This is a genomic window from Limnohabitans sp. (genome assembly GCF_046052765.1).
In the GTDB taxonomy this organism is placed as follows: domain Bacteria; phylum Pseudomonadota; class Gammaproteobacteria; order Burkholderiales; family Burkholderiaceae_C; genus Limnohabitans.
This window is the reverse complement of sequence record NZ_JAVLFQ010000016.1, coordinates 1-53,480: the sequence shown is the minus strand read 5'-3', so window position 1 is coordinate 53,480 and position 53,480 is coordinate 1. Positions and strand designations below refer to the sequence as shown.

Below are 53,480 nucleotides of genomic sequence, written 5' to 3'. Positions count from 1 at the left end.
TACACGAACAAGCAACATCAGCTTGGCACTTCGCGGCGCGTGTTGCCTGCCGGTGCCTTCCAACGGTATCCCTCAACTCCGGCGCCAACAGCGGGTCTACACCTTGAGCGGTAGACTTGAGTTTCCACTAGGAGATCACTATGGCTAACTTCATTGAAGAACTCAGCTCACAAGCTCGAAAACTGCCTGCGGCAGACAGGGTTCGATTGGCCGAGGAACTTCTTGCGTCGGTGCACGAACCAGACGAAGAAATCGAGGCGGCTTGGGAGGAGGAGATTCGAATTCGAATCGCCGATATCGACGCTGGTACGGCCAAGCTCATTCCCGCTGAAGAAGTATTTGCACAAGTTCGACGTCTGCTGAATTGATGCGTGTCCGATTTCACGAGGCCGCATTGGCCGAGTTAGCCTTGGTGCCCGTCATCTTCACGTTAGCCCCCAGAAATCCGACCCTCAATGCGTCAAGCGCTAAACTCATTTACTTGGAGGTGCTTATGGACTCTGCAATTGTCACGCGAGACCCTGAAATCATGAGTGGGGCCCTGTGCTTCGCGGGCACCCGCGTCCCCGTGAAGAACTTGTTCGACTATTTGGAAGGCTCCTCCTCGCTAGAGGAATTCCTTGAGGACTTTCCCGCTGTGTCCCGCGAGCGTGCTGTCGCTTTACTAGAGGCTGCGCATAAGAGCTTGGCTGCAGATGCGTCTGCTGCTTGACGAGTGCGTGCCCGCACGCTTGCAGAAGGCACTTCCATCGCACCAGGTATCCACGGTTACGCAGGAAGGCTGGTCCGGCGTCAAGAATGGGAAGCTGTTGGCGCTCGCAGCCGCAAGATTTGATGCCTTCATAACAGTCGACAAGAATCTCCCGTATCAGCAGAACACATCAACTCTGCCACTTTCGGTCTTCGTGCTGGACGCGCTATCAAATGAGCTGCCATACTTGCTGCCTCTTGTTCCGGAACTTGAGGCTGCTTTGTCGAGACACAAGCAAGGCAGCTATGTGTTGCTGCGCACTGAAGCCTAACCCCTCGCTCATGCGGATTCCAAAAGTAGTCGCCCTTGTCGCCACCGACGCCCCAAAGCGCATCAAGCCTTCCAATTACCCGCAGCCTTTCGCCTACCAAATGGATGGTCGCGAGAAGCGCCCGCTGGGTGACCTTTTCGGGCTGACCAACTTCGGCGTCAACCTGACCCAGCTTGCACCTGGCGCAGTCTCATCTCTGCGCCATGCCCACACCACACAAGACGAATTTGTGTACGTTCTGCAAGGTCACCCGAGCTTGCACACCGATGAGGGCCGCACCCGCTTGTCGCCCGGCATGTGTGCGGGCTTTTAGGCGGTCACGGGCAATGGACACCGGCTGGTCAACGAAACATCAGAAACCGTTGTCTACCTGGAGGTGGGGGACCGAAGCCCTGGGGATGAAGGGATTTACCCCGATGACGACCTCAAAGCCGTGTTGCTGGATGGCCAATGGACTATTCAGCACAAGGACGGGACGCCGTACTGAATTTGAAGAACTCCTCTTCAATGCCCATGTCAACGCAGCTGCTTGCTGCTAGGCACGCGCCGCGTTATCATTGTCGCCCGTGCCTATCCGAAACTTCAAATGCAAAGATACCCAAGCCCTCTTTGAGGGTAAGCGCGTGAAGCCCTGGGTGAACATCGAACGACCCGCCTTGCGCAAACTCGCCCAACTGGACTGGTCGGCAGTTCTTGACGATCTGAAGGTGCCGCCCGGCAATGCGCTTGAGGCGCTGAAAGATGACCGGAAAGGGCAGCACATCATTCGCATCAATCAGCAGTGGCGCGTTTGTTTTGTTTGGACCCGTGAACGGGCTACTGAAGTAGAGATCGTCGACTATCACTAAGGGAAACGCCATGCGTACCGTTCAACCTGTCTCCCCCGGCGAGATGCTGGAAGAAGAATTCCTCAAGCCTCTGGGCCTGACGAAGTACCGCCTCGCCAAGGACATCGGCGTACCTGCACAGAGGATTGGTGAGATCGTGGCTGGCAGGCGCTCTGTCACGGCTGACACCGATCTTCGGCTTTGCCGCTACTTCGGCCTGAGCGATGGTTGGTGGTTACGCGGGCAGGCTGCTTACGACACCGCTATTGCCAAGGAAGTCCTGCAAAAGGAGTTGGCTTCTATACAAAGGTGCTCGCTTTTGGCCGCGTAGATGAACCCCTAACACCGACAAAGGCGCAGTCGCCAGCATTCGCAAATGGCTGGACCAACACGGAGTACAACCATGAAAACCATGACAGTTGACGGCTTTCACGCCAAGATCGAATACGACGAAGAGCTTGACCTGTTGCGCGGGGAAATTCTCGGTTTCAACGGTGGCGCAGATTTCGATGGAAAGAATCCCAAGGAGTTACGTGCAGAGTTCAAAAAATCTTTGCAAGTTTTCCTAGATGTGTGCAAAGAAAAAGGCATCGATCCCAAAAGAAATTTCTCGGGCAAATTCAACCTGCGCATTTCACCAGAGCTGCATGAGCAGCTGGCATTGGCGGCTCAAGCGGAAGGTAAAAGCATCAACATGGTGGCGCAAGAAGCTTTGCTATTGCGCGTCGCGTCTTGATTTCGGATCAAAGAGGCTTGTAGTTTGTTAGCGTTTTTGCTAACATTTGTAAATGTCATACAAAGTCGAATACTTCCATCCGAAGATTCTTGCCGAGATTGAGGCGTGGCCGGTGGATGTGTTGGCTGACTATGCCCGCCTTGTTGAATTGCTGATTGATTACGGACCGAGTTTGCGACTGCCTCACTCGCGTGCGTTTGGCGAGGGTTTGTTTGAACTGCGACCACGTGGAAAATCAAATATCGGACGGGCTTTTTACTGTTTTCTGGTTGGTCGTCGAGTTGTCGTGGCTCATGCCTTTGTCAAAAAGACACAACAAACCCCAGACAAAGAATTAAAGCTTGCTCGCAAACGCATAAAGGAAATTGACCATGGCTGAACTCAAACACAAGCCTGTCCCTCATGATCACGCCACTTTTTTGGCGCGCGCACGAACAAAAAAAGGTTTTTCGCAAGCTTACGACGCGCTTGCACCCGAGTACGAAGTCACCGCGCAGTTGTTAAAAGCGCGCACCCGGGCAGGACTGACGCAGGACGCGGTTGCGCAGTTGATGGGTACGACCAAGAGCGCAGTGTCCCGGTTGGAGGGCTCCGGCAAGCACGCCCCCTCAATCGCTACCTTGCGCAAATACGCACTCGCTGTAGGTTGCGATTTGCAACTAAGGCTCGTTCCGCAAAAGTAAAGAGTTTCTTAAAGCCCCAATAATCAAAGTAGGCAGGCGTCACCGCTTGTATAGCTTCCGAGCTTGCACCTTCTAAAAACAAACCTTGCAATTGCTGTCTCGTTTGGTCCTTGCGGATCAACACATGAAAATACTCACTGCTGGTGTTGAAGCCGCGCTGGCTGACTCAATCGTGGCAATAAAAGCCATTCGATCCGCTTTTGTCTGACTACTTATCCTCAACAAGCGCTGCCCTTAACATCTCCACCTATGAATTGGCTTGATCACATCAAATGGGACGCGCAAGGTCTGGTGCCCGTCATCGCGCAAGAACAGGGCAGCAAAGACGTGCTGATGTTCGCTTGGATGAACCGTGAGGCGCTACAACTCACCGCCGAGCAGGGCCGAGCTGTCTATTTCAGCCGCTCGCGCAACAAACTCTGGTTCAAGGGCGAAGAATCAGGCCATGTGCAACTGGTGCACGACATCCGCCTCGACTGCGACAATGATGTGGTGCTGCTCAGCGTGACACAAACTGGCCACGACCCAGGCATCGCTTGCCACACTGGCCGCCACAGTTGCTTTTACCAGTGCTGGCAGACCGGCCCAGACGGCGGTCAATGGCTGAGTACCGAGCCTGTGTTGCAAGACCCCGCCCTCATTTACAAGAAAACACCATGAACACCATTGACAGTCTGATGCGCCTGGCCGCCGTGATCGAGAGCCGCAAACCGGCTAACGGCGGCAACCCAGATTCCAGCTACGTGGCACGCCTGCTGCACAAAGGGCCAGACGCGTTTTTAAAGAAAATCGGCGAAGAAGCCACCGAAACCGTGATGGCCGCCAAAGACTTGAGCCACGGCAGTGATCCGCAACATTTGGTCAATGAAATGGCCGATTTATGGTTTCACTGTATGGTGGCGCTGGCGCATTACGGCCTCAGCCCGGCTGATGTGATCAACGAATTGTCGCGCCGCGAGGGCTTGAGTGGCTTGGAAGAAAAAGCTTTGCGCAAAGCCTTGCAGCGCGAATCAGGAGAAGATTGAATGAGTGAAACGCAAGACCCGAACTGCATTTTTTGCAAAATCATTCAGGGCAAGATTCCTTCGCGCAAGGTCTATGAAGACGACGATATCTTCGCTTTTCACGACATCAACCCGTGGGCACCGGTACATTTTCTGGTCATCCCTAAACTGCATATCCCTTCGATGGCGCAGGTTACCGAGGCGCACGCAGCCTTGCTTGGACGCTTGCTGATCAAGGTGCCGCAACTCGCATTGCAAGAGGGCGTCAACCCGTATCCCGAGGGCGGTTTCCGTCTGCTGACCAACACCGGCGCCGAAGGCGGACAAGAGGTTCATCACCTGCATTGGCATGTCATGGGCGGTCCTCGCCCATGGTTGCGCGGCTAAGACTAGAATTCTTTCAGTTCATTGAGGAGCATCCCATGGGGTCATTTTCTGTTTGGCATTGGTTAATTGTTTTATTGATAGTGGTTTTGGTGTTCGGCACCAAGAAGTTGAAAAATTTGGGCGGCGACCTCGGCGGCGCTGTCAAAGGCTTCAAAGACGGTATGAAGGATGGCGCTGCCACGCCTACTGAAGAAAAACCTGCCGCTGCTGCGCAGCAAGTCGCCGGCACTGCGCCAGCGCACTCGGCTGACAAGGCACCCATTGATGTTGAAGCTAAAAACAAGTCTTGATACATGTTTGATTTAGATGTCTCCAAACTGGCGGTGATCGGCGCAGTCGCGCTGGTCGTCATCGGGCCGGAGAAAATGCCGCGCGTGGCCCGCACTGTGGGCACTTTGCTCGGCAAGGCGCAGCGTTACATCTCAGACGTGAAAGCCGAGGTCAACCGTTCCATGGACATGGAAGACCTGAAAAAAATGAAGGAAACCATGGATTCAGCCATGACTGATGTGCAGTCAAGTGTGCTCAACGCCACCACGCAGTTGAACCAAGGCATTGAAAACCTGGGTAATGAGGCCAGCGGAAACAACGACTACACGCTTTCATGGACCCCGCCGCAACCTGAATACAAACACCCTGGCAAGAACTGGCGCCTCAAGCGCTCTGCCATGCCGCAGTGGTACAAGGCTCGCCAGGGAGTCAGAACCAAGGCCTTATCCGGCGCAGCGCGTGTGGCCCGCTTCCGGCCTGTCGGTTCGAACAGAGTTTGATGCCGAATGTCTGATACAGGTTCCCAAGATAAAGACCCACTTGCAGGCACTGAACAACCTTTTGTTCAACACCTCAAGGAATTGCGCGACCGTTTGGTCAAGTCGGTCATTGCTATCGCGGTGATGTGCGCCATCCTCAGCGTTTTTCCAGGCCCTGCTCAACTGTATGACTTGCTGGCAGCACCGTTGGTGGCGCAATTGCCCCAAGGTGCTACCTTGATTGCTACGTCTGTCATTTCGCCATTTCTGGTGCCGCTCAAAATCATGCTGATGGCAGGTTTTTTATTGGCTTTACCCGTGGTGCTTTACCAGGCGTGGGCTTTTGTCGCGCCAGGTTTGTATGCCCACGAAAAACGCTTGGTGTTGCCCTTGGTCATGTCCAGCACCATTTTGTTTTTTATCGGCGTGGCCTTTTGTTATTTCTTTGTGTTTGGGCAGGTGTTCAAATTCATACAAAGTTTTGCGCCCAAGAGCATCACCGCTGCCCCTGATATTGAAGCCTATTTGAGTTTTGTCATGACCATGTTCATCGCCTTTGGCTTGGCTTTTGAGGTGCCGATTGTGGTGATTGTGTTGGCGAGAATGGGTTTTGTCAGCATTGAAAAACTCAAAGCGTTCCGCTCTTATTTCATTGTGCTGGCCTTCATCATCGCCGCCATTGTGACGCCGCCGGATGTAGTCTCTCAATTGGCTTTGGCTATACCGATGGTTATTCTTTATGAAATCGGTATTTGGGCGGCGCAAATTTTCCTCAAACACACCCAAGCGCCGGAAGACTCAGACGCTGGCGCAAACAACTGACCATGCGCCGACTGTGGCTTTTGTTTGCGCAAACTGTCACCATTTTGGTGGCGATTTGGTTTGTGTTGATCACGCTCAAACCTGAATGGTTGCAACACCCCTCCTTGTGGGATGCGCAAGTCCAAGTCTTGCAAGCACCCGTGTCTGCATCAGGCAGCAGTGCCGGGAGTTTGAGTGGAGCCGCCAAAAAAGCTTCGCCGTCTGTGGTCAGTATCAATACGTCCTCGCACAAGCAAACCCTGCCAGATCACGCCAAAGATCCTTGGTTTCGCTATTTTTTCGGTGAACAGGATGAAGCCTCACCGAGTGCAGGTCTGGGAAGCGGGGTGATTGTCAGCGCCGACGGCTATATTCTGACCAACAACCACGTGGTCGAGGCCGCAGATGAAATCACCGTCATATTGAACGACGGCAGGCGCACACAGGCCAAACTGGTGGGCACCGATCCGGACACCGATTTAGCGGTATTGAAAATCAAGTTGGATAAATTGCCTGTCATGGTGTTGAGTAATTCAGATCAATTGCAAGTCGGTGACATTGTGCTGGCCATTGGCAACCCATTCGGTGTTGGACAGACCGTGACCAGTGGCATTGTGTCTGCGCTGGGACGAAATCAACTCGGTATCAATACCTTTGAAAACTTCATTCAAACCGATGCCGCGATCAACCCGGGTAATTCCGGCGGCGCACTGGTGGATGTGCAGGGCAATTTGTTGGGAATCAACACGGCCATTTATTCACGTTCCGGCGGCAGCATGGGCATAGGTTTTGCCATACCAGTCAACACTGCGCGTCAAGTGTTGGAAGGCATTGTCAAACAAGGCCAAGTGGTGCGAGGCTGGATAGGTGTAGAGCCCACTGAAATCACACCTGATCTGGTCAAAACATTCAATGTGCAAAAAAGCAGTGGTGTGATCATCACTGGCGTGTTGCAAACTGGACCTGCATTCAAGGCCGGGGTTCGACCGGGAGACGTGTTGCTCAGTGTGCAAGGTGAACCAGTGCGTAACGTGGCTGAATTGCTTTCCCGTGTCTCCGCCCTCAAACCTGGCCAACCTGCACGCATGAAAGTGTTACGCCAAAGCGATGAAATCGAATTGACCGTGACGCCTGCGCAACGGCCTAAGGCTAAAACTGTGCCCCGCTGACATGGCGCAACGACATCAACTTCTTGGTTTGTGCAACGAGTTGCTGCAACCGCAATTGTTCAAAGACTACTGTCCCAACGGGTTGCAGGTAGAGGGCCGTACCGAGGTTAAAAAAATCGTCTCGGGGGTGACGGCCAGCTTGGCCTTCATCCAAGCCGCCCTTGATGATGGCGCTGACACTCTGCTGGTTCACCACGGCCTGTTTTGGCGCGGCCACGATGGCAGCGTCACCGGTTGGCTCAAGCAACGACTGGCATTGCTGCTGGCGCATGACATCAATTTGCTGGCCTATCACTTGCCCTTGGACGCCCATGAGACCTGGGGTAACAATGCGCAACTAGGGATGCACATGGGTTGGCAACCGGAGGGTCGATTTGGCGACCAGCGCATTGGTTGGCTGGGCACGCCTACGAACGGTTTGACAGACCCACTGCGACTTAAAAATGATTTGGAAGTCAAACTTGGCAGGGCAGTGGTTGCAGTGGTTCCCGATCCATCGCATCCCATCAAACGCATCGCCTGGTGCACTGGCGGCGCTCAATCTTGGTTCGAAGATGCCATCGCTGTCGGCGTAGATGCATTCGTTACCGGTGAAATTTCAGAGCCTCAGGCGCATTTAGCGAATGAAACCGGAGTCGCTTTTTTTGCCTGTGGGCATCACGCCACCGAGCGCTACGGCGCGCCCGCACTGGCGCAATATGTCGCTGCAGAATTGGGCGTGGCGCACCGCTTTATAGATATCAACAATCCTGCATAGCTCAGACAAATCCATGGCCGCGCGAGACGACTCATTGCCGATTGCACTGACCATGGGTGACCCGGCCGGTATAGGGCCAGAAATCATTTGGAAAGCTTTCGCCAGCCACAGCCAACAGATGAAGGCTTGTTGCGTGATCGGCAACTTGACGCAGATGCGCCGACAACTTGACATACTCGCTCCACAACTGCCACAGGGAATAGCTTGCTCAGAGGTTTTTCATGTCAGCGATGCGCTCAAATTGCCGCCTGGACAACTCGCTGTGATGAATGTGTCACCAGATGCTGAGGTAGAAATGGGGTTGGTCAGTGCCGCCGCTGGACGCATGGCGGCCGATGCAGTCACTTGGGCGGCGATGGCGGCGCTGCGTGGTGAAGTCCGCGCGGTGGTGACTGCCCCATTGAATAAAAAAGCGCTCTCTTTAGCGGGTGTGGACTATCCCGGACATACCGAAATGCTGCAAGCATTGGCTGCCCAACACCTGGGTATTCCTGTGGATGAACTGCCTGTGCGAATGATGCTCAGCAGTCCCACTCTGCGGGTGGTATTGGTCAGCATCCATGTCTCACTGCGTCAAGCCATTGAAGCGGTAACGACAGCCAATGTGCTGCAGACCTTGCAAATCACTCACCGCAGCTGGCCAACCATGTTTGGACGTTCACCGCGTATTTGGGTGGCAGGCTTGAACCCGCATGCAGGTGAACAAGGACTGTTCGGAGCGGAAGAGATCAGCGACATCGCACCCGCGATAGACAAGGCTCGCGCACAAGGAATTGATGTCCAAGGCCCGTTTCCCCCGGACACAGTTTTCATGCAAGCGCATCTGACCACAGGACCTTCAGCGCCAGATGTTGTGCTGGCCATGTACCACGACCAAGGGCTGATTCCGGTGAAGTATTCGGGCTTGGAGTTGGGGGTCAACCAAACGCTGGGCTTGCCGTTCATTCGCACCAGTCCAGACCATGGAACCGCATTTGATATTGCCGGCAAAGGGCAGGCTGATCCGTCCAGCCTGCTTGCAGCCTTGACAGCTGCCAACTTCAAAACACCCAATCACTGAGTACCTTAGAAGTATATTTCTATGCTTTCTCACTTTGCCTTGTAAAACCCTTTGAAATACGACCTCTGGTTTTTACCTAAACCGCTCGGTTAGAATTGAGGGTTTTCGATATTCGCAATGGAACTTAGAGGCCTTTCATGAGTGAAACCACTGTAGACACCGGTAAGCGCACCTGGCTGATCGCCTCAGGTTGCGCCGGAGCAGTTGGGGGAGCGGCAGTCGCTATCCCTTTTGTCAGCACTTTCAGCCCCTCCGAGCGTGCCAAAGCCGCCGGTGCCGCGGTGGAGGTTGATATCTCAGCTATCAAACCAGGAGAAAAACTCACCGTCGAGTGGCGTGGCAAACCGGTGTGGATCATCCGCCGCACGCCCGAGCAATTGGAAGCCTTGAAAAAGGTCGAAGCCCAATTGGCCGACCCTGAATCGAAACGTAAACCAGATGAACTCACGCCAACATACGCGCGCAACCAAGCCCGTTCCATCAAACCTGAGTTTTTTGTCGGCGTTGGTATTTGTTCACATCTAGGCTGCTCTCCCAGCGATAAATTCCAAATGGGACCGCAAGCTTCATTACCGGACGACTGGCAGGGCGGTTTTCTTTGCCCCTGTCATGGTTCCACATTCGATATGGCAGGTCGCGTGTTTAAAAACAAACCTGCTCCAGACAATCTCGAAGTTCCTCCCCACATGTATCTATCAGACAGTCGTTTGGTAATTGGCGAAGACAAAAAGGCTTAAAGGCAACCACCATGGCTGAATTCAAAGAGATTTCCCCTAACGCTCCTCTGGCGGAGCAAGCACTCAATTGGGTTGACAACCGCTTTCCGTTGTCCAAGATGTACAGAGAGCATTTGAGCGAGTACTACGCGCCGAAAAATTTCAACTTCTTGTACTTTTTTGGCGTGTTGTCCTTGCTGGTATTGGTGATTCAAATCGTCACAGGTATATTTTTGGTCATGCACTACAAACCAGACGCAGCCATGGCTTTTGCGTCTGTTGAATACATCATGCGTGACGTTCCTTGGGGCTGGTTGATACGCTATATGCACTCCACTGGCGCATCGGCATTTTTTATCGTGGTCTACATGCACATGTTCCGCGGCCTCATTTACGGTTCATACCGCAAACCGCGCGAACTGGTGTGGCTGTTCGGTTGCGCCATTTTTCTGGCTTTGATGGGTGAAGCTTTCATGGGCTATTTGCTGCCTTGGGGCCAGATGTCTTATTGGGGCGCACAAGTGATCGTGAATTTGTTCTCAGCCATTCCTTTCATCGGACCTGATTTGGCTTTGCTGATACGCGGTGACTATGTGGTCGGAGACGCTACGCTCAACCGCTTCTTCAGCTTCCATGTGATCGCTGTTCCCTTGGTGTTGTTGGGCTTGGTGGTCGCACACATCATCGCTTTGCACGAAGTCGGTTCTAACAACCCTGACGGTATTGAAATCAAAGCCACCAAAGATGCCAGCGGCAAGCCTTTGGACGGCATTCCTTTTCACCCTTATTACACCGTGCACGACATCATGGGCGTGATGGGCTTTTTGCTGGTTTTTTCAGCCATCATCTTTTTTGCCCCTGAGTTTGGCGGTTACTTCTTGGAATACAACAACTTTATTCCTGCTGACCCGTTAAAAACACCGTTGCACATCGCACCCGTTTGGTATTTCACGCCTTACTACTCCATGCTGCGTGCCATCACCAGCGAAATGATGTATGCGCTCATCGTCTGTGTGATTGCTGCTGCTTACCTCGGTGCCACGCGCGCCGCCATCAGCAACACACTCAAGTCGGTGATCATTGGAGGTGCTGTGGTGTTGGTTGGCGCCATGTTTGCTATTGACGCCAAATTCTGGGGCGTGGTGGTCATGGGTGGCGCTGTCGTCATTTTGTTCTTCTTGCCATGGCTGGACAATTGCGCGGTCAAATCCATCCGTTTCCGTCCAGATTGGCACAAATACCTTTACGTTGTGTTTGTGATTGACTTCTTTATCTTGGGCTACCTGGGTATGCAACCGCCGTCTGCCATTGGTGAACGTGTTTCTCAGGTGGGCTCACTGTTTTACTTTGGCTTCTTTCTGCTGATGCCTTGGTGGAGCCGACTAGGTGAGACCAGGCCAGTACCGGCTCGCGTCAACTTTGTCGCACACTGAAACAGCACGGAGCACACCATCATGAAAAAATTCATTCTCAGCGTGTTGGTCAGCTTGGCTGTCAGCTTGCCTGCTTTTGCAAATACCGACACCATTGCCTGGGACAAAGCACCCAACAAACTCAATGATTTGGGTTCTCTGCAACATGGCGCCAAATTATTTGTTAACTATTGCTTGAATTGCCATGCGGCTGCGTACATGCGCTTTAACCGCTTGACCGACATTGGCTTGACCGAGCAGCAAATCAAAGACAACCTGTTGTTCACGACCGATAAGGTAGGCGAGACCATGAAAATCGCCATGGACCCCAAACAAGGCAAAGACTGGTTTGGCGGCAATCCACCCGATTTGACTGTGATCGCTCGTTCAAGGTCGGGTCATGGTGGCACCGGCGCAGATTACTTGTATACCTATTTGCGCAGCTATTACAGAGATCCTGCCAAGGCCACAGGATGGAATAACTTGGCATATCCGAATGTAGGCATGCCCCATGTGTTGTGGGAACTGCAAGGCGAGCGTCAACCGGTATACGACACCATAGAGTCTCATGGCCACGAAACCCATGTTTTCACAGGCTGGAAACAGGTCACGCCCGGCAAGATGAGCCCGACAGAGTACGATGAGGCTGTCGGTGACTTGGTCAACTACATGCAATGGATGTCTGAACCCGCTCAAAGCACCCGCGTGAAAATCGGGGTCTGGGTCATGATTTTTCTGTTGATTTTCATGTTCATTGCCTGGCGATTGAATGCTGCGTTCTGGAAAGATATTCGCTAAAACGAATCAACTTCAACCCGCTTTGGCGGGTTCTTACAATGGGTCTACTTAGGCCTGTTAAACCTTTTATATTTCAGGAGCCACGCTCATGATGGTCTTGTACTCTGGGACAGTTTGTCCTTTTTCCCACCGTTGCCGGTTTGTATTGTTTGAAAAAGGCATGGATTTTGAAATCCGTGATGTAGATCTCTACAACAAGCCTGAAGACATCAACGTGATGAATCCCTATGGGCAGGTACCCATCTTGGTTGAGCGAGACCTCATTTTGTATGAATCCAACATCATTAATGAATACATCGATGAGCGTTTTCCGCACCCCCAGCTGATGCCCGGCGACCCAGTGGACCGTGCCAGAGTGCGTTTGTTTTTGCTGAACTTTGAAAAAGAGTTGTTCACGCATGTCACTTTGCTGGAGTCTCGTGTCCAGAAAAGCAATGAAAAAGTGCTGGAGAAAGCGCGTTCACATATCCGTGATCGCTTGACACAACTCGCGCCCGTATTTCTGAAAAATAAATTCATGTTGGGAGACAATTTCTCTATGCTGGATGTGGCTATCGCTCCCTTGTTGTGGCGCTTGGATCACTATGGCATTGAGTTGTCTAAGAACGCTGCTCCGTTACTGAAATATGCCGAGCGTATTTTCTCCAGACCGGCCTACATCGAGGCGCTGACGCCATCTGAAAAGGTGATGCGTAAATAAATCGCATGATCAATATTTCTCAGTCAACCTCTACCCGACCTTATTTGGTCCGGGCACTGCATCAATGGTGTACTGATAACGGCTACACCCCCTATGTTGCTGTGACGGTGGATCAAACGGTTCAGGTGCCGCGTGATTACGTGAATAACGGCGAGATTGTTCTGAATGTGAGTTTTGATGCCACCAGTGGGTTGGAGTTAAGCAACGAATTCATAGAATTCAAAGCCCGGTTTGGCGGCGTGGCCAGAGAAATTGTCGTGCCAATGGACAGGGTGCTTGCCATTTATGCGCGTGAAAATGGCCAGGGAATGGCGTTTCCTGCGCCTTCTGCCTCTGACATTGACCATGCAAAACAAACGGCGCAGTCAGATGAATCCCCGACTCCCCCGTCCCCTGCGTCGACCCGTCCTCAACTGAAACGGATTAAATAATCTGTTGGCCGGTTTTTACGCCCTTGGCCTTGGGTAGAATATAGATATTGCCGATTTAGCTCAGTTGGTAGAGCAACCGCCTTGTAAGCGGTAGGTCATCAGTTCGAATCCGATAATCGGCACCAATTAAAAAGCCAGCACCTTCTAAAGAGGTCTGGCTTTTTTCACTCCACGCCGAACTGATGGGGGTGCTTGCCTGTGAAACTCGCATAAAAAAGTTTGATCTTTTTCATGTCGGCTTCAATATCGCCGGTCAATACAAAGGCGGGACCCAAGCCCAGGCGTTTATTGCCAAAATCCAAATACCCTGGAATCACTGGAACTTCTGCGCCTAGCGCCACATAATAAAAACCGGTTTTCCAATAGTTCACTTTGCTACGCGTGCCTTCGGGCGGTATGACAATGTGCAAATCCGTTGGCGAATGGCGAAGCAGTGAGATGCAGTTTTCAACCGTGTGATTTGAGCTTTCCCTGTTCACAGAAATACCGCCCAGCCAACGCATGAGCGGGCCGAATGGAAATCTGAACAATTGGTGCTTGCCCATCCAATGGATATGCATCTTCAGTGCAAAAGCAGCCAGCAAGGTAAAAGGAAAATCCCAATTGCTGGTATGCGGCGCGGCAATCACCACACTTTGGCGTACATCAGCAGGCATGCTTCCGTGCAATGTCCAGCCCAATCGATGCAATAACCACGATGAAAAATGCTCAAGTGCAGACGCCACAATGGGCGTAGTGAAAATAGTACGACGCATACAAAACCTGTTTTATTTATGTCACAAAGATAACACCGGATTGTGGCGTCTACGACAACACAAAAAATCAGCGTGACATCACTTTGATACGTATGCGTTGAACGTTATGCCCCTTGCTGCGTAAATGCGCGCAAAGCGAAGGCAACAATTGGCGCAGCTTGGCTGCTGCCGCATTGTGCGCGACCAACAAACACCAGCAATCTTCATCTATGGGTCCGGCCTTGATGTGCAGTGATAAGCCAGCAGGCAAAACCGTTTCAATCGTATGCAAGTAAAGCGAGGACTTTTGTTGCAAAGCCAGCATCCCGGACAGCGTGTCAGACTGTGCAATGGCATCCATCACACCATTACGTTGGGGCAGGGTTGGGGGAGGACGGCTCATACCGAATTATGGACTCACACACAGGTAAAATGGCTGACTTCTACAAAGGAACCTGCGTCCATAGCTCACCATCCGGTCAGGCGTGGACAAATAGCTTGTATGGCCTTCAATCCACTGACCTATATTTTTGGCAGCCGCAATGACCGGTTGCTCAAGACTTACCGTAAAACCTTAGAGCGCATCAACGCCTTAGAAATTCCGTTGGAATCATTGAGCGATGAAGCTTTAAAAGCCAAAACCACTGAACTCAAACAACGCCATAAGCAAGGCGAAAGCCTGGACAATTTATTGCCAGAAGCTTTTGCTGTCGTGCGTGAAGGTTCTAAACGCGTGATGAAGATGCGTCACTTCGATGTGCAGATGCTCGGCGGCATTGCTTTGCATCAAGGGAAAATTGCCGAAATGAGAACCGGTGAAGGTAAGACGCTGACGGCAACCTTGGCAGTCTACCTCAATGCCTTGAGTGGACGCGGCGTACATGTTGTGACCGTCAATGACTATTTGGCAAACCGTGATGCGCAATGGATGGGACGTCTTTATAACTTTCTGGGTTTATCGGTGGGTGTCAATCTCGCGCAACTGACCAGAGAGGAAAAGCAAAATGCTTACCTCAGTGACATCACATACGGCACCAATAACGAGTACGGCTTTGATTACCTGCGCGACAACATGGTGTATGAATTTGCCGATAGAGTGCAACGAAAACTCAATTACGCCATTGTTGACGAGGTTGACTCTATTTTGATTGACGAGGCGCGCACGCCATTGATCATCAGTGGCCAAGCCGAAGACCATACGCAAACCTACTTGGCCATGAACAAAGTCGTTCCCCATCTGACCCGCCAGGAAGGCGAGTTGGATTTGCGAACAGGTGAAGGTGTCATCACCCCGGGCGACTTCACGCTTGACGAAAAATCTCACCAGGTGTACCTGACAGAACTCGGTCACGAGAAGGCGGAAAAAATTCTCTCGGACATGGGGTTATTGCCTGCTGGTGCGTCTTTGTATGACCCGATGCACATCGGTTTGGTTCACCATTTGTATGCGGCATTGCGTGCTCAGCACCTTTATCACTTAGACCAGCATTACGTGAATCAGGGTGGCGAAATCATCATTGTCGATGAGTTCACTGGTCGCTTAATGTCAGGTCGTCGTTGGAGCGATGGATTGCATCAAGCGGTTGAGGCCAAGGAAGGCGTCGCCATCCAGGCTGAAAACCAGACCATGGCGTCCATCACTTTCCAAAACTATTTTCGCTTGTATGAAAAACTCAGTGGTATGACCGGTACTGCGGATACCGAGGCCTATGAGTTTCAGGAAATCTACGGCTTGGAAACTGTCATCATTCCACCGAACAAACAAAGCAGTCGTGAAGATCAATTAGATCGCGTCTATAAAACCACCGAGGAAAAATACAAAGCGGCGATTGACGATATCAAAGAATGTCATGGTCGAGGCCAACCAGTGCTGGTGGGCACCACGTCCATCGAATTATCAGAATTGCTCTCTGGCATGCTCGACGCTGCCGGGTTAAAGCATCAAGTACTCAACGCCAAACAACACGCTAGCGAAGCCGATATCGTGGCGCAGGCAGGCGCTCCCAAATCCATCACCATTGCTACCAACATGGCCGGGCGCGGAACCGATATTGTGTTGGGCGGCAATGTGGAAAAAGCCATCGATAAATTAATGGCAGAAGACCAATTAAGTGAAAGCGACAAAACTGTCCAAGCGCAGCAGTTGCGGCAAGCTTGGCTTAAAGACCATGAATTCGTCAAGTCGGTCGGCGGCTTGCGCATCATCGCGACCGAACGTCACGAATCAAGACGCATCGACAACCAATTGCGCGGTCGCTCAGGCCGTCAGGGCGACCCTGGCTCTTCACGCTTTTACCTCAGCCTTGACGACTCGTTGATGCGTATTTTTGCTGGCGAGCGCGTCAAAGCCATCATGGACAGGCTGAAGATGCCAGAAGGTGAGGCTATTGAGGCTGGCATGGTCACGCGCAGCATTGAAAGCGCACAGCGCAAAGTAGAAGCCCGTAACTTTGATATCCGCAAGCAATTGTTGGAATATGACGATGTTTCCAACGACCAGCGCAAAGTGATTTACCAGCAACGCAATGACATTTTGGATGCCAGCAACCTGACCGCACAAATTGCCAGTTTGCGCGAAGGTTGCTTTGATGATTTGGTGCGCCAGTTTGTACCTGTTGAGTCGGTGGAAGAACAATGGGACATAGCTGGGTTACAACATGTGTTGCGCAATGACTGGCATATTGAATTACCGTTAATGCAACACATTGAAAACGCGCAGGCCATCACTGACGAGGATATTTTGCACATGGTCGTGCAAGCCGCGCATGAAGCATTCCATAGCAAAATCAACTTGGTAGGGGTAGAGCAATTCACACCGTTCATGCGTGCTGTGCTGCTGCAAAATATCGATAGCCATTGGCGCGAGCATTTGTCTTCGTTGGATTATTTGCGCCAAGGTATCCATTTGCGTGGCTATGCGCAAAAACAGCCCAAGCAAGAATACAAGCGCGAAGCCTTTGAGCTGTTCGGTCAGTTGTTGGACATGGTGAAAAATGAAGTCACCCGTATTCTGATGACTGTGCAAATTGAAACGGCCAGCCAGGTCGAGGACGCAGCGCAGGCCATAGAACAACGTGCGGACGCCGTGACCAATCTCACATATTCAGCGCCGGATGAAACGGGTCAGCCTCAGTTATTTGGCGTGACTGCTTCGGCGGATGCTGCTTCTGAACAAGTTGCCGTGGTCGGGCGCAATGAGCCATGTCCTTGCGGCAGCGGTAAAAAATACAAGCAATGCCACGGTAAATTGGTCTGACGCATGGCTGTCAATCTACATATATCTCTACCCGAAGAATTACACGCGGTCACCGGCGTAGAAATTGGCATCACTGAGGCAGGCGTGCGCAAAGCCAACCGCAAAGATCTGACCGTCATCACTTTAGAGGCGGGTACATCGGTCGGTGCAGTGTTCACCCAAAACCGCTTTTGTGCCGCTCCAGTGCAATTGTGCAAACAGCATCTTGCAACGGGTACTGGCATACGTGCATTGGTGATCAACACAGGCGTGGCGAATGCAGGCACAGGAGAGAGCGGCTTACAAAATGCTTTCGCTGTATGCGAGGCGGTTGCCGCGCAACTGGGTGTCAAGCCGCAACAAATTCTTCCGTTTTCAACCGGCGTCATCATGGAGCCTTTACCCGTGCAACGCATAGTCGATGGGTTACCCCAAGCCATTGCCGCGCGATCTGCTGATCACTGGTCACAGGCCTCTCACGCCATCATGACCACCGACACCTTGCCCAAAGCCATCAGTCGGCAAGTAACTATCGATGGCCATACTGTCACCATCACGGGTATCTCTAAGGGCGCAGGCATGATTCGTCCGAACATGGCCACCATGTTAAGTTTCATTGCTACCGATGCTGACATTGCGCCTGGTTTGATGAACGCGTTGGCTCATGATTTGGCAGAAGCGTCGTTCAATCGCATCACCATCGATGGCGATACATCGACCAATGACTCCTTTGTGGTCATGGCCACCGGCAAAGCGGGCAATACCCAAGTCACCCACTGGCAAAGCCCTGGCGCAATTGCTTTGAAACAACATTTGACAGAGATTGCCCGCTGGCTGGCGCAGGCGATTGTGCGTGATGGTGAGGGTGCGACCAAGTTCATCACCGTCCATATCGAAGGCGGACGCGACGCCGCTGAATGCCGACAGGTGGCCTATGCGATTGCACATTCACCTTTGGTCAAAACCGCTTTCTTTGCCAGCGACCCGAACCTCGGGCGTATTCTGGCTGCCGTTGGTTATGCAGGTATTGCCGATTTGGACCAAGGTCAAATTGATTTGTATTTGGATAACGTACATGTGGCCACTCGTGGCGGCCGTCATCCCGACTACCTGGAAGAAGACGCGCAACGCGTGATGAAACAGGACGAAATCACTGTGCGTGTATTGCTTGGTCGAGGACAAGCGCATGATCAAGTGTGGACTTGCGACCTGAGCCACGAGTATGTCACCATCAATGCGGATTACCGCAGCTAAGCCATGAACGAATCTCTGGATCGCTTGCTGCACCGCGCTGAATTGCTGATGGCGCGCATAGAGCGTGTCTTGCCTCAACCCCTTCATGCCCCGGACTGGCACGCAGGCATAGCCTTTCGCTATCGCAAGCGCAGCAGCGGCCATGGTGTACTTGAACCAGTGCGACATATCGGTCAGATGTCGTTGAACGATTTGAAAGAAATCGATCAACAAAAAGAAAAAATCCAGCGCAATACTGTGCAATTTATCGAAGGCAAGCCAGCCAACAACGTACTGCTGACCGGCGCGCGCGGAACAGGTAAATCCTCGCTGGTCAAAGCCTGTCTCCATACTTATGCGGCTCGCGGCTTGCGCTTGATAGAAGTCGACAAACAAGACATGATTGATTTGCCCGACATCATTGAAGTGGTGGCTGATCGGCCTGAAAAATTCATTATTTTTTGCGATGACTTGAGTTTTGACGAAGGTGAACCCGGCTACAAAGCACTCAAGTCCATACTTGACGGCACTGTCGCTGCAGCCACTGCCAATGTGCTCATCTACGCCACCAGCAACCGTCGCCATTTACTGCCGGAGTACATGAAGGACAACCTCAGCTACACGCATACCGACGATGGTGAGGTTCATCCGGGTGAAGTGATTGAAGAAAAAATTTCCTTGTCCGAACGTTTTGGTTTATGGGTGAGTTTTTATCCTTTCAGCCAAGACGAGTATTTGCATATCGTTGACCAGTGGCTTGCCTCATTGCAGGTCCCGCCAAACTTATGGGCCCAGGCTCATCCCGAATCGCTGGTGTGGGCGCTGGAGCGGGGGTCGCGCAGTGGCAGAGTGGCGTATCAGTTCGCACGCGATTTCGCTGGTCGTTTAAGTTAGTTGGGCGCATGACATCACCTGTACCTACAAGCGTTCGCATAGTGGATGCCAATCTGCCGCGCACGGGTGGTGCTGAACGTCCACTGACGCAAGTGGCCGTGGGTGTGTTGTTCCGCAAAGATGGTCGCTTTCTTTTGACCACCCGTCCTGCAGGCAAAGCCTACGCAGGTCACTGGGAATTTCCGGGCGGAAAAATTGAACCTGGTGAAACGGTTGCCCAAGCCTTGGTTCGCGAGTTAGAAGAAGAATTAGGCATCACAGCCACTGAGCTGTTACCTTGGAGGACCGAGCGAATTGACTATCCACACGCATGGGTTGAATTGCATTTTTGTAAGGTCTTTCAGTGGCAAGGTGAATTGCAAATGAAAGAAGGCCAGCAGTTTTCGTGGGAATATTTGCCCGTCAGCGTGACACCGTTGTTAGCCGGTACGGTACCGGTATTGGCGTGGCTGGATCAGGCGCAAAGCTCTATTTCAAATTCCGCGTTTCCTACAGCGGTTTGAGTTTTACCTTCCCAGTTCTGGTGTACCAGACGCACCCAGACCATCATTCGATTGCCGCTGATCTCGGGCACCAGACCTAGAGTCTCATCGATGAATAAACGCATCATTTGAAAACGCCCTTGAGGAAGCGCTTGTTGGAATTGGCCTTGTTGCGCAATCACGCGTTGCGGCGATCCGCTTTCACGAAGAAGGCGCATCAGCAAGCTGACACTTTCGTGCAAGGCTTTCAAGGGTTCTGACCATTTCAAAATATCTTGTCGGCGCAAATCCGGATCGCGTTGCTGCCAGGCGTGATAACCGGGCAAATCGAATGCACAAGTGCCGCCTGGCACGGCCACACGGTTGCGCAAACTGCTGAGAAAATCACTTTCGGTCACACATTGGCTGATGCGCGCACCTTGCGTATTGAAACCTTGCAGACATTTATCAATGTTCGATAGCAATTCATCCAGCACATTTTCAGACACAGACGGGTTGCCGCGGTAACTGTTGAATTGGTGTTTATGTCGCTCAAGTTCTTTTAAGATGTCCGACTTCAAGTCAGAGCGGCCACCGACATCGACGATTTCAAACAATGTGGTGAGTGCGAAATGGTGGTCAATCTCTGATGAACGAAGCAGCAGGTGCTCAAATCGCCCAAGCAAATATTCCAAACGCAGATAAGTGCGAATTCGTTCGTTAAATGGATGTTCGTAGAGAATCACAAAACGCGCAGACCCAAGGTTTTTGAAAACAACAGAAATGATAACCGCTAGTCAAGCCTGAAATCGGCTTGTCTGGCCTAAAAATACAGTTGGATGTTGTCAGCACAATCTGCCAAGTATTGCAAATTGTCCGAGTCATTGAAAACGACCCAGTCCGCTGCTGACAAACGCTGTGCACGGGAAGCTTGGGTTTCCATGATTTGTTTCACCATCGCAGGAGCCAAATGACTTCTCTTTGTTACTCGCCGGATTTGAGTCTCTGCTGAGCAATCGATGACGAGTACACGGTCGAGTTTTTGGCGCCAATGGGCAGATTCAACCAGCAAGGGAATATCCAGGACAACCAAGGGTTTACCCTCTTTTTTGATTTGAATTTCAGATGCGTTGATCAAATCAAGAACCATAGGGTGCAACAGCGATTGAAGTTGTAGCTTGGCTTGGGGCTGGTTAAACACCAACTCGCGCATACGTTCACGCTGGAGGCTGCCATCCTCTGCTACAAATTGATCACCAAACAGTCGTTGAATTTCTGGCATGGCCGCGCCATGGGGAGCCGTCAATTGGCGTGACAACGCGTCAGCATCGATGACATCCCAACCTCTTTGTTTTAACAAGCCCGCCATGGTTGATTTGCCGCTGCCAATGCCGCCAGTCAGTCCAATGCGTTTGAATACTGTGTGAGCCATAGGTCGGAGTCTATAAGACCCAGAGGCTACATGATCTGCCCCAGTTGGAACACAGGCAAATACAAAGCCACCACCATGCCTCCCACCAGACCACCGAGCACCACGACGAGCACGGGTTCAATCAGTTGCGTAAGAGATTGCACTTGGTGTGCCAGTGCCTCGTCTTGTGCATCTGCCGCCTTGTTCAACAATGCAGACAAGGTACCCGATTGTTCGCCGATATCGATCAACTGAACCAATATAGGTGGATAAAGACCAGAAAAAATGACTGGGTAAGCGTATGTAGCTACGCTCAATTGTCGCAAGGCTTCAGACAGACTGATGCCTTGCAATACTTTGTCGTGTACCGCCAGCGTTGACAGGGCATACATTCGGTTGCTACATGTGCTGGCAACAATATGCAGTGTGTCCAGCAGCGGAAGACCTGACTGCACCAACATAGCCATACAGCGTGTCCAGACAACCAGATTGGCGCTGCTGAGCAAAGTTGAAAGCACCGGCACGCGCAAGGACCAGACCGCCCATTGCCATTGCCAGCGCTCATTTTTTTGATATTGCCAACGTAAGAAAAAAATGATCACCAACAAAGCCATGACAGTGGGGCCCCCCCAACGCAGCAAATGACGACTCATGCCGAGAATCAGTTGGGTTGCTAAAGGTAAGTCAGCCCCAAAGGAAGCAAAAATAGATTGAAAGACAGGCACCACCCAAATCAGAACGACCGCCACGACGCCCAAGGCAATCAGCAATACAGCGGCCGGATAAACCAATGCCATGCGGACTTGACGCTTAAGTTGTTGTTGCCTTTCGGTATGCATGGCCAGTCGGTTGAGCACATCGTCCAAATTGCCAGACAACTCGCCTGCAGCTACCATTTGGCAATACACATGGTCAAACACCCCATGTTCTTGCAAAGCCTGTTGCAATGACCAACCCGCTTGAATACGCGATATCAGCTGGCCCACAACCACAGCCATGCTTGGACTGCCCAATCCCTTGTGGATCGCTTCAAGAGACTCCAGCAAAGGAACGCCAGAGGACACCAGTGTGGCTAATTGGCGGGTGAAAGCCGTTAATTGCCGTGTGTCAACGGAGGATGCAGACAACTTGTGAATGGATTTGGGCTGCACTTGTGAATCCGCAGTCTCAAAAATATTATTCATGGGTGGCCGCAAACACTTCTTCCGTCGTGGTTTCACCGGCGGCGACCTTGCGCATGCCGGCTTCGCGCAGGCTGCACATGCCTTCGTGTGTTGCTTGAAGTCCGAGTTCGAGGGCACTGGCTTGTTGCACCATCAGGCTTTGCAAAGCATGCGTGATGGGCATGACTTGGTGGATAGCCAAGCGCCCCTTGTACCCATCCAAACATAAGTGACATCCCACGGCGCGGTAAGCGGTGTCATTTGACAATCGTTGTTTGCAAGCAATACATAAGCGTCGCAACAAGCGTTGGGCACAGATCAGGGTGACGCTGCTGGCGAGGTTAAAACCAGCAATGCCCATGTGACTTAGACGTGCAAGCGTTGAAGGTGCGTCATTGGTGTGCAAAGTAGACAAAACCAAATGACCGGTTTGCGAGGCTTTGATGGCAATATCGGCAGTCGCCAGATCACGAATTTCCCCCACCATCAAAATGTCTGGATCCTGACGCAGCAGCGATCGCAGAGCAACTTCAAAGCTCAGTCCAATTCGGTCATTGACATTCACTTGATTCGCGCCAGCCAGCACAATCTCAGACGGGTCTTCTACCGTGGCAATATTGACACCAGGCGTATTCAAGTGGTTTAAGCAGGTATACAAAGTGACGGTTTTGCCTGAACCCGTCGGACCAGTGATCAACACCATACCGTTCGGGCGGTGAATGGCTTGAAGCAATAGGGCGAGTTCCTTTTCAGGCATACCTAAGGCTTCAAAGCTCAGCTGCTGAGATTGCATATCCAGAATACGTAACACCAGTTTTTCGCCATGCAAGGTGGGTAGGCTGCTGACACGCATGTCTACCAAGCGATGGTTGACCGCCAGTTGCATCCGACCGTCTTGCGGCAATCGCTTTTCGGCAATATCTAATCGAGATTGCACCTTGATACGCGAAATGATTTGTTCTCGCAGACTTGCTGCGGGTGCTGGCATTTCGTACAACTTGCCGTCGCGTCGAACACGCACGCGAAGCAAGTTATCAAACGGCTCAAGATGGATATCTGACGCTTGCAATTCCAGGCTGTGTTGAAGAAGTTGCGACAACCATTCAACGGCTTGCAAGTCTGGCGGCGCTTGGCGTTCAGTCGTCGTTAGGCGTGTATTCATAGCTACTACTTTAAACATCAAAGCGTTGAACTGAGTCAGTTTCGATGACTGAATAAGCCATAGCTACTTAAACATCTGGCAGTTCAGTCAATGCACTGCTGACCACGTGATGGTCGCAAGACGGTGAGTCATGGACTGACTAACACAATGATGCACTGGTGATCACCACCCATATTCCATCAGACAGCTATGTGTCGCTGGGCAAAAAAAAATGCAGCATGCACAGCATGGCGTCTTGTGATGTTCATGCGGTGGAGTAAGTTCCAATATGCAATCAGCCAGTTAAGATGGCACAGCGAAATCAGGTCAAGTGAACATCAACGCCAAATAAGCGGGGTCATCCAGCAGGCTGTTATTGACAAAGTGAGCCAATCGCAGCATCAGGTAGTAGGCAGTGGTTAACCACTCTTGCAGATTCATTGACGGCATTATCTTGTGTTAATTTACCGATTCAGAATGATTTATTTACGCTAAAGTGTTCATCATTTAAAAAGGGAACCCCATGAAATTGACCATCAAAATAATTGCGCTTGTGTTGTTGTTGGGGGCGGTGAGTTTGCAATTAACTGGGCATGGTTATGTGTGGAGGGCGCTGACCAGCACATATTTACAAGGACATAGAACAGCAAATATTGACGACGCCAAAAATTTTGATCAGCGCATTATTGCCAAGGGAAACTCTACGCCGTGGCCCAAAGATCCGCGCTACAACCAAACGCCTTTGGCTGCCGATACGCTGGATTATTTGAAAAAATATGGCAGTGCCGCCTTTATCGTGGCACAAAAAGGCGCTTTGGTGCATGAGGAATATTTCGCGCCCTACAACGCCCAAAGTCTGACCAATGCCTTTTCCATGGCTAAAACCATCACCACATTGCAGGTCGGGATGGCCGTCAAACAGGGGTTCATCAGCAGTTTTGATGCGCCTTTGACCGAGCAAATCAAGGAATATGCGCAGGACCCGCGCGGACAAAAAGCCACCATTGCCCAACTCTCGGCCATGAAATCTGGCCATGAATGGGATGAAAGCTACTATTTGCCATTGAACATGACCACCGATTTGTACTATGGTAAAAATGCCGAGGCGTTAGTGCTTTCACATGGTTTTGAGCGCGATCCCGGCACCGCATACGAATACAGCAGTGGCAGTACCCAGTTGCTGGGTGTGTTTCTTAAACGTGCTTTGCAGGCCAAAGAGCCGGAGCTTTCCATCAGTGAGCATTTGTCGCGCAGCCTGTGGCAACCCTTGGGAATGGAAAACGATGCGGCCTATACGCTTGACCGTCCGGGCAGTGAAGGCGGCATGGAGCGAACCTACTGTTGTGTGTTTGCCAGTGCCCGTGATTTCGCTCGCGTTGGACAGGTGTTGTTACAAGATGGTCAGTGGCAAGGAAAACAACTGTGGGACAAAGCGTTCATAGAACGCATGCGTCAACCTGATTTACAACCCTATTATGGGCATTCTTTGTGGATGGACTGGAAATACAAACATCCTTTTTACTTGCTACAAGGACATGAGGGGCAGTACGTCATTGTTGTTCCTTCACACGACTTAGTGATAGTGAGAACTGGTCAGCACCGGGATAAAAAAACACTCGGCCCCAACGGCCAGCTGACGCTGGACATTTACCGCTTTGTAGACCAGGCGGTGGCGTTGGTGCAATAAATTAACGTGCCACTATCTTGATGGCGCGGCCCGACCTTTTGAGAAATGATTAAGCTATTGGCTTTTCTAGGAGATGTTCATGCGTTTAGCCCATAAAACTGTTCTCGTCACCGCTGCGTGTCAGGGCATTGGACATGCCTCCGTCTTGGCCATGGCTGCCGAAGGTGCGACGGTCTGGGCCACAGATATCAACTCTCAAATCCAAAGCACTTTTGCCGGTCACGCCAATATTCAAACCGCTGTGTTGGATGTGATGGACAAAGCGGCCATACATGCACTGGTTAAACGCATAGAAAAAATTGACGCGGTCTTTAATTGTGCGGGTTATGTTCACAGCAATACTGCGCTTGATGCGACCGATGAGCAATGGGATTTCGCCATGAACCTGAATGCGCGTGCCCAGTTTTGGATGATCCAAGCGGTGTTGCCAAAGATGCTGTCTCAAGGTGGCGGCAGCATCATCAATATGTCTAGCGTTGCGTCAAGCATCAAAGGATTGCCCAACCGTTTTGTCTATGGCGTGAGCAAAGCAGCGGTTGTCGGCCTGACCAAGGCCGTGGCCGCAGACTATGTGTCACAAGGCATTCGTTGCAATGCCATTTGCCCCGGCACAGTGGACACGCCTTCACTGCAGGACCGAATCAACAGTCAGTCAGATCCGGTTCAGGCACGCGCTAACTTCATCGCCAGACAACCCATGGGTCGCTTGGCACAAGCGCATGAAATAGCACCTTTTGTCGTTTTTTTGGCCAGTGATGAATCTCGCTTTTCCACCGGCAACACATATTCGGTGGACGGCGGCATGACGATTTAATCTTTACTGCCACTTGAAATCCCCCATCTGAACCAAAAGTAAGTTCTACCAGAGTGCCTAAGGGGCTCTGGTATTTCATTCACTTGCTTGTTATCAAGGAGATTTCAAATGGCTTATGCATTCGGACGTAATTTGCTTTTAAATTCTGTGGGTTTTGATCGCTTGATTGATGCGTTCCAACAATTCGAAACCGGCGACCCTCCCTCACGGGCACAAACTTACCCACCCTACAACATAGTCAAACAAAGCGAAAATCACTATGTGGTGGAAGTCGCTGTGGCTGGCTTCAAACAAGAAGACATTGACATCACCATAGAGGGCAACAAACTAAGCATTGTTGGCAAGGTACAAGGCAACGCCCAGGGTGATTATTTGCATAAAGGTATTGCCGCGCGGGACTTCAGTCACCAATTCACATTGGCAGAAACTGTGGTGGTCAGGTCAGCTGACCTGGTCAATGGTTTGCTGGTGATACGTTTGGAAAATGTCATTCCAGAAGAAAAGTTGCCACGCAAAATCATGATTGGCGGTACAGACAAACACGTGGTTGAGGCGCGTTTAGCCGCCTGATAAGGACTCACGCAGTCGCCACAGCCCTCGGCCATCACAAGCCGAGGGCTGTTTTTATTTTTGGCAGACATTTGCAACGACAATGTTTGCATGACTTCGAATTTTTCACAGTTGCTCGCGCAGCGTCAGTTCATGCGTTTCTGGCTTGCGCGCATTTTTGGTATTTCGGCCCATCAAATGCTGATGCTGGCAATCAGTTGGCACATGTATGAGTTGACGGGCAGCGCCTGGGATCTGGGCTTGGTAGGCTTGTTTCAATTCATCCCTGCCTTGGTCATGGCCTTGCCCGCAGGGCATGTGATTGATCGCTTGCACAGAGGGCGTATTTTTGCCACTTGCATGTTGGTATTGGCCTCGGTTGCTGTGGTGTTGGGTTGGGCCACGTGGCATGGGCAGGCCAGTCGGGAATTGATTTTTCTGGTCGCCTGGATTTTGGGACTGACCAGAGCCTTTCAAATGCCGGCGCAGCAAGCGATCACCCCGTTGTTGGTACCCAAGGAATTGTTTCAACGCGCCATTGCACTCAGCTCCACAGGCGTAGAAGTCGCAGTGATTTGTGGTCCTGCTTTGGGCGGTTTTCTTTACCTCAACGGCGCCTTAACGGTGTACAGCGTCTGCGCTGTGTTGTTTACTTTGTCAATGATGTTGACTCTGTGGGTGCACTATATGCATGTGGTGCGCCACAACAGTTTGAGTTGGGTATCTTTGTTTGCTGGCGTGGCTTTTGTGTGGGAGCGCAAGGTATTGCTTGGGGCAATTTCTTTGGACTTATTCGCGGTGTTGCTCGGTGGCGCCACCGCCTTGCTGCCAATTTTTGCGCGTGATATTTTGCATGTCGGACCCGATGGGCTGGGTCTTTTGCGGTCGGCACCAGCGGTGGGTGCTTTGTGCATGTCAGTCATCATCACCCGTTGGCCCATTGAACGGCAAATGGGTTACAAACTGTTGGCGGCAGTGGCAGTGTTCGGACTGGCATCTGTCGTGTTCGGTCTCTCTGATCATTTCTTGCTGTCTCTTGTGGCATTGGCGGCCACCGGTGCGGCTGACAACATCAGTGTGGTGACCCGACTCACCCTGATGCAACTGGAAACACCGGATGAGATGCGTGGGCGCGTTGCCGCTGTCAATGGCGTGTTCATCGGTGCATCCAACGAATTGGGTGAATTTGAATCCGGCTTGACGGCAGCCTTGTGGGGCCCGGTGGCTTCCGTGGTGCTTGGTGGCATGGGTACTTTATTGATCGCTATCAGTTGGCTCAAGCTGTTTCCCGCCTTGGCCAGGCGCGACAAACTTTGAGGTTGAAAGTACCTTGCAACTGATAGGGGATTGCCGAGCAAGCTGTCCAACTATTTCTTCATGGTGCTAACTTTGTCCCAGCTTCAAAGGTTTAGGTATGCGGTTCAATTCTTTTTTATCAGCGCTGTCGTGCGTTTGTTTGTCATGCACAGCCATGGCGGCCAGTGAGTTTCAGCAAATTGAATATACGCCTCCTGACATTGACTATGACGTGATCAGCCGAATGTGGGACTTCGTCAAGCTCACTACGCACGCACCTCAAGATTTACCGCCCCCTAGGTTGGTGCTGGACTGGCATGTGCCACCTTTTGCTCGCATGGGGTTTCAGTACCCGACAGAGAAATTCCCCGAATACCAAATGCAGATTAGCATCGCCCCGCGCACCATAGAGCAGTACAGCAAGGAGATGATCTCGTGGGGCGTCGGTCACGAATTGGTGCATTACGCGTTTATCTTGAGAGAAAACCATTGGCAGCGCGGCAGGCTCACTTTTCAAGACCAACTTAAACACCATTGCAACCTCGAGTTCAAAGACATTACGCGTGCTATAGCGGATGAAATTTGGAAGATTTACCATAGCGACACGCAACGCGCCGCCATGTATGACGAGGTAGAAAAAAGTTGCTTCAATGAGCCAAACCAATGAGCCAAACCAATGAGCCTGGCACAGACCGATAGCCTTGATCGTCACCAACCCATTTGCCTTTAAGAAGCAGGAAATGTTTGAAGTAAGTTTGTTTACTGCAACATCGCCGCAATGTCTGAATGACCTGCTTCTTTCGCTATCTCCCACGCGATGAGACCGCGTTCGTCTTTCAAGATTTTATTGGCGCCTTTGGACAAGAGTAAGCGCACAGTTTCCGAGTGACCTTGGCCCGCCGCCCACATCAGTGGCGTGAGTCCATCTATGTAAGCCGCATCAATCAAAGCACCCGCATTGAGCAGTTGCTCCACCACCTTGGTATGTCCCATGCCTGCCGCATAAACCAAGGCTGATTTGTGCAATCTGTCTTCTTCTTCAAGCTTGGCACCTTTTTCAATCAAAAGCGCAACCATGGTGGGATTGCCTGCATAAGCAGCAGCAATCAAAGGCGTGACTTTTTCCAGCGAAGGCAAGTTCACATCAGCACCCACTGCCAGCATCTGTTTGAAAATAGGCAAGTTGTTTTTTTCAATAGCGATATACAACGAGGTTTTCCCGAGACGGTTGCGTGAGTTTGGTGCAGCACCCCGCTCCAGGCTTTGAATCACGCCTTCGAGATTGCTTTCACGTGCGGCCACAAGCAATTGGGCATTCACACTGGGATTGGATGCATTCTGTCCCCAGGCGCTCAGGCTATAACTGCCAAAAAGCAAAGCCAAAGCTATCAATTTGGATATAAAAATCGTTTTTGTCATGATGAATGGTCTGTCATGGTTCAAGGTTTAGGTTGTCAAAATCCTAAGGGTTTTCCCTTGGAAGTGTTGCAACCTAGTGCAATTTAACAGTGCGTGGTTAAGATGGCTCCATGGGAAATTTTCCTTGACGGCGATTATTGTGCTCACAGCACAAGGTTACCCCAAGTCAAATCCCCAGACCTCTGGACAAGGATTGAAGCAGAAATCATCTCCATCTTTCCTTTCTGGTTTATCAAACATGGCCGCAAGGCTGAAGGAGCACAAATGCATAAATTTGGTCGGAAAATTACCCAAACCATCGCCTGCGTCGCAGTCGGTGTGATGGCAGCTGGGTTCGCCCAAGCGGAAGTCAGCCAAGCACAATTGACAGGCGCAGACAAAGACGGCAACAACTTTTTGCATTCCAATGCAAATTACGCCAACAGCCGTTACTACCCAGCCAAGCAAATCAACGCATCCAACGTAGCTACCCTGCGTCCTGCATTCACTTTCCAAACGGAAGTGCTGGAGTCCATGGAAACTGCGCCTATCGTTGTTGATGGCACGATGTACCTGACCACGTCTTACAACCATGTGTATGCCATTGACCCCGTCACCGGCAAACAAAAATGGCACTACAAGCACAAGATGGGTCCTGTGACCACTTACTGCTGCGGCCCTAACAACCGCGGTGTTGCCATCATGGGCGGCCATGTGTTCATGGGTACCTTGGATGCCAAATTGGTTGCTATCGATGCCAAAACAGGCAAGTTGGCTTGGGAAACACAAATTGCTGACCCAGAGTTGGGCTACTCAGAAACCATGGCGCCAGTGGCTGTCAATGGTCGTATTTTGATCGGTACCAACGGTGGCGAATACGGCATCCGCGGTTTCGTCAAATCCTTTGATGCCAAAGACGGCAAGTTGCAGTGGACATTCCACACCATTCCTGAAAAAGGCCATGAAGGCGTTTGGGCAGCCAACGACTCTACCGGTCGCAACATGAAGCGTGACATTGCTGCAGAGAAAGCGCAATTGGCCAAGCAAGGTGGCGATTTCTACAAAACCCTTGGCGGTGGCGTTTGGATGGCTCCTGCTGTTGACACAGAAACCAACTCTGTCATCTTTGTTGTTGGTAACCCCAGCCCTGACCTGTACGGCACTGAGCGTCCCGGCGACAACCTGTACACAGACTCTATTGTTTCGATTGATCTGAACACCGGCAAATACAAATGGCACCACCAGTACGTGGCGCACGATGTATGGGATTTGGATGCCGTGTCTCCTGTTATCTTGACAGAAGCTGCTGGCAAAGACGGCAAGATGACCAAAGTGGCCATCCATGCAGGCAAAACCGGCCACGTGTATGTGCATGACCGCAACACCGGCGAACTGATCCGCTTCTCAGAAGCCATGGTTCCCCAAGATGGTCTGTGGACTCTGCCTACCAAAGACGGCGCCAAGATGATGTTGGGTGCTAACGGTGGTGTTGAGTGGAGCCCTATGGCTATCAACCCTGAAACTCGTTTGGCTTATGCAGCCAACCTGTTGCAGCCTATGACATACCATGTCGAAGCTTCCAAGTACCCTGGCGGCAAGCTGTGGTTAGGCGGTGCGTTCAAAACCATCCCTAGCGAAAAGCAATCCGGTCGTTTGTCTGCTGTCAATCTTGACACCGGCAAAGTGGCATGGAAATTTGACACTGACGAGCCTTTGATCGGTGGCGTTCTGGCAACTGCCGGTGGCTTGGTGTTCAACGGCGAAGCCAATGGCTTGTTCCGTGCATTCGATGCCAAGAGCGGTAAGAAACTGTGGGAATACCAGACTGGCGCAGGCGTGAATGCACCTGCTGTGTCATACACAGTGGGCGGAAAGCAGTACATTGCAGTGGCAGCTGGTGGTAACAACCAGATCGATGCCAAGCGCGGTAACTCAGTCGTTGTGTTCGCACTCCCCTGAGCTGACTGACCGTTAGCCGAGGCCTGGGTGCATGCAAGTGCACCCAGGCCTTTTTAACATCTGATGAATGAAACTTGTATGAAAACCTTTTCTTCTTTTTTTGCCGTGACAGTTGCTTTGTTGATGGGTTTGTTTTCCATGTCTGTCAAGGCTGAGGCGCCCGCAAAGGCTGGGGCTTGCTTTGCCTGCCATGGGGTAAACGGCAATTCCTCCATGCCCAACACCCCAAGTTTGGCAGGGCAAAACGCCCGTTATATTTATTTGCAATTGCGTGATTTCCAAGAAGGACGTCGTGACAACGCGATGATGACGCCCATGACCGCAGGTTTGAGTCGCGACGATATGCGCGAATTGGCAGATTACTTTTCCAAGCAAAAACTCACCAGTAAAAATTTCAAGGCTGATCCTGTGAAAGCTGGAAAAGGCTTGGCCAAAGCAGATGAAACCTTGTGTGCTATGTGCCACCTGGGAGAGTTCAGTGGACAAAATGAAATTCCCAAAGTAGCAGGTCAAAATTACGATTACGTGATCAAAACCTTGAAAGATTTCAAAGCCAAAAACCGCACCAATGATGCAGGTAATATGACCAGTGTCGCCAGCACGTTGAGCGACGAAGACATTGAAAACCTGGGTCATTACATCGCCGGTTTGAATTGAAAGCATCCTCATTTCCAGCACCCATACCCATTCGCCCCAACCTGAGATTTACCGCGACCCTTGGCGCTGGGTGTGGACGCTTTCTTTGCTCTCGCCCGCGCTGGTAGCAGCTGGGCCACTGTTGATGCTTTGGACCGCCGAGGTGACGGCCTTGTGGTGGCCTTTGCTGTTTTTGTACGGATTCGTGCCTGTGGCTGATTGGCTGATTCCACCATCTCGCAGCAACCCACCCGAATCAGCCGTGCCCCAGTTGGAAAATGATGCGTACTACCGCTTAATCACTTTTGCGTTGGTGCCGGTTTTATGGGCTGCGTTTATTTTTTCTGCCTGGTTTGTCGCGCGTCATGACTTGCCGTGGCATGGTTGCTTGGCCATGGTGTTGGCAACCGGCGCAGTCGGTGGTTTCGGCATCAACTTGGCACACGAGATGGGTCACAAGCACAACCGACTTGAACGCATGCTTGCTTTGTGGGTGCTGGCGCCGAGTTTATATGGCCATTTTTGTATAGAACATAACCGTGGTCATCACGTAGAGGTCGCGACTCCGCATGACACAGCATCTTCTCGCATGGGTGAATCCATTTGGCGATTTTTGTTGCGTGAGATGCCTGGCGGTTGGTGGCGAGCTTGGGCTTATGAGAAACAGCGGTTGCAGCAATTGAACATTCCTGCTTTTTCCCTGCACAACGTCATAGTGCAAGGGCTGACCATCGGTTTGGGTTTATGGCTGTGTCTGGGGCTGTGGTTGGGGCCGAAAATTGGGGTTTTTTTAGTGTTCGTAGCCTTATGGACCAATTTCCAATTGACCTCTGCCAATTATGTGGAGCATTACGGATTGAAGCGACTGCAACTGGAGGACGGTTCCTTTGAGCGTTGTCAGCCGCGTCATTCATGGAACAGCAACCATGTGTTGTCCAACTGGATGTTGTTTCATCTGCAACGCCATGCGGATCACCATGCCCATGCCGCAAGACGTTACCAAGCCTTGAGACATTTCGATGATGCACCCCAGTTACCCAGTGGCTATGCGGGTATGTTTTTGGTGGCTTATGTGCCGCCCTTATGGTTTGCTTTGATGGACCCAAGGTTGCTAGCGGCAGTTGACAGAAACACGGCACGCATCAATTTCCAACCCAGTCAAAAGAATGCGCTGTGCGAACGTTATGGATTGGTGTAGACCCGCTTTGGGGGTGCTGGGCTTACAGCCCAGCTGCAGCACGGAGTGCTTGGGCTTTGCCCGTTGTTTGGTCTTCGTTCACATGGGCTGCGCCCATATGAACTGCGCCCAAAAACCGATACCTTGCTAACGCAAGGTGGGCTTACAGCCCAGCTGCAGCACGGAGTGCTGCAGCTTTATCGGTTTTTTCCCAAGTGAACTCGGGTTCATCACGACCGAAGTGACCATAAGCGGCGGTTTTTTCATAAATAGGACGCAACAGATCCAGCATTTGAATAATGCCTTTAGGGCGCAAGTCAAAATGCTCATTCACCAATGCTGCAATTTTTTCGTCGCTGATGATGCCTGTACCCTGTGTGTTGACCGTCACGTTCATTGGCTTGGCAACCCCAATGGCGTAAGCCACTTGCACCTGACATTGCGTGGCCAGACCGGCGGCCACCACATTTTTCGCTACATAACGCGCCGCATAAGCTGCAGAGCGATCTACCTTGCTCGGGTCTTTGCCGCTGAAAGCGCCGCCGCCGTGGGGGCAGGCGCCGCCGTAAGTGTCAACAATGATTTTGCGGCCCGTTAACCCGCAGTCGCCTTGCGGGCCGCCGACGACAAATCGACCAGTGGGGTTGATCAGGTAACGGGTGTCTTTCAACCACTCTTTGGGCAACACAGGCTTGATGATTTCCTCTATCACAGCCTCGATGAATGAGGCTTTCATCTTGGTCGGCGTTTCGCTTTGGTCAGGACTGTGCTGTGAAGACAGCACAACGGTGTCAATGCTGTGCGGCTTGCCATCAACATAACGCATGGTCACTTGGCTTTTTGCATCAGGACGCAAAAAAGGCATGCGACCGTCGCGACGCAATTGCGCCTGACGCTCAACCAAGCGGTGAGCATAGTAAATGGGAGCGGGCATCAAATCAGGGGTTTCTTTGACTGCATAGCCAAACATCAAACCCTGGTCGCCAGCGCCAGTGTTCAAGTGGTCATCAGAAGCATGGTTCACGCCTTGCGCAATGTCGTTGGACTGCTTGTCATAGCACACCATGACAGCGCAACCTTTGTAGTCGATGCCATATTCTGTGTTGTCATAGCCAATACGCTGAATCGTGTCTCGTGCCACTTGTATGTAGTCGACATGCGCGTTGGTGGTGATCTCTCCAGCGAGCACCACCAAACCGGTGTTGGTCAATGTCTCTGCGGCAACCCGGCTGCGCGGGTCTTGCTTGAAGATGGCGTCCAAAATAGCGTCTGAAATTTGGTCAGCGACTTTATCGGGGTGGCCTTCAGAGACAGATTCGGATGTAAAAAGATAATCGTTCGCCATTAAAAAACTCCTGTTGATTGATGAGGCGTTGCCATCACATGCGAGTCTGGCGAACGCTTTAGCAGATGACTGACAAACAGCCGACTCTTTCGAGTGTGTCGCCCTGCAAGTTGCTTCATTAACTCAGCGACAATAGCTATTCTATTCAAAATCAAACGCTATGACTTTTTTGATCCGTTGGCTGTCAAATTTGTCGCTGCCTTGGATGCAGCGAATCGGTTGGTTGCTCGGATGGTTGACTTGGGTTTTGTCACCTCGTTATAGAAAGCATTTTCAAGAGCAATCTCGCCAGGCCGGATATTCCTTCCAACAGGTCCGCGGCGCCGTGGGTGCGGCAGGTTGTCAAGCGCTTGAATCATTTCGCGTCTGGTTTGGGGCCCCTATGCCCGTGCAATGGAACGGTAAGCACCACATCACGCAAGCCTATGCGCGCGGTAAAGGTGTGCTGTTTTTGACACCGCATCTGGGTTGTTTTGAAATCACTGCACCCAGCGGGGCATCTCAATTCGGTCAAGCACACGGACCCATGACGGTCTTGTACCGACCAGCCAGACAAGCATGGCTCAAAAACTTGCTGTTACATGCCAGAGAAAAACCTTTTTTGAAAGCGGTACCCGCTAGCATGGACGGGGTGCGTCAACTGCTCAAAGCCTTGCGTCGAGGCCATTCGGTGGGGTTGTTGCCTGATCAGGTACCACCACATGGCATGGGTATGTGGTCCAGCATGTGGGGTCAACCGGCTTACACCATGACGTTGGGCGCGAAATTAGCCTTACAGACGGGCGCCAAGATACTGTTAGCTTGGGGTGAGCGACTACCGGGCGCTAGCGGTTATTGCATACATGTGCAACCGATGGATGAAGAGCTGTCTGACGATTTAGCAACAGCTGTTTTGCAAATCAACACGGCCATGGAGAGTTTGATCCGGCAATGCCCAGATCAATACTTGTGGGGCTATGCCCGATTCAAACAACCTCGTCGTGAGGCAATGCTTTGAATCCCTTGACATTGTTGATGGCTGTGGTTGGTCAATTGCCTTTGTCATGGCTCAGGGCACTGGGTCGCCTCACTGGTTGGGTGTTTTATAGGGTGTCGGCGCGCCGGCGCCATGTGGTGTTGACCAATCTCTCATTGTGTTTTCCTGATTTGAATCGCGCCGATAGACAGAAGTTGGCTCAATCGCATTTTGTGTTGTTAGGGCAGTCATTGTGGGACCGCGCTTGGCTTTGGCATGCTTCCCAGTCTGTCCTTGAAAAGCGTATTCAATTCACTGGAGATTTTGATATTTTTGATGACGCGTCGCCGTTGATTGTGCTGGCACCGCATTTTGTCGGATTGGATGCCGGCGGCGTCGCCATGACCTTGTTAAAGCGCATACCTATGGCATGTGTGTATGTGCCGTTGCGCAATGCTTATGTTGAAGATTGGGTGATGAAGGGACGCAACCGTTCAGGGCATGTGCGGTCTGTGCCGCGCAATGCTGGCGCCCAACCTTTGCTGAAAATATTGCGACAAGGCATGCGCTTGCACTATTCACCGGACATGGACTTTGGCATGCAAGGTGCTGTTTGGGCAGATTTTTTGGGTGTGGCTACCGCCACCTCCACTACCTTAGCGCGTATGGCCAAGTTATCAGGTGCCAGGGTGTGCACCTTGGTCACACGATTGACCACGCAAGGGTATGTGGTTGATGTAGGAGGTGTTTGGCCCTCTTATCCAAGCGATGATGTGCAATTGGATACCCGCTTGATGAACCTGGAAATTGAAAAGCAAGTGCTGAAATCAGCCGATCAATATTATTGGGTACACAAGCGATTTAAGACGCGGCCTGAGGGTCAAGCACCGGTATACGAGCAGCAGTGATGTTGTCTGGAAAGTGAGACAACGCTAAATTCTGCAGATCGGTTTCTTGAAGTTTGATTTTGCTAGCCAAAACCCACAAGTCAAAGGCTGCCGGACGTCTGGCTGATGCAATCGAAACAAAGCCAGCTGCTTTGAGTGTAGCCACCAGCACTTTTTGAGTGAAACCACAGCGATGAGCCATGTAATGGTTTCCTTTGGCAATAGCGGTTTGTAAACCGAACACCATGTCCAGCGGACTGATAGGGCCAGCAGCCGAGTTGTAGGCGGGTTGCATCAATTTATCGCGTGCGATCAATTCAGCAACGGCTTGCAAGTCAGGGCAGGTCAGCACCAAAAAGCCTTCTGGATTGAGCACGCGTACAAATTCCGACAGTGCTGCAGGAACTTCAAAAGCATGAAGATGTTCAATATTGTGGCTGGAATAAATCGCATCTATGCTTGCAGTCTTCACTGTTTGCATATGGGTGATGCTGCCAACAACGTCAGGTTTGACCTTGGGGTCAATATCCAGCCTGAGTTCATTCCACTGCGGCGTATTAAAGCCTCGTGTGGTGGCATTTTTGTACTTTGAACCGCAGCCTACATGAAGAAAAGTAGCCATGATGTATGTAGACGAAGTGATCAACCCCGCCAAAATAAATATGGCAAGTTTTACAACATGTCAGCGGATCCAATTTCCGATAATTTGGATGACAAGTTGTGGTTGCTCGTGAACCAGCCAATGTGTTCCTTCATTGACACGGTGTAACGCTAAGTCAGGCACATAGTCTTGCAGTCCATCGATCAATCCCGGCGAAAGGGCGGTGTCTTGCATACCCCAAATCACCAAGGTCGGCACCAAAATACGCAACATGTCCAACGGCAAGTCGATGGCGGATGCGCCAGGGTCATTCAATCCTGCAGGCCTCAGAGGAGAGGCGCGGTAATAGTTCAGTGCGCCGTCCAGGCCTTGACGCCATACTTGGCGGTATTTCTCTTTGGTGGATTCATCCAACCACGCATACGGGCCACTCACAGCCCCCATATTGGTGAAAAAAGCCCACAAACGCCGGAAATCGTCTTCGCTGAGCAACTGGGCGGCATCATCGCGAATCAAAAAATTCATGTAATTGCTTGACGCTTGTTGCTTGGCATCGTTTTTCAGATCGCGCAAAAAAGTACCGGGGTGCGGTGAATTGATGATGGCCAGTCGCTTCATCAACGATGGTTGCTGGTTGGCCGTGTTCCAGGCGACTGCACCACCCCAGTCATGCGCAACCAAACAGGCCAAGGGGTCGACTGGTGAAAAATGCTGTTTCAAGGCGACGATGTCTTTGACCAACTCCTTGGCTCGGTAGGCTTTGATATCTTGCGGTGCAGATGAGCCCGCATAGCCGCGCATATCAGGCGCTACGCACAAATAGCCGCCATGAGACGGTTGACTGAAGTGCAAAAGTAAATCGTCCCAGGCAAAAGCGGCTTCAGGAAAACCATGTAAAAAAAGCATCACAGGTTGACCAACCTCGCCGCAGACCCGGCAATCCAGGTCAATGCTGTGGGCTACAGAAATGCGTTCAATGCGAATCATAGGTCGTTAGGTGTTGGCTGGTGTGTCCATTCCCAGAGTTTGAGACTGACGTCTTCGACGCCTTGTTTTTTCAGCGAGGAAAACAAATGTGCTTCACCGCCGCCAGATTGCAATTTGGCAATTGACAAAGCTTTGGCGGCTTCGCTGCGGTTGAGTTTGTCGGCTTTGGTCAACAGCATCAGAAATTTCAAGCCTTCCTCGACTTTGGGGCGTATGACTTCAAGCAAAATTTCATCCAACTCGGTGACGCCAAGCCGCGGGTCGCACATCAGCACCACCCCCTTGAGGTTATCTCGGGTCATCAGGTAATTCGCCATGACACGCTGCCAGCGGATTTTGTCCGATTTGGGCACCGCAGCGTAACCATAGCCGGGTAGATCAGCCAGCACGGTATCGGTCTGGTTTTGGCGACCTAAGGCAAATAAATTGATGTGCTGTGTACGTCCCGGGGTTTTGGAGGCGTAGGCCAGCTGGCGCTGCTGCGTCAATACATTGATACAGGTAGATTTACCCGCATTGGAGCGACCTACAAAAGCAATTTCTGGTTGGTCGTAAGCGGGTAAATGGTGAAGCTGGGCAGCCGTGGTTAAAAAACGCGCCGTATGTAGCCAGCCGACAGCTTGTTTGACGCGTTCAGTATGAATTGCATCAACTGCAATAGGGGGATGGGCCATGGTTATTCTTTGTGCGCAACCCGGTGGGTGCAGGACTGCATTGTAGAATGAGGGATTGACTATTTCCTATTCAAACACCATGACTTTTTTTGTCCGACTGCTGTTGTCCGTCAGTGTGACGGGCTTTTTTTTAACCGCACACGCTGAAGGTGCTGCGCCTGCCAAAGCCGATCCCGCCAAAGGTTCTGCTATTTTCAATGGTGTTTGCGTCAGCTGCCATGGTGCCGAGGGCAATTCAGCCATTCCTGTGAACCCCAAATTGGCGCAACAACATCCTGAATACATTGCCAAACAACTGGCCGAATTCAAATCAGGCAAGCGTGCGAACGCCGTCATGCTTGGTTTTGCATCAGCCCTCAGTGAAGACGACATGAAAAATGTCGGCGCTTACCTGTCCAGCACCAAAGCCAAACCCGGCTTTGCCAAGGACAAAGAGCTGGCTGCGCTGGGAGAAAAAATCTACCGTGGTGGCATTGCGGACAGACAAATTCCTGCGTGTGCGGGTTGTCACAGTCCCAATGGCGCTGGTATTCCTTCTCAATATCCGCGAATGAGTGGACAACACGCTGACTACACCGTGTCGCAATTGACCCAGTTCCGTGATGGGATTCGCAAGAACAGTCTGCAAATGGGACAGGTTGCTGCTAAATTGAATGACCGCGAAATCAAAGCCGTGGCTGATTACATCGCCGGATTGAACTGATCAGCTATCTTTTCAATCCCTCAAGGCTGGCCGCTTGCCAGCCTTTTTTATTTCAGGAGATCATCGCATGCGTTTTCGTTCAGATGAGGGTTTCAACCATAAGCAGGCCAGCGACATCACGCCTTTGTCCATCTATGAACAGCGCAGGGTGTTTCTTCAACAATTGCTGGCGGCTGGATGGGTCGGCGCCGCAGGCAGCGTCAATGCGCAAGCCGGTCAACGACCTGGCAAACTCGCGCCGCTCAACAGCACCTCGTCAACACTTGCGGGGGTTCAGGCCACTGACACAGTCACCCCTTACAAAAACGCCAGCACCTACAACAATTTTTATGAATTTGGCACGGACAAAGCCGATCCGGCTGAAAACGCACACACTTTGAAAACACGCCCTTGGTCGGTGGAGATTGAAGGGCTGGTTAAAAAGCCGGGTGTGCTTAATTTGGAAGATATGCTCAAGCTCAGTCCCATGGAAGATCGCATCTACCGCATGCGCTGTGTCGAAGGCTGGTCCATGGTGATTCCCTGGGTGGGCTACTCGCTGTCTGAACTCATTAAAAAGGTCGAGCCTTTAGGCAGCGCCAAATTCGTGGAATTCGTCACGTTGGCAGATCCCAAGACCATGCCCTTTGTCGGCTCTCGCGTATTGAGTTGGCCTTATGTGGAGGGATTGCGCATGGACGAAGCCATGCATCCGTTGGCCTTGCTGACATTCGGCATGTACGGCGAAGTGCTGCCCAATCAAAACGGTGCACCGGTGCGTATCACCGTGCCTTGGAAGTACGGCTTCAAGAGCGGCAAAAGCATTGTGAAAATCCGTTTTACCGATAAACAACCGCAAACCGCTTGGAACAAAGCCGCCGCCAACGAATATGGGTTTTATTCAAATGTGAATCCGAACGTTGACCATCCGCGTTGGAGTCAGGCCAGCGAACGGCGCATCGGCGACGGTGGTTTTCTGGCAAAAAAAATCAAAACCTTGATGTTCAATGGGTATGAGGCACAGGTTGGGCAGTTGTATGCCGGCATGGATCTCACAAAGAATTTCTAAGCAAACCCGAATCGTGAATGAGTTTGTAATCGTTGACGCGAAAATGAAAATGCATGCACGTGGTTTTGACGCAGTCTCTTGACCATCATGCCCGTACGACAACTTTTACTTTTGCCGCAAACCAAATACCTGCTTCACGGTGTGTTGGCATTGCCTTTCGTTTGGCTGATATGGGCTTTGTTTCATGATGCACTGGGCGCCAATCCTGCTGAAGCATTGAGCCGCGCCACGGGTGATTGGACCTTGCGTTTGTTGTGTGTGGTGTTGGCAGTCACACCACTGCGACGCCTCACGGGTCTGTCAGAGTTGATTCGGTTCCGCCGCAGCATTGGGTTGGCATGTTTTTATTACGCCTGCTTGCATTTGCTGTGTTACGCGTGGTTTGACCAAAGCTTTGAGGTCAATGAAATGGCCAAAGACTTGGTGAAGCGACCGTTTATTTGGCTGGGAATGATTTGCTTTGTGCTGATGTTGCCACTGGCACTGACATCCCACAACGCGGCTGTGCGTTGGCTAGGCGGTAAACGCTGGCAACAATTACACAAATGGGTTTATGTGTTGCCAGTGTTCGCGTTGTTGCATTTTTACTGGATGCGGGCGGGCAAAAATAATTTTGCCGAGGTCTGGGTTTATCTGGCTATCTTGTCTGGGCTGTTGCTCTCAAGACTCTGGTTCAAGCTGAATAATATTCGCGTCGGATGAGTGGTTTAGAGCACAGACTCGCCACGCATTTGATCGGCCACAGTTTCACGGGTGCGAATCACATGTGCTTTGTCACCATCCACCAGCACCTCGGCGGGTTTGCCGCGCGTGTTGTAGTTGCTGGCCATGCTCATGCAATACGCGCCTGCTGACAATACTGCCAGTGTGTCACCCGCTTGCACATTAAGCGCTCTGTCACGGCCAATCCAGTCGCCGCTTTCACACACAGGTCCGACCACGTCGTACACCTGAGTAGCTGTGTCAGTCAGCGTCAAGGGCACGATCTGGTGAAACGCTTCGTACATGGCCGGGCGCGGCAAATCATTCATGGCCGCGTCGATGATGCAAAAGTTTTTCTGCTCGCCGGGTTTGATGAATTGCACTTCGCTCAAACACACACCAGCGTTGCCCACCAGCGAGCGCCCAGGCTCAATCATCAATTGACGGTCACCGAAACCGCGTTCATCCAGACGCGCCAATAACTTTCTCCATAAATCATCTGCCGCAGGCGGCGTGTCGCCGTTGTAATCGATGCCTAGGCCACCACCAAAATCCAAATGGTGAATCGGTATGCCGGCTGCTTCAATCTGCACGACCAGATCCAGCACCTTGTCCAAGGCATCCAGATAAGGTTCGGTGGTCGTGATTTGCGAACCGATATGGCAATCAATACCAGTGACCTTCAAACCGGGCAGCGACGCGGCGTGTTGGTACGCCTGCAGCGTGCGTTCGTGGGCAATACCGAATTTATTGCCTTTAAGTCCTGTGGAAATATAAGGATGGGTCTTCGGGTCTACGTTCGGGTTGACGCGAATACTGACTGGCGCGATCTTGCCCATAGAGACAGCGACTTCGCTCAACACATCCAATTCGGGTTCGCTCTCCACATTGAAACAAGAGATGCCAGCTTGCAATGCGGTTTGCATTTCTGCGCGGGTTTTGCCCACGCCGGAAAAAATCACATCGGACGGTCGCCCGCCTGCTGCCAGCACCCGCGCGAGTTCACCTGCGGACACGATGTCAAAACCGCAACCGGCCTGGGCAAAGACTTGCAACACCCCGAGGCTGGAATTGGCCTTCATGGCGTAATGCACTCTGGCATTGCGACCCGCAAAAGCGCGTTGGTAGGCCGCCAGCGCGTGCAGCATGGCCGCTTTGGAGTAGACAAACAAGGGCGTGCCGTGGGCTGCGGCCAGATCCTGCAAACGTAACTGTTCAACATACAGTTGTTGGTCACGGTAAGCCAGAAACGGCGAGCCAGGCAAGGAGTTAGAAGTCATAAATATGGGTCAACCCATCTCAGGGTTTGGATGAGGGCAACAATACCTCGGGAAACTTGGCCCTGTCCTTTGACTCGGGGTCAGACGGAATCACCAGTTCACCTTTCATGCCACAGCCGATGACCATGGCGGCCACAAGGACGAGCAGGCTACCTAGAATGGGAGTTTTCATGGGGAAATTGTAATAGCCCCGTTTGTGTCACATGCTGCTGTAAGCAGCAACCCTTTTTTTGAACCACAGACAAATGACAGACAGTGAATTCATGGACCAAGCGGAAAGCCTGTTGCAACAACTGGAAACCGCATGCGATCGTCTGAACGAACAGGCCGATATCGATATTGACAACCAGCGTGTCGGCGGCATGGTGACGATTACTTTCCCCAACCGCAGCCAACTGATCGTCAATTTACAAAAACCATTGCACGAAGTCTGGCTGGCGGCACAAAGCGGTGGATACCATTACCGTTTTGATGGATCGGCTTGGCAAGACACCAAAGGGCAGGGCGAGTTTTGGCAGCAATTCACCTCGGATGCTGGCCGTCAGTTTGGTGCTGCTTTGAATTTCAATAGATGAAGTCAGGCGTTACTGAAGATACCTGAGTTGCTTGGTCCTTGGATGTCAGGTTTTCAATCTTTGAACATATCCAGTATTTTTTTCTTTTCCGGATCCATGGTTGAACCGTCTGCCTCAGGTGTTTTACCCTCTATGCCCAGACTGGTGACGCCCGAGCTATGGGTGAATTCGGTAAAGAACCAGTCGTTGCCTTCGTAAACCACGCCACTGGGAACAGGCATGCCGCCGACGGGGGTATTTCTCAGCGCGTGTTGCATATAGCTGATCCACACCGGAAGACTCAAGCCGCCGCCAGTTTCGCGGTCGCCCAATTTTCGTGGTGTGTCATACCCAATCCAAGTCACGGCAGTCAGCGTTTGGTGATAGCCGGCAAACCAGGCATCCATGGAGTCATTGGTGGTACCTGTTTTGCCGTAGATGTCATTGCGCTTGAGGACGGCTTGTGCACGCATGGCGGTGCCTGAACGGGTCACTTCTTGAAGCAAATGGCTGATCACAAAAGCGTTGCGCGGTTCTATGGCGCGCGAGCGTTCATCTAATTCAATCGGTGTGTAGGTGGATAAAACTTTGCCCAAAGGATCGGTGACCTTGGTGATCAAGTAAGGCTTGACCAGGTAACCGCCATTGGCAAACACCGAATACCCCAACGCGACTTGCATGGGCGTGACCGAACCAGCGCCCAATGCCATGGTCAGATAGGGCGGGTGTTTTTCCGGATCAAAACCAAAGCGGCTGATCCAGTGTTGCGCATTTTGCGGGCCGACTGCTTGCAATATGCGGATGGAGACCATGTTTTTAGATTTGGCTAACGCGGTTTTCAAACTCATGATGCCTTCAAACTTACCGTCGTAGTTTTTCGGTTCCCAGGCTTGGCTGCCCGTGGCAGTCGCATCGAAAAACAAGGGCGCATCGTTGACCTGTGTTGCCGGTGTAAATCCTTTTTCCAAAGCCGCAGAATAAATAAACGGCTTAAAGCTAGAACCGGGCTGGCGCCAAGCTTGAATCACGTGATTGAATTTGTTTTTGTCAAAATCAAAACCACCGACCAAAGAACGGATGGCACCGTCGACAGGATCTAACGCCACAAAAGCGCCTTCAACCTCGGGTAGCTGAGTCAGTCCCCAATCGCCTTTGGCGTTTTTGGAGATGCGAACCACTGCGCCTGCCCGTAACTTGATATTCGGTGGTGCTTTGTCTGACAGGCCTGAAGTCACTGGCTTCAAGCCTTCGCCCGTGATATCAATCACTTCACTGTTTTGTCGAACCACACGGACTTTTTTCGGTGTGGCTTCTAGCACCACAGCGCTGAGCAAATCACCTTTGTCTCCTGCCTCGATCAAAGCGTCGTCAATCGCATCATCAAGTTCGCGTCCCTCTGCTGGCAGGGTGATGAATTTTTCAGGGCCTCGGTAGACCTGACGCAATTCGTAATCCAAGATACCTCGGCGCAGCGCTTGGTAGGCCACTTCCTGGTCTTCAGCCTTGATGGTGGTGTAAACATTGAGGCCGCGCGTGTAAATGTCAGTACCGTATTGCGCAAACATCAATTGGCGTGCCATCTCTGCCACATACTCGGCATGGGTGTTGTTAGGGGTTGTAATGTTGCGGATCTTCAATTCCTCGGCCTTGGCCGCTTTGGCTTGAGCCGAGGTGATAAAGCCGTTGTCTTCCATGCGCTCGATGATGTAGAGCTGTCGAGAACGTGCGCGTTTGGGGTTATTGATGGGGTTGTAGGCCGAGGGTGCCTTGGGTAAACCGGCGAGCATGGCGGCTTCGGCAATGCTCAAAGATTGAATAGGTTTACCAAAATAGGTTTCAGCCGCCGCAGCGAACCCGTAGGCACGGTGACCCAAATAAATCTGGTTCAAATAAATTTCAAAAATCTGGTCTTTGCTCAGCAAGTGTTCCAGCTTATAAGTCAACAGCAGTTCGTAAATTTTGCGTGTGAATGTTTTCTCTGAAGATAAATACACATTGCGTGCGACTTGCATGGTGATGGTTGACGCACCCTGGCTTTTAGCACGCCCGATGTTGGCCAGACTGGCACGCGCCAGACCGATGTAGTCCACACCGCCATGCTGGTAAAAGCGCGCATCTTCAATGGACAACACCGCTTGTTTGACGACATCTGGAATGTCTTTGAAAGGAATCAGTTTGCGCCGTTCCTCTCCAAATTCGCCGATGACTTTTCCCTCGGCAGAAAAAACCCGCATAGACAATTTAGGGCGGTAATCAGCCAAATCTGAAATATCAGGCAGCTGCGGGTATGCCATGACCAAGGCCACACCGACCAGCAGCAATAAGGTCAATCCAGCAGCCACAGCAAAGCCCATAGCCCAACCGAAAAAAGTACCCAGCACCCGCAAAAGATTGTTCGCGGGCTGTATTTTCGAATCGCTGTCAGAGCGATCTTTGGCGGTAGGCGCAGGGGACATGAGCTAAGTCTGGCGCTGAGCCAGTTTGGATAAAGAAAGTGCATTGTAAAAAAATCGCAAGTACAGCTTAACTTATCCACGCTTCACAGGTTTTACAACCCAATGCAAGACTAACTGCACAAGGAAATGCCATGCTCAAGCTCAGACATTCTCAACAGCAGCGCCATGGGCTGGGGGTATGGGTCAACCGGCAAGGTCTGGCGTTGTCGCAGACAGCCCATGGCGCAGACGCATGTTCTCGCCATCCTTCCTGCTATTGGCAGGCTGTTCCAGGGTCAAATACGAATGAGCGTCCGTGGCCAGATCCGCAGTTGCTGCGTGTTGCCAAGCAGCGCAGCGGTTTTCAGGGCTTGTATGCGGCCATGGCTTTGCCGCCAGACCAGTTGCTGCGGTTTTCTTTTGCTATTCCTCATGGGCTGAATCAAAGACAAACCCATGGACGTATTCAGGATCAACTCGCTCCCCTGCTGCCGTGGTCTCTAGCAGATACCTTGTGGGATTACCAAGTCATTCAGGGGGCAAAGTCAGACCCAACACAAGTGCACACCATCAACCGTCCTGCATGGCTAAATGCGGCATTACAGGCACAACCCGCCCAGCATGCGGACGTCATTGCCATGCCTAAACACTATGCGCATGAGTGTGAGCAATGGTGCAGCAAGGGAGGTTTAAAGCTGGTCAAGCTTGAACCGGTATGGCAAGCAAGCATGCGTTGGCAGCTACATATTCAATCCAGCCCCGTAGGGGTGTTGCAAGAAACTGCGTTGGCAGAACCCTCTTCTTTGACAACCGAGGAGTTGGCCACGCTTTATGGCTTGGCCTTGGGTGTGGTGACACCATGAGTCAATTCAATTTGCTGCCTTGGCGCGAACAAAAGCGCGCGTTACATATGCGCAGTTGGCAGATCGGCGCAAGCTTGTGTGTCTGTGCCACGGTCAGCGCTGTGTGTTACCTTGATTACTTATGGGACGGTTGGCTGACTGACTACCAAGCCCAACAACAACAGGTTCAACAAACCCTGTCGGACTTGAAAGCCGAATTAAAGGACAGCGCTGTCTGGCAGGCCAGAGAACACCAGACGCAGCAAGTACAAACCGAATGGCAAATGCGTCAACAACAGCAAGGCAAAGCTTGGCATGTGTTGCAACAACTGTTGTCGGTGCCGCCGCGCGGTGTGCAAATTGAACGAATCCTGTGGCGTGAGCAATACATACAACTGAGCGGCTGGGCACTGAGCACAGGCCATTGGCAAGCTTGGCTGACGGGTTTGGCATTGGCAGGATTCTCTACCCCTGTAGACAAGGCCCAGTGGGAAGAATCAAGTTGGCGAAATGCGCAAGGATTGGCTGCCAAACAACACCGCTTCAGCATGCAAGTCAGCTTGTCACCACAGACAACAGATAAACCATGAGGCAGCTTATTGTTTTTGCAGGTAAACATCGTTGGCCCCAATGGCGTACCCATTGGAATGTGTTGCATGCCTGGCCACCGGGCGCACAGGCCTTGGCTCTGGGATTTTTGACGCTGTGCTTGACAGTGGCAGGCAGTTGGCATGTATCGTCTTTAGCTTGGCAAACTTGGTGGGAACAAGACGAGCAACATGCGCAATGGCAACAAGAAACAGATGCGCTTTCGCTTCAAGTGGCGCAGCAGCGCAAACTGATAGCGCGTCTTACTGCGTTGCCTCATCCGAGTGGCATAAGGGCGGCGGCATGGCAATCTTGGCCTGAAGAATTGACACAAGATGACAAACAAATGCTCAAGCAATGGATGCAATGGGGGCAGGCCCACGGACTGAATGTTTATTCTGCTTATGTCTTGGCCGATCACAGTGAGGGTATATGGCGTGGCACCTTGCCTCAACTGCTGGCCGCATGGCATGGACTGCAACAAGCCTTACCTCGCATGCGTATGACAGGATTTGATTTACGCACCGCAGCAGAGGATGCGTCAGTTGCGACTTTGGTGTTGCATATGCAGTGGGTCAATGAGAAAAACAATGCCTTGGCTTCACCGGATGCGCTCAAAATCAACACATTGACACCCAATTTCATCAAGGGTTCTTCAGTAACCAGTGAACTTCGTGACACAAGTCGGGTAGATGCACCATTGATGTCTAAGACGGCGTTCATACACAACCCCTTCAGCATCAACGGGCTGAAGGCTGGACTGCCATTGGGCGTGACGACTTCCATGGGCAAAGGCTGGGCTCAGTTACAACACCGTCCACTGTCGCACATGCGCTGGGCAGGTTCATTGGTGGCAGCAGACAAGCGACAGGCATTGCTGACGTTAGAAGGTTTGATTTACAGCGTATCCTTGGGTGACCGCTTAGGGCAAGATTGGGGTGAAGTAACGCGCATTCATACAGACCATTTGTGGCTGCGTGAATGGTTTGCCGACGCCAGTGGCACATGGCTCAGCCGTGAAAAGCGGTTTCCCACTGGTGAATCACCATGAGTACATCATCCAGATGGGTCACGGGCAGGTACTTGGTTGGATGGCTTTCCTGGGGTGTCTTGTCGTGTGTGCATGCCGAGGAGTCAATCCCGGAACTCAGTAAAAAAAGCCCACCTGTTTTTTCTGGCGCACCCATGACCATGCAATTTCAAAACATTGAATTGCGAACTGCGTTGCAACTCGTCAGTGAATTCAGTGGTGTCAACATCATCATGACTGACAGCGTGACAGGCAACCTCAGCATGAGACTCAAAGATGTACCTTGGGACCAAGTGTTGCATACGCTATTGCAAACCCGTGGTTTGGGGCAACAGCAAGAGGGGAATGTGATTTGGGTCGCCCCCTTGGCAGAGCTCGCTGCCCGTGAAAAAAACGTACTCGAGACGCGTCACGCCATTCAAGTCGTCGAGCCTTTGCAAACCCGATCGTTTTCACTCAATTACGCCAAGGCGACCGACATGCTGGCGCCGCTACTCAATCAGGGGTCAGGGCCAACTGCGACGGCCAGCCCGCGCTTGTTGACCAGTCGCGGCAGCGCCATGGCCGATGCCCGAACCAATCAGTTGTTTGTCACCGATATCCCAGATCGGCTCGAGCAAGTGGCCCGTCTGGTTCAAAGGGTAGACGTACCACAACGTCAGGTGTTGATCGAAGCCAGAATTGTCGAAGCCTTAGATAACTTTGCGTCCACACTGGGGGTCAGGTTATCGGCGCACGCAGATGGCTCTAATGTCAATTTCCCTGCGGCGCGTGCGCTCGGTGCAGATGCAGCTTATGCAGGATTCACTTTTTTCAATCCAGCCCATAGTCAACGACTCGGTGTTGAACTCTCGGCACTTGAAGCTGATGGCATGGGGCGTGTGGTCGCCAGCCCACGCTTGGTCACTGCCAACCAATCCAAGGCCATCATCGAGCAAGGTACCGAATTGCCCTACCAGCTCTCTGGGCCCAACGGCAGCACTTCCATCGCTTTTCGCAAAGCCAATTTACGCTTGGAAGTCACACCCCACATCACGCCCGATGGCAGCATCACCATGTACTTGGAGGTACACAAAGACAGCGTGGGTCAAAGCACACCTGCCGGTTTTGCAATAGACACCAAGCATGTCAGCACACAGGTGCGCGTTGAGGATGGCGGCACTGTCATGATTGGCGGCATTTACGAAACCAGCGATAACATCAATCGCGCCGGTGTTCCCGGCGTGCGCGACAGCGAATGGTTGGGCTGGTTGTTCGGTAACCGCACCACCAAGCGCAACAAACAGGAGTTGCTGATATTTCTAAGCCCTAAAATGCTGGAGCAACGTGCCTTCGCACCTTGAGGGAATATTTATTGTGTTGGCATTGGTAGGCATGCCGGGCAGCGGCAAATCGACAGTCGGTCGTCAATTGGCCCGCAAATTAGGCGTGGGTTTTGTCGACTGTGATCAGGTCATAGAGCTGCGCATTGGATGCCCCATCAAAGATTATTTCGCCAGCCACGGTGAAGCCGAATTCAGAGACAAAGAAACCCAAGTCATTGACGACATGACACGCACCGGCTGCGGCGTCTTGGCCACCGGCGGCGGAGCCGTATTGCGCGAGACCAACCGATGGATGCTGCGTGAGCGAGCCCACGTGATTTACCTGCGGGTGCAACCTGAAGAAATTTACCGTCGCTTGCGCCACGACAACCAGCGCCCCTTGCTACAAGTCGACGACCCTAAATTCAAAATCAAACAACTGTTTGAAGAACGCGATCCGCATTACCAAGCGGCGGCCCATTTCGTCATTGAAACCAACCGTCCTCGCATCCCGACCATGATCACGATGATCATTACCCAACTCGAATTGGCCGGTTTGTTACCGATAGAAACCGACTCAGCATGAACCCACATACCACGCAAGTACACATAGACCTTGGCGAACGCAGTTACGACATCGCCATAGCTGCAGGTTTGTTAGGCAGCGAAACTGCGTGGCAAGGTTTGCCCAAAGCAGGCGCTGCACTCATTGTCACCAATGACACCGTGGCTCCTTTGTATTTGGCACGTTTGCAGCACAGTTTGTCAGCGCATTACCCGGTGATTCATGTGTGTAGCTTGCCTGATGGCGAAAGCCATAAAACCTGGGACAGCCTGAACCAGATTTTTGATGTGCTGCTGGGCAAAGCCTGTGACCGCAAAACCGTGTTGTTCGCGCTCGGCGGCGGTGTCATTGGCGACATCACCGGGTTTGCCGCCGCTTGTTACATGCGCGGTGTGCCTTTTGTGCAAGTGCCCACCACCTTGTTGGCACAAGTCGATTCTTCTGTCGGCGGCAAAACGGCCATCAATCACCCGATAGGTAAAAACATGATCGGTGCTTTTTACCAACCCGAGCGTGTCGTATGTGATCTGGGGACATTGCAAACCTTGCCGCCACGCGAGCTGAGCGCCGGTTTGGCTGAGGTCATCAAATACGGACCTATCGCCGACATGGTGTTTCTCGATTGGATAGAGCAGCATATTGACGATTTGTCGGCGCGCGATCCGCAAGCATTGGCGTATGCGGTCCAACGCAGTTGCGAAATCAAAGCCTGGGTGGTGGGACAGGACGAGCGCGAGTCCGGTATCCGCGCCATCCTCAATTTCGGCCATACCTTTGGCCATGCGATCGAAGCCGGTTTGGGTTTCGGCGTCTGGTTACACGGCGAAGCGGTTGGCTGCGGCATGGTCATGGCCGCGCATTTGTCACAACGTCTGGGGTTGGTAGATGCCGCGTTTGTGGATCGGCTCACTGGTTTGATCGCCAAAGCGGGCTTGCCCGTCACCGGCCCCGCGCTCGGTGCTGATATGTATTTGCACCATATGCGGGTTGATAAAAAGGCCGAGGCTGGCGACATACGCTTTGTGCTGATAGACCCGCCCGGCAAAGCCTTGGTGCGCGGTGCACCGGATGCGCTGGTGGCAGAAGTAGTGCAGGCCTGCTGCCGCGCATGAGCCAAGTGTTTGCTGCTGACATAGCCCCTGCCGCCATCCGTTTGGCGGAGTATGCCTGCCTGCCTTCACAGAGCCGCGGCAGGCGTTTCGCCGAACCCGAAGCGCCCACGCGCAATGTGTTTCAGCGTGACCGTGACCGCATCGTGCATTCCACCGCGTTTCGCCGCTTGGTCTACAAAACCCAAGTGTTTCTCAATCACGAAGGCGATTTGTTTCGCACCCGTTTGACGCATTCGCTGGAGGTCGCGCAACTCGGACGATCGCTCGCTAGGGCTTTGGGTTTGCATGAGGATTTGGTGGAAGCTATTGCACTGGCGCATGATTTGGGTCACACACCGTTCGGTCACGCTGGACAGGATGCGTTGAACGAATGCATGGCGCCCTACGGCGGCTTTGAACACAACTTACAAAGCCTGCGTGTCGTGGATAAGTTGGAAGAGCGTTACCCGCAGTTTGATGGCTTGAATTTGTGCTTTGAAACCCGCGAAGGCATATTAAAACATTGCTCGCTACGCAATGCGCAGATGTTGGAAGAAGCCGAACCCAGTGGTGTGGGTGCGCGGTTTTTACTTCGCCAACAACCATCGCTGGAAGCACAGTTATGCAACCTGGCCGACGAGATGGCTTACAACGCACACGATATAGACGACGGCGTGCGCTCTGGGCTGATCAGCATGGAGCAATTGCAGGAAGTGGTGTTGTTCAACGCTTACCGTCTGCGCGTGCAAGATGAATTTCCAAAACTATCAGGCAGACGTTTGCTGTATGAAACCATACGCCGCATGCTGAGTGATCAGGTGTATGACGTGATGGAAACCACACGCGCCGCGTTGAAAGAGTACGCACCCGAAACTGCAGATGAGGTGCGCCGCATGCCACCTTTGGTGCGCTTCAGTCTGGGCATGCGGGAGTCCAGTAGCGAGTTGAAATTATTTTTAATGCACAGCTTGTATAAACATCCACAGGTGTTGCAAACCACCGAATGGGCAAGACAGGTAGTGCGCGAGTTGTTTGAAGCGTATTTGCACCAGCCTTCTGCCATGCCCAAGGGACACGCCACCCGCAGCGATTTGCCGCGCGCCGTTGCCGATTACATCGCTGGCATGACCGATAGGTTTGCCACCAAAGAGCATGCGCGATTGACTGGCAAAGTCTTTTCAGCATGAGTATCGAATCGCTGGTTGTCTCAGACACGCAGCAATGGCTGGACAAAGCAGTGATTGGTTTGAACTTGTGTCCTTTCGCCAAAGCCGTGGTCGCCAAACAGCAAGTGCGTATGGTGGTGTGCATGGACAGCGAACCCGAGCAGGTGTTGCACATGTTGCAACAGGAGATGCAGTTGTTGGTGGATACCGACGCCGCGGTGCTAGACACCACGTTATTGATCGCACCCAAGCTGCTGCCAGACTTTTTGGCGTTCAATGAATTTTTGTTTGACTGCGAATCGGTGTTGCAGTCGATGGAATTAGAGGGCGTGCTGCAAATCGCCGACTTTCACCCGCGCTACCAGTTTGCGGGCACACAGTCGGACGACATCAGCAACTTCACCAACCGCTCGCCTTACCCCACGCTGCATTTGCTGCGTGAGCAAAGTATCGATAAGGCTGTGGCTGCATTCCCTGATGCGTCGCTGATTTATGAGCGTAATGTGGAAGTGTTGGAGGCGTTGGGCAGACAGGGGTGGGAGGCTTTGGGGCTTAAACAAGCTTGAGTGGGGTAGCCTGTGGCGATGCATGCGAAAGCAAAGCCTTTCGCAAGGGGCTACTGGCACTACCAAACAGTGATCAATTCATTGAAAGTTGGTTACAAACTGAAGTTGATGCGGCTTATGACGCGCTCAAGTCCCATCGGTCGCGGTCGGTCACTGTTTTTCAAGTACGCGCGTGTTGCGATTGATAATGCCAAAGCCAGATAAAACATCGCATAGACGACCCGCTCCATTGAAGCCTACAAGGGCACAATCTCCCCATGCCCAAAGCCAAACACACCGCCCCCAAGGGCCAAACTCCTAGCGAACAGCTCGACCTGCGCCCTGGTCAGTCTTTGGAATTGCTGAAAGAACTGCACATACTCACACGCGACGGCAAGCTGAATCAGGACTCGCGCCGCAAGCTTAAACAGGTCAACCACTTGTTTCAGTTCATCGAAAAAATTCTCCAAGAATTACCCGCTAGCGATACAGGCCCTACGCTGGCCGACCACGGCGCGGGCAAGTCTTACTTGGGTTTCATCGTTTACGACTTGTTTTTCAAGGCATTGGGTAGCGGCCATATTTACGGCATAGAAGCTCGCGGCGAATTGGTGGACTCGTCCTCTTTGTTGGCCAAGCGCCTGGGCTTTGAGCGCATGCAGTTTCTCAATACCAGCGTGGCCGATTCTGTGCAAAGCAACGCTATGCCCGCGCAGATCGATGTGGTCACTGCGCTGCACGCTTGTGACACGGCCACGGATGACGCCATCGCCTTTGGTTTACAAAAGAAAGCCAAACACATGGTCTTGGTGCCTTGTTGTCAGGCGGAGTTGGCGCGGGTATTGAATAAAAACAAGGCGCTGAATTTGCAGCGCACGCCGCTGTCTGAGTTATGGCGGCATCCACTGCACACGCGTGAAATGGGCAGTCAACTGACCAATGTGTTGCGCTGTTTGTATTTAGAGGCGCATGGCTACCATGTGACGGTGACCGAGTTGGTTGGCTGGGAACACAGCATGAAAAACGAACTCATACTGGCTAAATTCACCGGGCAACGCAAACAGGCGTCGGCGGATCGCTTGAAGGCCTTGTTGCAGGAATTCGGTTTGTTGGAAATTGGTGGAAATTGGGGTCAGGG

At 51.9% G+C, this 53,480-nt stretch carries 64 protein-coding genes and 1 tRNA gene; 51 read left to right on the top strand and 14 right to left on the bottom strand.

Annotated features, from left to right (window positions below; translation table 11 throughout):
* Nucleotides 1–140: 140 nt before the first annotated feature.
* The 24 genes from AC9UG7_RS01490 to AC9UG7_RS01375 all read left to right on the top strand — a co-directional run bounded on the left by AC9UG7_RS01490 (nucleotide 141) and on the right by AC9UG7_RS01375 (nucleotide 13,377).
* Nucleotides 141–368 (top strand): addiction module protein, encoded by a 228-nt coding sequence (locus tag AC9UG7_RS01490; protein ID WP_509583382.1) that lies wholly within the window; start codon nucleotides 141–143, stop codon nucleotides 366–368.
* Entirely contained in the window at nucleotides 368–712 is a 345-nt protein-coding gene (locus AC9UG7_RS01485) for a DUF433 domain-containing protein (RefSeq protein WP_509583380.1), read from the top strand. The genes AC9UG7_RS01490 and AC9UG7_RS01485 overlap by 1 nt, the downstream gene beginning before the upstream one ends.
* On the top strand, nucleotides 696–1,022 hold the full coding sequence (locus AC9UG7_RS01480; RefSeq protein ID WP_509583379.1) for a DUF5615 family PIN-like protein: 327 nt from the start codon (nucleotides 696–698) through the stop codon (nucleotides 1,020–1,022). The genes AC9UG7_RS01485 and AC9UG7_RS01480 overlap by 17 nt, the downstream gene beginning before the upstream one ends.
* Before the next feature lie 10 nt (nucleotides 1,023–1,032).
* Nucleotides 1,033–1,335, top strand: coding sequence for a cupin domain-containing protein (locus tag AC9UG7_RS01475; RefSeq protein WP_509583377.1), 303 nt, complete (start codon nucleotides 1,033–1,035; stop codon nucleotides 1,333–1,335).
* Between the two features lie 244 nt (nucleotides 1,336–1,579).
* On the top strand, nucleotides 1,580–1,870 hold the full coding sequence (locus AC9UG7_RS01470; RefSeq protein WP_509583375.1) for a type II toxin-antitoxin system RelE/ParE family toxin: 291 nt from the start codon (nucleotides 1,580–1,582) through the stop codon (nucleotides 1,868–1,870).
* A gap of 10 nt (nucleotides 1,871–1,880) precedes the next feature.
* On the top strand, nucleotides 1,881–2,180 hold the full coding sequence (locus AC9UG7_RS01465; protein WP_509583373.1) for a HigA family addiction module antitoxin: 300 nt from the start codon (nucleotides 1,881–1,883) through the stop codon (nucleotides 2,178–2,180).
* A 72-nt stretch (nucleotides 2,181–2,252) separates the two neighbouring features.
* Entirely contained in the window at nucleotides 2,253–2,585 is a 333-nt protein-coding gene (locus tag AC9UG7_RS01460) for a type II toxin-antitoxin system HicB family antitoxin (protein WP_509583371.1), read from the top strand.
* A gap of 52 nt (nucleotides 2,586–2,637) precedes the next feature.
* Nucleotides 2,638–2,964: a type II toxin-antitoxin system RelE/ParE family toxin gene (locus AC9UG7_RS01455; protein WP_509583369.1), complete on the top strand. Its 327-nt coding sequence runs from the start codon at nucleotides 2,638–2,640 to the stop codon at nucleotides 2,962–2,964.
* Nucleotides 2,957–3,268, top strand: a complete 312-nt coding sequence (locus AC9UG7_RS01450) for a helix-turn-helix transcriptional regulator (RefSeq protein ID WP_509583367.1) — start codon at nucleotides 2,957–2,959, stop codon at nucleotides 3,266–3,268. The genes AC9UG7_RS01455 and AC9UG7_RS01450 overlap by 8 nt, the downstream gene beginning before the upstream one ends.
* Before the next feature lie 249 nt (nucleotides 3,269–3,517).
* A complete protein-coding gene (gene hisI, locus AC9UG7_RS01445) occupies nucleotides 3,518–3,928 on the top strand; it encodes a phosphoribosyl-AMP cyclohydrolase (protein ID WP_509583365.1) in 411 nt (136 codons plus the stop codon).
* A complete protein-coding gene (locus AC9UG7_RS01440) occupies nucleotides 3,925–4,293 on the top strand; it encodes a phosphoribosyl-ATP diphosphatase (protein ID WP_509583363.1) in 369 nt (122 codons plus the stop codon). The genes hisI and AC9UG7_RS01440 overlap by 4 nt, the downstream gene beginning before the upstream one ends.
* Nucleotides 4,294–4,659 (top strand): histidine triad nucleotide-binding protein, encoded by a 366-nt coding sequence (locus tag AC9UG7_RS01435; protein WP_509583361.1) that lies wholly within the window; start codon nucleotides 4,294–4,296, stop codon nucleotides 4,657–4,659.
* 35 nt (nucleotides 4,660–4,694) lie between these two features.
* Nucleotides 4,695–4,949, top strand: coding sequence for a Sec-independent protein translocase subunit TatA (gene tatA, locus AC9UG7_RS01430; RefSeq protein WP_509583360.1), 255 nt, complete (start codon nucleotides 4,695–4,697; stop codon nucleotides 4,947–4,949).
* 3 nt (nucleotides 4,950–4,952) lie between these two features.
* Entirely contained in the window at nucleotides 4,953–5,429 is a 477-nt protein-coding gene (locus AC9UG7_RS01425) for a twin-arginine translocase TatA/TatE family subunit (protein ID WP_509583358.1), read from the top strand.
* A gap of 6 nt (nucleotides 5,430–5,435) precedes the next feature.
* Entirely contained in the window at nucleotides 5,436–6,230 is a 795-nt protein-coding gene (gene tatC / locus AC9UG7_RS01420; protein ID WP_509583356.1) for a twin-arginine translocase subunit TatC, read from the top strand.
* Between the two features lie 2 nt (nucleotides 6,231–6,232).
* Nucleotides 6,233–7,378 carry a Do family serine endopeptidase gene (locus AC9UG7_RS01415; protein WP_509583354.1) on the top strand — a complete coding sequence of 382 codons (1,146 nt, stop codon included), beginning with the start codon at nucleotides 6,233–6,235 and terminating at the stop codon, nucleotides 7,376–7,378.
* Nucleotide 7,379: 1 nt separating this feature from the next.
* A complete protein-coding gene (locus tag AC9UG7_RS01410; protein WP_509583352.1) occupies nucleotides 7,380–8,135 on the top strand; it encodes a Nif3-like dinuclear metal center hexameric protein in 756 nt (251 codons plus the stop codon).
* A 13-nt stretch (nucleotides 8,136–8,148) separates the two neighbouring features.
* Entirely contained in the window at nucleotides 8,149–9,195 is a 1,047-nt protein-coding gene (gene pdxA / locus AC9UG7_RS01405; RefSeq protein ID WP_509583350.1) for a 4-hydroxythreonine-4-phosphate dehydrogenase PdxA, read from the top strand.
* A 137-nt stretch (nucleotides 9,196–9,332) separates the two neighbouring features.
* A complete protein-coding gene (gene petA, locus AC9UG7_RS01400; RefSeq protein WP_509583348.1) occupies nucleotides 9,333–9,932 on the top strand; it encodes a ubiquinol-cytochrome c reductase iron-sulfur subunit in 600 nt (199 codons plus the stop codon).
* An 11-nt stretch (nucleotides 9,933–9,943) separates the two neighbouring features.
* Nucleotides 9,944–11,344: a cytochrome b gene (locus tag AC9UG7_RS01395; RefSeq protein WP_509583346.1), complete on the top strand. Its 1,401-nt coding sequence runs from the start codon at nucleotides 9,944–9,946 to the stop codon at nucleotides 11,342–11,344.
* Between the two features lie 21 nt (nucleotides 11,345–11,365).
* Complete coding sequence (locus AC9UG7_RS01390; RefSeq protein ID WP_509583344.1) at nucleotides 11,366–12,121, top strand: cytochrome c1; 756 nt, start codon at nucleotides 11,366–11,368, stop codon at nucleotides 12,119–12,121.
* Between the two features lie 88 nt (nucleotides 12,122–12,209).
* Nucleotides 12,210–12,821, top strand: coding sequence for a glutathione S-transferase N-terminal domain-containing protein (locus AC9UG7_RS01385; protein ID WP_509583342.1), 612 nt, complete (start codon nucleotides 12,210–12,212; stop codon nucleotides 12,819–12,821).
* Between the two features lie 5 nt (nucleotides 12,822–12,826).
* Nucleotides 12,827–13,252, top strand: a complete 426-nt coding sequence (locus tag AC9UG7_RS01380; protein ID WP_509583340.1) for a ClpXP protease specificity-enhancing factor — start codon at nucleotides 12,827–12,829, stop codon at nucleotides 13,250–13,252.
* 49 nt (nucleotides 13,253–13,301) lie between these two features.
* Nucleotides 13,302–13,377 (top strand) — tRNA-Thr (locus AC9UG7_RS01375).
* Nucleotides 13,378–13,416: 39 nt separating this feature from the next.
* Here AC9UG7_RS01375 and AC9UG7_RS01370 read toward each other — a convergent pair.
* Complete coding sequence (locus AC9UG7_RS01370; protein WP_509583338.1) at nucleotides 13,417–14,007, bottom strand: lysophospholipid acyltransferase family protein; 591 nt, start codon at nucleotides 14,005–14,007, stop codon at nucleotides 13,417–13,419.
* A gap of 67 nt (nucleotides 14,008–14,074) precedes the next feature.
* Nucleotides 14,075–14,389 carry a DciA family protein gene (locus AC9UG7_RS01365; protein WP_509583336.1) on the bottom strand — a complete coding sequence of 105 codons (315 nt, stop codon included), beginning with the start codon at nucleotides 14,387–14,389 and terminating at the stop codon, nucleotides 14,075–14,077.
* 99 nt (nucleotides 14,390–14,488) lie between these two features.
* On the opposite strand from AC9UG7_RS01365, the gene secA reads away from it, so the two are divergent.
* Genes secA through AC9UG7_RS01345 form a run of 4 tightly spaced genes read left to right on the top strand, consistent with a single transcriptional unit; the run spans nucleotide 14,489 to nucleotide 19,851 of the window.
* Complete coding sequence (secA, locus tag AC9UG7_RS01360; RefSeq protein WP_509583334.1) at nucleotides 14,489–17,242, top strand: preprotein translocase subunit SecA; 2,754 nt, start codon at nucleotides 14,489–14,491, stop codon at nucleotides 17,240–17,242.
* Nucleotides 17,243–17,245: 3 nt separating this feature from the next.
* Nucleotides 17,246–18,475 carry a bifunctional glutamate N-acetyltransferase/amino-acid acetyltransferase ArgJ gene (argJ, locus tag AC9UG7_RS01355; protein WP_509583332.1) on the top strand — a complete coding sequence of 410 codons (1,230 nt, stop codon included), beginning with the start codon at nucleotides 17,246–17,248 and terminating at the stop codon, nucleotides 18,473–18,475.
* Nucleotides 18,476–18,478: 3 nt separating this feature from the next.
* Complete coding sequence (locus AC9UG7_RS01350) at nucleotides 18,479–19,348, top strand: ATP-binding protein (RefSeq protein WP_509583330.1); 870 nt, start codon at nucleotides 18,479–18,481, stop codon at nucleotides 19,346–19,348.
* 8 nt (nucleotides 19,349–19,356) lie between these two features.
* Nucleotides 19,357–19,851 (top strand): NUDIX domain-containing protein, encoded by a 495-nt coding sequence (locus tag AC9UG7_RS01345; protein WP_509583328.1) that lies wholly within the window; start codon nucleotides 19,357–19,359, stop codon nucleotides 19,849–19,851.
* Here the strand turns inward: AC9UG7_RS01345 and zapD are convergent.
* From zapD to AC9UG7_RS01325, 4 genes are all read right to left on the bottom strand, one after another.
* Nucleotides 19,803–20,555 (bottom strand): cell division protein ZapD, encoded by a 753-nt coding sequence (zapD, locus tag AC9UG7_RS01340; RefSeq protein ID WP_509583326.1) that lies wholly within the window; start codon nucleotides 20,553–20,555, stop codon nucleotides 19,803–19,805. The genes AC9UG7_RS01345 and zapD overlap by 49 nt on opposite strands.
* Nucleotides 20,556–20,632: 77 nt before the next feature.
* Complete coding sequence (coaE, locus tag AC9UG7_RS01335) at nucleotides 20,633–21,241, bottom strand: dephospho-CoA kinase (RefSeq protein ID WP_509583324.1); 609 nt, start codon at nucleotides 21,239–21,241, stop codon at nucleotides 20,633–20,635.
* A 26-nt stretch (nucleotides 21,242–21,267) separates the two neighbouring features.
* Entirely contained in the window at nucleotides 21,268–22,404 is a 1,137-nt protein-coding gene (locus AC9UG7_RS01330; RefSeq protein ID WP_509583322.1) for a type II secretion system F family protein, read from the bottom strand.
* Entirely contained in the window at nucleotides 22,397–23,545 is a 1,149-nt protein-coding gene (locus AC9UG7_RS01325; RefSeq protein WP_509583320.1) for a GspE/PulE family protein, read from the bottom strand. The genes AC9UG7_RS01330 and AC9UG7_RS01325 overlap by 8 nt, the downstream gene beginning before the upstream one ends.
* A 502-nt stretch (nucleotides 23,546–24,047) precedes the next feature.
* Here AC9UG7_RS01325 and AC9UG7_RS01320 point away from each other — a divergent pair.
* The 5 genes from AC9UG7_RS01320 (at nucleotide 24,048) to AC9UG7_RS01300 (ending at nucleotide 28,537) form a co-directional block, all read left to right on the top strand.
* Nucleotides 24,048–25,211: a serine hydrolase domain-containing protein gene (locus AC9UG7_RS01320; protein WP_509583318.1), complete on the top strand. Its 1,164-nt coding sequence runs from the start codon at nucleotides 24,048–24,050 to the stop codon at nucleotides 25,209–25,211.
* 79 nt (nucleotides 25,212–25,290) lie between these two features.
* Complete coding sequence (locus AC9UG7_RS01315; protein ID WP_509583316.1) at nucleotides 25,291–26,025, top strand: SDR family oxidoreductase; 735 nt, start codon at nucleotides 25,291–25,293, stop codon at nucleotides 26,023–26,025.
* Between the two features lie 108 nt (nucleotides 26,026–26,133).
* Nucleotides 26,134–26,595 carry an Hsp20 family protein gene (locus AC9UG7_RS01310; protein WP_509583314.1) on the top strand — a complete coding sequence of 154 codons (462 nt, stop codon included), beginning with the start codon at nucleotides 26,134–26,136 and terminating at the stop codon, nucleotides 26,593–26,595.
* Nucleotides 26,596–26,685: 90 nt separating this feature from the next.
* Nucleotides 26,686–27,891, top strand: coding sequence for an MFS transporter (locus AC9UG7_RS01305; RefSeq protein WP_509583313.1), 1,206 nt, complete (start codon nucleotides 26,686–26,688; stop codon nucleotides 27,889–27,891).
* A gap of 97 nt (nucleotides 27,892–27,988) precedes the next feature.
* A complete protein-coding gene (locus AC9UG7_RS01300; protein ID WP_509583311.1) occupies nucleotides 27,989–28,537 on the top strand; it encodes a hypothetical protein in 549 nt (182 codons plus the stop codon).
* A gap of 92 nt (nucleotides 28,538–28,629) precedes the next feature.
* On the opposite strand, the gene AC9UG7_RS01295 is transcribed toward AC9UG7_RS01300, so the two are convergent.
* Complete coding sequence (locus AC9UG7_RS01295) at nucleotides 28,630–29,289, bottom strand: ankyrin repeat domain-containing protein (protein ID WP_509583309.1); 660 nt, start codon at nucleotides 29,287–29,289, stop codon at nucleotides 28,630–28,632.
* Between the two features lie 321 nt (nucleotides 29,290–29,610).
* Here AC9UG7_RS01295 and AC9UG7_RS01290 point away from each other — a divergent pair, with 321 nt between their 5' ends.
* The 3 genes from AC9UG7_RS01290 to AC9UG7_RS01280 all read left to right on the top strand — a co-directional run bounded on the left by AC9UG7_RS01290 (nucleotide 29,611) and on the right by AC9UG7_RS01280 (nucleotide 33,061).
* A complete protein-coding gene (locus tag AC9UG7_RS01290; RefSeq protein WP_509583384.1) occupies nucleotides 29,611–31,227 on the top strand; it encodes a pyrroloquinoline quinone-dependent dehydrogenase in 1,617 nt (538 codons plus the stop codon).
* A gap of 78 nt (nucleotides 31,228–31,305) precedes the next feature.
* Nucleotides 31,306–31,884 carry a c-type cytochrome gene (locus AC9UG7_RS01285; RefSeq protein WP_509583307.1) on the top strand — a complete coding sequence of 193 codons (579 nt, stop codon included), beginning with the start codon at nucleotides 31,306–31,308 and terminating at the stop codon, nucleotides 31,882–31,884.
* A 70-nt stretch (nucleotides 31,885–31,954) separates the two neighbouring features.
* A complete protein-coding gene (locus tag AC9UG7_RS01280; protein ID WP_509583305.1) occupies nucleotides 31,955–33,061 on the top strand; it encodes an alkane 1-monooxygenase in 1,107 nt (368 codons plus the stop codon).
* A 142-nt stretch (nucleotides 33,062–33,203) separates the two neighbouring features.
* On the opposite strand, the gene metK is transcribed toward AC9UG7_RS01280, so the two are convergent.
* Nucleotides 33,204–34,385 (bottom strand): methionine adenosyltransferase, encoded by a 1,182-nt coding sequence (gene metK, locus AC9UG7_RS01275; protein ID WP_509583303.1) that lies wholly within the window; start codon nucleotides 34,383–34,385, stop codon nucleotides 33,204–33,206.
* A gap of 160 nt (nucleotides 34,386–34,545) precedes the next feature.
* Between metK and AC9UG7_RS01270 the strand changes: the two genes are divergently transcribed.
* A complete protein-coding gene (locus AC9UG7_RS01270; RefSeq protein WP_509583301.1) occupies nucleotides 34,546–35,382 on the top strand; it encodes a lysophospholipid acyltransferase family protein in 837 nt (278 codons plus the stop codon).
* On the top strand, nucleotides 35,379–36,248 hold the full coding sequence (locus tag AC9UG7_RS01265; protein WP_509583300.1) for a lysophospholipid acyltransferase family protein: 870 nt from the start codon (nucleotides 35,379–35,381) through the stop codon (nucleotides 36,246–36,248). Before AC9UG7_RS01270 ends, AC9UG7_RS01265 begins: the two co-directional genes overlap by 4 nt.
* Here the strand turns inward: AC9UG7_RS01265 and AC9UG7_RS01260 are convergent.
* Genes AC9UG7_RS01260 through yihA form a run of 3 tightly spaced genes read right to left on the bottom strand, consistent with a single transcriptional unit; the run spans nucleotide 36,202 to nucleotide 38,489 of the window.
* On the bottom strand, nucleotides 36,202–36,849 hold the full coding sequence (locus tag AC9UG7_RS01260; protein ID WP_509583298.1) for a class I SAM-dependent methyltransferase: 648 nt from the start codon (nucleotides 36,847–36,849) through the stop codon (nucleotides 36,202–36,204). The two genes, AC9UG7_RS01265 and AC9UG7_RS01260, sit on opposite strands and share 47 nt — an antisense overlap.
* A gap of 60 nt (nucleotides 36,850–36,909) precedes the next feature.
* On the bottom strand, nucleotides 36,910–37,815 hold the full coding sequence (locus tag AC9UG7_RS01255; RefSeq protein ID WP_509583296.1) for an alpha/beta fold hydrolase: 906 nt from the start codon (nucleotides 37,813–37,815) through the stop codon (nucleotides 36,910–36,912).
* Entirely contained in the window at nucleotides 37,812–38,489 is a 678-nt protein-coding gene (gene yihA / locus AC9UG7_RS01250; RefSeq protein ID WP_509583294.1) for a ribosome biogenesis GTP-binding protein YihA/YsxC, read from the bottom strand. The genes AC9UG7_RS01255 and yihA overlap by 4 nt, the downstream gene beginning before the upstream one ends.
* 79 nt (nucleotides 38,490–38,568) lie before the next feature.
* On the opposite strand from yihA, the gene AC9UG7_RS01245 reads away from it, so the two are divergent.
* The 3 genes from AC9UG7_RS01245 to msrQ all read left to right on the top strand — a co-directional run bounded on the left by AC9UG7_RS01245 (nucleotide 38,569) and on the right by msrQ (nucleotide 40,942).
* Entirely contained in the window at nucleotides 38,569–39,192 is a 624-nt protein-coding gene (locus tag AC9UG7_RS01245; RefSeq protein WP_509583292.1) for a c-type cytochrome, read from the top strand.
* Nucleotides 39,193–39,259: 67 nt separating this feature from the next.
* Nucleotides 39,260–40,240: a protein-methionine-sulfoxide reductase catalytic subunit MsrP gene (msrP, locus tag AC9UG7_RS01240; protein WP_509583290.1), complete on the top strand. Its 981-nt coding sequence runs from the start codon at nucleotides 39,260–39,262 to the stop codon at nucleotides 40,238–40,240.
* Between the two features lie 87 nt (nucleotides 40,241–40,327).
* Entirely contained in the window at nucleotides 40,328–40,942 is a 615-nt protein-coding gene (gene msrQ, locus AC9UG7_RS01235; RefSeq protein ID WP_509583288.1) for a protein-methionine-sulfoxide reductase heme-binding subunit MsrQ, read from the top strand.
* Nucleotides 40,943–40,947: 5 nt separating this feature from the next.
* Here the strand turns inward: msrQ and lysA are convergent, their stop codons facing one another.
* Entirely contained in the window at nucleotides 40,948–42,222 is a 1,275-nt protein-coding gene (lysA, locus tag AC9UG7_RS01230; protein WP_509583286.1) for a diaminopimelate decarboxylase, read from the bottom strand.
* Between the two features lie 19 nt (nucleotides 42,223–42,241).
* Nucleotides 42,242–42,394: an LPS translocon maturation chaperone LptM gene (locus AC9UG7_RS01225; protein WP_509583284.1), complete on the bottom strand. Its 153-nt coding sequence runs from the start codon at nucleotides 42,392–42,394 to the stop codon at nucleotides 42,242–42,244.
* 73 nt (nucleotides 42,395–42,467) lie between these two features.
* Here AC9UG7_RS01225 and cyaY point away from each other — a divergent pair, with 73 nt between their 5' ends.
* Nucleotides 42,468–42,797, top strand: coding sequence for an iron donor protein CyaY (cyaY, locus tag AC9UG7_RS01220; protein WP_509583282.1), 330 nt, complete (start codon nucleotides 42,468–42,470; stop codon nucleotides 42,795–42,797).
* A gap of 53 nt (nucleotides 42,798–42,850) precedes the next feature.
* On the opposite strand, the gene AC9UG7_RS01215 is transcribed toward cyaY, so the two are convergent.
* Nucleotides 42,851–45,232, bottom strand: coding sequence for a penicillin-binding protein 1A (locus AC9UG7_RS01215; RefSeq protein ID WP_509583280.1), 2,382 nt, complete (start codon nucleotides 45,230–45,232; stop codon nucleotides 42,851–42,853).
* A 131-nt stretch (nucleotides 45,233–45,363) separates the two neighbouring features.
* On the opposite strand from AC9UG7_RS01215, the gene AC9UG7_RS01210 reads away from it, so the two are divergent.
* The 9 genes from AC9UG7_RS01210 to AC9UG7_RS01170 all read left to right on the top strand — a co-directional run.
* On the top strand, nucleotides 45,364–46,074 hold the full coding sequence (locus AC9UG7_RS01210; RefSeq protein ID WP_509583278.1) for a hypothetical protein: 711 nt from the start codon (nucleotides 45,364–45,366) through the stop codon (nucleotides 46,072–46,074).
* Nucleotides 46,071–46,643, top strand: a complete 573-nt coding sequence (locus AC9UG7_RS01205) for a PilN domain-containing protein (RefSeq protein WP_509583276.1) — start codon at nucleotides 46,071–46,073, stop codon at nucleotides 46,641–46,643. The genes AC9UG7_RS01210 and AC9UG7_RS01205 overlap by 4 nt, the downstream gene beginning before the upstream one ends.
* Nucleotides 46,640–47,692 carry a pilus assembly protein PilP gene (locus AC9UG7_RS01200; RefSeq protein WP_509583274.1) on the top strand — a complete coding sequence of 351 codons (1,053 nt, stop codon included), beginning with the start codon at nucleotides 46,640–46,642 and terminating at the stop codon, nucleotides 47,690–47,692. Before AC9UG7_RS01205 ends, AC9UG7_RS01200 begins: the two co-directional genes overlap by 4 nt.
* A complete protein-coding gene (locus AC9UG7_RS01195; RefSeq protein ID WP_509583272.1) occupies nucleotides 47,689–49,014 on the top strand; it encodes a type IV pilus secretin PilQ in 1,326 nt (441 codons plus the stop codon). The genes AC9UG7_RS01200 and AC9UG7_RS01195 overlap by 4 nt, the downstream gene beginning before the upstream one ends.
* Nucleotides 48,998–49,561 carry a shikimate kinase gene (locus tag AC9UG7_RS01190; protein ID WP_509583270.1) on the top strand — a complete coding sequence of 188 codons (564 nt, stop codon included), beginning with the start codon at nucleotides 48,998–49,000 and terminating at the stop codon, nucleotides 49,559–49,561. The genes AC9UG7_RS01195 and AC9UG7_RS01190 overlap by 17 nt, the downstream gene beginning before the upstream one ends.
* Complete coding sequence (aroB, locus tag AC9UG7_RS01185) at nucleotides 49,558–50,652, top strand: 3-dehydroquinate synthase (protein ID WP_509583268.1); 1,095 nt, start codon at nucleotides 49,558–49,560, stop codon at nucleotides 50,650–50,652. Before AC9UG7_RS01190 ends, aroB begins: the two co-directional genes overlap by 4 nt.
* Nucleotides 50,649–51,818 (top strand): deoxyguanosinetriphosphate triphosphohydrolase, encoded by a 1,170-nt coding sequence (locus AC9UG7_RS01180; protein ID WP_509583266.1) that lies wholly within the window; start codon nucleotides 50,649–50,651, stop codon nucleotides 51,816–51,818. Before aroB ends, AC9UG7_RS01180 begins: the two co-directional genes overlap by 4 nt.
* Nucleotides 51,815–52,363, top strand: coding sequence for a DUF1415 domain-containing protein (locus tag AC9UG7_RS01175; RefSeq protein WP_509583264.1), 549 nt, complete (start codon nucleotides 51,815–51,817; stop codon nucleotides 52,361–52,363). Before AC9UG7_RS01180 ends, AC9UG7_RS01175 begins: the two co-directional genes overlap by 4 nt.
* A gap of 257 nt (nucleotides 52,364–52,620) precedes the next feature.
* The coding region (locus AC9UG7_RS01170; RefSeq protein WP_509583262.1) for a class I SAM-dependent methyltransferase at nucleotides 52,621–53,480 on the top strand (860 nt) is incomplete at its 3' end.

Excerpts from the sequence above, each read along its gene's own strand:
- AC9UG7_RS01440 (WP_509583363.1), top strand. The coding sequence starts at position 3,925 with ATGAACACCATTGACAGTCTGATGCGCCTGGCCGCCGTGATCGAGAGC.
- AC9UG7_RS01455 (WP_509583369.1), top strand. The coding sequence starts at position 2,638 with ATGTCATACAAAGTCGAATACTTCCATCCGAAGATTCTTGCCGAGATT.
- AC9UG7_RS01175 (WP_509583264.1), top strand. The coding sequence starts at position 51,815 with ATGAGTATCGAATCGCTGGTTGTCTCAGACACGCAGCAATGGCTGGAC.
- AC9UG7_RS01475 (WP_509583377.1), top strand. The coding sequence starts at position 1,033 with ATGCGGATTCCAAAAGTAGTCGCCCTTGTCGCCACCGACGCCCCAAAG.
- AC9UG7_RS01490 (WP_509583382.1), top strand. The coding sequence starts at position 141 with ATGGCTAACTTCATTGAAGAACTCAGCTCACAAGCTCGAAAACTGCCT.
- tatA (WP_509583360.1), top strand. The coding sequence starts at position 4,695 with ATGGGGTCATTTTCTGTTTGGCATTGGTTAATTGTTTTATTGATAGTG.
- AC9UG7_RS01295 (WP_509583309.1), bottom strand. The coding sequence starts at position 29,289 with ATGACAAAAACGATTTTTATATCCAAATTGATAGCTTTGGCTTTGCTT.
- AC9UG7_RS01215 (WP_509583280.1), bottom strand. The coding sequence starts at position 45,232 with ATGTCCCCTGCGCCTACCGCCAAAGATCGCTCTGACAGCGATTCGAAA.
- AC9UG7_RS01460 (WP_509583371.1), top strand. The coding sequence starts at position 2,253 with ATGAAAACCATGACAGTTGACGGCTTTCACGCCAAGATCGAATACGAC.
- msrP (WP_509583290.1), top strand. The coding sequence starts at position 39,260 with ATGCGTTTTCGTTCAGATGAGGGTTTCAACCATAAGCAGGCCAGCGAC.
- AC9UG7_RS01245 (WP_509583292.1), top strand. The coding sequence starts at position 38,569 with ATGACTTTTTTTGTCCGACTGCTGTTGTCCGTCAGTGTGACGGGCTTT.
- petA (WP_509583348.1), top strand. The coding sequence starts at position 9,333 with ATGAGTGAAACCACTGTAGACACCGGTAAGCGCACCTGGCTGATCGCC.
- AC9UG7_RS01415 (WP_509583354.1), top strand. The coding sequence starts at position 6,233 with ATGCGCCGACTGTGGCTTTTGTTTGCGCAAACTGTCACCATTTTGGTG.
- msrQ (WP_509583288.1), top strand. The coding sequence starts at position 40,328 with ATGCCCGTACGACAACTTTTACTTTTGCCGCAAACCAAATACCTGCTT.
- AC9UG7_RS01330 (WP_509583322.1), bottom strand. The coding sequence starts at position 22,404 with ATGAATAATATTTTTGAGACTGCGGATTCACAAGTGCAGCCCAAATCC.
- AC9UG7_RS01465 (WP_509583373.1), top strand. The coding sequence starts at position 1,881 with ATGCGTACCGTTCAACCTGTCTCCCCCGGCGAGATGCTGGAAGAAGAA.
- hisI (WP_509583365.1), top strand. The coding sequence starts at position 3,518 with ATGAATTGGCTTGATCACATCAAATGGGACGCGCAAGGTCTGGTGCCC.
- AC9UG7_RS01195 (WP_509583272.1), top strand. The coding sequence starts at position 47,689 with ATGAGTACATCATCCAGATGGGTCACGGGCAGGTACTTGGTTGGATGG.
- AC9UG7_RS01200 (WP_509583274.1), top strand. The coding sequence starts at position 46,640 with ATGAGGCAGCTTATTGTTTTTGCAGGTAAACATCGTTGGCCCCAATGG.
- AC9UG7_RS01310 (WP_509583314.1), top strand. The coding sequence starts at position 26,134 with ATGGCTTATGCATTCGGACGTAATTTGCTTTTAAATTCTGTGGGTTTT.
- AC9UG7_RS01350 (WP_509583330.1), top strand. The coding sequence starts at position 18,479 with ATGAACGAATCTCTGGATCGCTTGCTGCACCGCGCTGAATTGCTGATG.
- AC9UG7_RS01380 (WP_509583340.1), top strand. The coding sequence starts at position 12,827 with ATGATCAATATTTCTCAGTCAACCTCTACCCGACCTTATTTGGTCCGG.
- lysA (WP_509583286.1), bottom strand. The coding sequence starts at position 42,222 with ATGACTTCTAACTCCTTGCCTGGCTCGCCGTTTCTGGCTTACCGTGAC.
- AC9UG7_RS01205 (WP_509583276.1), top strand. The coding sequence starts at position 46,071 with ATGAGTCAATTCAATTTGCTGCCTTGGCGCGAACAAAAGCGCGCGTTA.
- AC9UG7_RS01425 (WP_509583358.1), top strand. The coding sequence starts at position 4,953 with ATGTTTGATTTAGATGTCTCCAAACTGGCGGTGATCGGCGCAGTCGCG.
- AC9UG7_RS01480 (WP_509583379.1), top strand. The coding sequence starts at position 696 with ATGCGTCTGCTGCTTGACGAGTGCGTGCCCGCACGCTTGCAGAAGGCA.
- cyaY (WP_509583282.1), top strand. The coding sequence starts at position 42,468 with ATGACAGACAGTGAATTCATGGACCAAGCGGAAAGCCTGTTGCAACAA.
- AC9UG7_RS01365 (WP_509583336.1), bottom strand. The coding sequence starts at position 14,389 with ATGAGCCGTCCTCCCCCAACCCTGCCCCAACGTAATGGTGTGATGGAT.
- AC9UG7_RS01305 (WP_509583313.1), top strand. The coding sequence starts at position 26,686 with ATGACTTCGAATTTTTCACAGTTGCTCGCGCAGCGTCAGTTCATGCGT.
- AC9UG7_RS01300 (WP_509583311.1), top strand. The coding sequence starts at position 27,989 with ATGCGGTTCAATTCTTTTTTATCAGCGCTGTCGTGCGTTTGTTTGTCA.
- AC9UG7_RS01485 (WP_509583380.1), top strand. The coding sequence starts at position 368 with ATGCGTGTCCGATTTCACGAGGCCGCATTGGCCGAGTTAGCCTTGGTG.
- AC9UG7_RS01390 (WP_509583344.1), top strand. The coding sequence starts at position 11,366 with ATGAAAAAATTCATTCTCAGCGTGTTGGTCAGCTTGGCTGTCAGCTTG.
- secA (WP_509583334.1), top strand. The coding sequence starts at position 14,489 with ATGGCCTTCAATCCACTGACCTATATTTTTGGCAGCCGCAATGACCGG.
- AC9UG7_RS01285 (WP_509583307.1), top strand. The coding sequence starts at position 31,306 with ATGAAAACCTTTTCTTCTTTTTTTGCCGTGACAGTTGCTTTGTTGATG.
- argJ (WP_509583332.1), top strand. The coding sequence starts at position 17,246 with ATGGCTGTCAATCTACATATATCTCTACCCGAAGAATTACACGCGGTC.
- tatC (WP_509583356.1), top strand. The coding sequence starts at position 5,436 with ATGTCTGATACAGGTTCCCAAGATAAAGACCCACTTGCAGGCACTGAA.
- AC9UG7_RS01345 (WP_509583328.1), top strand. The coding sequence starts at position 19,357 with ATGACATCACCTGTACCTACAAGCGTTCGCATAGTGGATGCCAATCTG.
- AC9UG7_RS01435 (WP_509583361.1), top strand. The coding sequence starts at position 4,294 with ATGAGTGAAACGCAAGACCCGAACTGCATTTTTTGCAAAATCATTCAG.
- pdxA (WP_509583350.1), top strand. The coding sequence starts at position 8,149 with ATGGCCGCGCGAGACGACTCATTGCCGATTGCACTGACCATGGGTGAC.
- AC9UG7_RS01320 (WP_509583318.1), top strand. The coding sequence starts at position 24,048 with ATGAAATTGACCATCAAAATAATTGCGCTTGTGTTGTTGTTGGGGGCG.
- yihA (WP_509583294.1), bottom strand. The coding sequence starts at position 38,489 with ATGGCCCATCCCCCTATTGCAGTTGATGCAATTCATACTGAACGCGTC.
- aroB (WP_509583268.1), top strand. The coding sequence starts at position 49,558 with ATGAACCCACATACCACGCAAGTACACATAGACCTTGGCGAACGCAGT.
- AC9UG7_RS01260 (WP_509583298.1), bottom strand. The coding sequence starts at position 36,849 with ATGGCTACTTTTCTTCATGTAGGCTGCGGTTCAAAGTACAAAAATGCC.
- AC9UG7_RS01270 (WP_509583301.1), top strand. The coding sequence starts at position 34,546 with ATGACTTTTTTGATCCGTTGGCTGTCAAATTTGTCGCTGCCTTGGATG.
- AC9UG7_RS01290 (WP_509583384.1), top strand. The coding sequence starts at position 29,611 with ATGGCAGCTGGGTTCGCCCAAGCGGAAGTCAGCCAAGCACAATTGACA.
- AC9UG7_RS01385 (WP_509583342.1), top strand. The coding sequence starts at position 12,210 with ATGATGGTCTTGTACTCTGGGACAGTTTGTCCTTTTTCCCACCGTTGC.
- AC9UG7_RS01210 (WP_509583278.1), top strand. The coding sequence starts at position 45,364 with ATGCTCAAGCTCAGACATTCTCAACAGCAGCGCCATGGGCTGGGGGTA.
- AC9UG7_RS01410 (WP_509583352.1), top strand. The coding sequence starts at position 7,380 with ATGGCGCAACGACATCAACTTCTTGGTTTGTGCAACGAGTTGCTGCAA.
- AC9UG7_RS01370 (WP_509583338.1), bottom strand. The coding sequence starts at position 14,007 with ATGCGTCGTACTATTTTCACTACGCCCATTGTGGCGTCTGCACTTGAG.
- metK (WP_509583303.1), bottom strand. The coding sequence starts at position 34,385 with ATGGCGAACGATTATCTTTTTACATCCGAATCTGTCTCTGAAGGCCAC.
- coaE (WP_509583324.1), bottom strand. The coding sequence starts at position 21,241 with ATGGCTCACACAGTATTCAAACGCATTGGACTGACTGGCGGCATTGGC.
- AC9UG7_RS01450 (WP_509583367.1), top strand. The coding sequence starts at position 2,957 with ATGGCTGAACTCAAACACAAGCCTGTCCCTCATGATCACGCCACTTTT.
- AC9UG7_RS01325 (WP_509583320.1), bottom strand. The coding sequence starts at position 23,545 with ATGAATACACGCCTAACGACGACTGAACGCCAAGCGCCGCCAGACTTG.
- AC9UG7_RS01180 (WP_509583266.1), top strand. The coding sequence starts at position 50,649 with ATGAGCCAAGTGTTTGCTGCTGACATAGCCCCTGCCGCCATCCGTTTG.
- AC9UG7_RS01225 (WP_509583284.1), bottom strand. The coding sequence starts at position 42,394 with ATGAAAACTCCCATTCTAGGTAGCCTGCTCGTCCTTGTGGCCGCCATG.
- AC9UG7_RS01395 (WP_509583346.1), top strand. The coding sequence starts at position 9,944 with ATGGCTGAATTCAAAGAGATTTCCCCTAACGCTCCTCTGGCGGAGCAA.
- AC9UG7_RS01315 (WP_509583316.1), top strand. The coding sequence starts at position 25,291 with ATGCGTTTAGCCCATAAAACTGTTCTCGTCACCGCTGCGTGTCAGGGC.
- AC9UG7_RS01255 (WP_509583296.1), bottom strand. The coding sequence starts at position 37,815 with ATGATTCGCATTGAACGCATTTCTGTAGCCCACAGCATTGACCTGGAT.